General features: G+C 64.2%; 45 protein-coding genes (2 of these 45 cut by a window edge). 30 read left to right on the forward strand and 15 right to left on the reverse strand.

Going from position 1 to position 57,671, the window contains the following annotated elements; translation table 11 throughout:
* The 6 genes in view from IWX64_RS02905 to IWX64_RS02930 are tightly spaced (at most 17 nt apart) and all read right to left on the reverse strand, a layout consistent with a single transcriptional unit that may run on beyond the window.
* Positions 1–741, reverse strand: the 5' portion of a protein-coding gene (locus IWX64_RS02905; RefSeq protein ID WP_196865670.1) for a phosphotransferase. The gene continues 264 nt to the left of window position 1, outside the view; only the first 741 of its 1,005 coding nucleotides appear in the window; the start codon lies at positions 739–741; its stop codon lies beyond the left edge, outside the window.
* Positions 741–2,033, reverse strand: coding sequence for a DUF58 domain-containing protein (locus tag IWX64_RS02910; protein ID WP_196865671.1), 1,293 nt, complete (start codon positions 2,031–2,033; stop codon positions 741–743). The genes IWX64_RS02905 and IWX64_RS02910 overlap by 1 nt, the downstream gene beginning before the upstream one ends.
* 14 nt (positions 2,034–2,047) lie before the next feature.
* Positions 2,048–3,049 carry an AAA family ATPase gene (locus IWX64_RS02915; RefSeq protein WP_196865672.1) on the reverse strand — a complete coding sequence of 334 codons (1,002 nt, stop codon included), beginning with the start codon at positions 3,047–3,049 and terminating at the stop codon, positions 2,048–2,050.
* Positions 3,046–4,248 carry a DUF4350 domain-containing protein gene (locus tag IWX64_RS02920; RefSeq protein WP_196865673.1) on the reverse strand — a complete coding sequence of 401 codons (1,203 nt, stop codon included), beginning with the start codon at positions 4,246–4,248 and terminating at the stop codon, positions 3,046–3,048. The genes IWX64_RS02915 and IWX64_RS02920 overlap by 4 nt, the downstream gene beginning before the upstream one ends.
* Positions 4,248–4,934, reverse strand: coding sequence for a DUF4129 domain-containing protein (locus IWX64_RS02925; protein ID WP_196865674.1), 687 nt, complete (start codon positions 4,932–4,934; stop codon positions 4,248–4,250). The genes IWX64_RS02920 and IWX64_RS02925 overlap by 1 nt, the downstream gene beginning before the upstream one ends.
* A 17-nt stretch (positions 4,935–4,951) precedes the next feature.
* Positions 4,952–6,223, reverse strand: coding sequence for a DUF7847 domain-containing protein (locus IWX64_RS02930; RefSeq protein WP_196865675.1), 1,272 nt, complete (start codon positions 6,221–6,223; stop codon positions 4,952–4,954).
* 153 nt (positions 6,224–6,376) lie between these two features.
* Here IWX64_RS02930 and mtrA point away from each other — a divergent pair, with 153 nt between their 5' ends.
* The 7 genes from mtrA (at position 6,377) to secA (ending at position 16,439) form a co-directional block, all read left to right on the forward strand.
* Positions 6,377–7,054 carry an MtrAB system response regulator MtrA gene (mtrA, locus tag IWX64_RS02935; RefSeq protein ID WP_171584106.1) on the forward strand — a complete coding sequence of 226 codons (678 nt, stop codon included), beginning with the start codon at positions 6,377–6,379 and terminating at the stop codon, positions 7,052–7,054.
* Between the two features lie 43 nt (positions 7,055–7,097).
* On the forward strand, positions 7,098–8,771 hold the full coding sequence (gene mtrB, locus IWX64_RS02940) for an MtrAB system histidine kinase MtrB (protein ID WP_196865676.1): 1,674 nt from the start codon (positions 7,098–7,100) through the stop codon (positions 8,769–8,771).
* Positions 8,761–10,488 carry an LpqB family beta-propeller domain-containing protein gene (locus IWX64_RS02945; RefSeq protein ID WP_196865677.1) on the forward strand — a complete coding sequence of 576 codons (1,728 nt, stop codon included), beginning with the start codon at positions 8,761–8,763 and terminating at the stop codon, positions 10,486–10,488. The genes mtrB and IWX64_RS02945 overlap by 11 nt, the downstream gene beginning before the upstream one ends.
* Before the next feature lie 105 nt (positions 10,489–10,593).
* Positions 10,594–11,475: a ComF family protein gene (locus IWX64_RS02950; protein ID WP_196865678.1), complete on the forward strand. Its 882-nt coding sequence runs from the start codon at positions 10,594–10,596 to the stop codon at positions 11,473–11,475.
* Positions 11,476–11,635: 160 nt separating this feature from the next.
* Positions 11,636–12,364, forward strand: a complete 729-nt coding sequence (gene hpf, locus IWX64_RS02955) for a ribosome hibernation-promoting factor, HPF/YfiA family (protein ID WP_196865679.1) — start codon at positions 11,636–11,638, stop codon at positions 12,362–12,364.
* Positions 12,365–12,396: 32 nt separating this feature from the next.
* Entirely contained in the window at positions 12,397–13,608 is a 1,212-nt protein-coding gene (locus IWX64_RS02960) for a winged helix-turn-helix domain-containing protein (protein WP_196865680.1), read from the forward strand.
* 95 nt (positions 13,609–13,703) lie between these two features.
* Positions 13,704–16,439, forward strand: a complete 2,736-nt coding sequence (secA, locus tag IWX64_RS02965) for a preprotein translocase subunit SecA (RefSeq protein ID WP_196865681.1) — start codon at positions 13,704–13,706, stop codon at positions 16,437–16,439.
* A gap of 1 nt (position 16,440) precedes the next feature.
* Here secA and IWX64_RS02970 read toward each other — a convergent pair whose 3' ends face one another.
* A complete protein-coding gene (locus IWX64_RS02970; RefSeq protein WP_334683133.1) occupies positions 16,441–16,920 on the reverse strand; it encodes an Rv3235 family protein in 480 nt (159 codons plus the stop codon).
* A 13-nt stretch (positions 16,921–16,933) separates the two neighbouring features.
* Positions 16,934–17,668 carry a LysM peptidoglycan-binding domain-containing protein gene (locus IWX64_RS02975; RefSeq protein ID WP_196865682.1) on the reverse strand — a complete coding sequence of 245 codons (735 nt, stop codon included), beginning with the start codon at positions 17,666–17,668 and terminating at the stop codon, positions 16,934–16,936.
* 203 nt (positions 17,669–17,871) lie between these two features.
* Between IWX64_RS02975 and IWX64_RS02980 the strand changes: the two genes are divergently transcribed.
* Positions 17,872–18,423, forward strand: a complete 552-nt coding sequence (locus IWX64_RS02980) for a hypothetical protein (RefSeq protein WP_196865683.1) — start codon at positions 17,872–17,874, stop codon at positions 18,421–18,423.
* A gap of 24 nt (positions 18,424–18,447) precedes the next feature.
* Here the strand turns inward: IWX64_RS02980 and IWX64_RS02985 are convergent, their stop codons facing one another.
* Positions 18,448–18,687 (reverse strand): helix-turn-helix domain-containing protein, encoded by a 240-nt coding sequence (locus tag IWX64_RS02985; protein WP_196865684.1) that lies wholly within the window; start codon positions 18,685–18,687, stop codon positions 18,448–18,450.
* 229 nt (positions 18,688–18,916) lie between these two features.
* On the opposite strand from IWX64_RS02985, the gene IWX64_RS02990 reads away from it, so the two are divergent.
* Genes IWX64_RS02990 through IWX64_RS03005 form a run of 4 tightly spaced genes read left to right on the forward strand, consistent with a single transcriptional unit; the run spans position 18,917 to position 27,283 of the window.
* A complete protein-coding gene (locus IWX64_RS02990; RefSeq protein ID WP_196865685.1) occupies positions 18,917–19,570 on the forward strand; it encodes a hypothetical protein in 654 nt (217 codons plus the stop codon).
* Positions 19,567–20,928, forward strand: coding sequence for an AAA family ATPase (locus IWX64_RS02995; protein ID WP_196865686.1), 1,362 nt, complete (start codon positions 19,567–19,569; stop codon positions 20,926–20,928). The genes IWX64_RS02990 and IWX64_RS02995 overlap by 4 nt, the downstream gene beginning before the upstream one ends.
* 22 nt (positions 20,929–20,950) lie before the next feature.
* Positions 20,951–25,795: an NAD-glutamate dehydrogenase gene (locus IWX64_RS03000; RefSeq protein ID WP_196865687.1), complete on the forward strand. Its 4,845-nt coding sequence runs from the start codon at positions 20,951–20,953 to the stop codon at positions 25,793–25,795.
* Positions 25,796–25,807: 12 nt separating this feature from the next.
* A complete protein-coding gene (locus IWX64_RS03005; RefSeq protein WP_196865688.1) occupies positions 25,808–27,283 on the forward strand; it encodes a sensor histidine kinase in 1,476 nt (491 codons plus the stop codon).
* Between the two features lie 89 nt (positions 27,284–27,372).
* On the opposite strand, the gene IWX64_RS03010 is transcribed toward IWX64_RS03005, so the two are convergent.
* Positions 27,373–27,621, reverse strand: a complete 249-nt coding sequence (locus IWX64_RS03010) for a WhiB family transcriptional regulator (RefSeq protein WP_019483052.1) — start codon at positions 27,619–27,621, stop codon at positions 27,373–27,375.
* A gap of 287 nt (positions 27,622–27,908) precedes the next feature.
* Positions 27,909–28,772, reverse strand: coding sequence for a glucose-1-phosphate thymidylyltransferase RfbA (gene rfbA / locus IWX64_RS03015; RefSeq protein ID WP_196865689.1), 864 nt, complete (start codon positions 28,770–28,772; stop codon positions 27,909–27,911).
* A gap of 80 nt (positions 28,773–28,852) precedes the next feature.
* Between rfbA and rfbB the strand changes: the two genes are divergently transcribed.
* From rfbB to IWX64_RS03030, 3 genes are read left to right on the forward strand one after another with little or no spacing between them, the layout of a single operon-like run.
* Positions 28,853–29,851, forward strand: coding sequence for a dTDP-glucose 4,6-dehydratase (rfbB, locus tag IWX64_RS03020; RefSeq protein ID WP_196865690.1), 999 nt, complete (start codon positions 28,853–28,855; stop codon positions 29,849–29,851).
* Positions 29,848–31,242 carry a dTDP-4-dehydrorhamnose reductase gene (gene rfbD / locus IWX64_RS03025; RefSeq protein ID WP_196865691.1) on the forward strand — a complete coding sequence of 465 codons (1,395 nt, stop codon included), beginning with the start codon at positions 29,848–29,850 and terminating at the stop codon, positions 31,240–31,242. The genes rfbB and rfbD overlap by 4 nt, the downstream gene beginning before the upstream one ends.
* 37 nt (positions 31,243–31,279) lie before the next feature.
* Positions 31,280–31,705 (forward strand): hypothetical protein, encoded by a 426-nt coding sequence (locus IWX64_RS03030; RefSeq protein WP_196865692.1) that lies wholly within the window; start codon positions 31,280–31,282, stop codon positions 31,703–31,705.
* A gap of 20 nt (positions 31,706–31,725) precedes the next feature.
* On the opposite strand, the gene IWX64_RS03035 is transcribed toward IWX64_RS03030, so the two are convergent.
* The gene (locus tag IWX64_RS03035) at positions 31,726–35,712 is read right to left on the reverse strand and encodes an FtsK/SpoIIIE domain-containing protein (RefSeq protein ID WP_196865693.1); all 3,987 of its coding nucleotides are present in this window, start codon (positions 35,710–35,712) and stop codon (positions 31,726–31,728) included.
* Between the two features lie 187 nt (positions 35,713–35,899).
* Between IWX64_RS03035 and IWX64_RS03040 the strand changes: the two genes are divergently transcribed.
* The 9 genes from IWX64_RS03040 (at position 35,900) to IWX64_RS03080 (ending at position 46,050) form a co-directional block, all read left to right on the forward strand.
* Positions 35,900–37,189 carry a nucleotide sugar dehydrogenase gene (locus IWX64_RS03040; RefSeq protein WP_196865694.1) on the forward strand — a complete coding sequence of 430 codons (1,290 nt, stop codon included), beginning with the start codon at positions 35,900–35,902 and terminating at the stop codon, positions 37,187–37,189.
* 37 nt (positions 37,190–37,226) lie between these two features.
* Positions 37,227–37,823: an acyltransferase gene (locus IWX64_RS03045; RefSeq protein ID WP_196865695.1), complete on the forward strand. Its 597-nt coding sequence runs from the start codon at positions 37,227–37,229 to the stop codon at positions 37,821–37,823.
* A complete protein-coding gene (locus tag IWX64_RS03050) occupies positions 37,820–38,920 on the forward strand; it encodes a DegT/DnrJ/EryC1/StrS family aminotransferase (RefSeq protein ID WP_196865696.1) in 1,101 nt (366 codons plus the stop codon). The genes IWX64_RS03045 and IWX64_RS03050 overlap by 4 nt, the downstream gene beginning before the upstream one ends.
* Before the next feature lie 2 nt (positions 38,921–38,922).
* Positions 38,923–39,924: a Gfo/Idh/MocA family oxidoreductase gene (locus tag IWX64_RS03055; protein WP_196865697.1), complete on the forward strand. Its 1,002-nt coding sequence runs from the start codon at positions 38,923–38,925 to the stop codon at positions 39,922–39,924.
* 2 nt (positions 39,925–39,926) lie between these two features.
* Positions 39,927–41,069 carry a glycosyltransferase gene (locus IWX64_RS03060; RefSeq protein ID WP_196865698.1) on the forward strand — a complete coding sequence of 381 codons (1,143 nt, stop codon included), beginning with the start codon at positions 39,927–39,929 and terminating at the stop codon, positions 41,067–41,069.
* Positions 41,070–41,239: 170 nt separating this feature from the next.
* Complete coding sequence (glf, locus tag IWX64_RS03065; RefSeq protein WP_196865699.1) at positions 41,240–42,427, forward strand: UDP-galactopyranose mutase; 1,188 nt, start codon at positions 41,240–41,242, stop codon at positions 42,425–42,427.
* Positions 42,424–44,424, forward strand: a complete 2,001-nt coding sequence (locus tag IWX64_RS03070; RefSeq protein ID WP_196865700.1) for a glycosyltransferase — start codon at positions 42,424–42,426, stop codon at positions 44,422–44,424. The genes glf and IWX64_RS03070 overlap by 4 nt, the downstream gene beginning before the upstream one ends.
* A 6-nt stretch (positions 44,425–44,430) precedes the next feature.
* Positions 44,431–45,321 carry an ABC transporter permease gene (locus tag IWX64_RS03075; protein ID WP_196865701.1) on the forward strand — a complete coding sequence of 297 codons (891 nt, stop codon included), beginning with the start codon at positions 44,431–44,433 and terminating at the stop codon, positions 45,319–45,321.
* A 3-nt stretch (positions 45,322–45,324) separates the two neighbouring features.
* The gene (locus IWX64_RS03080; protein WP_196865702.1) at positions 45,325–46,050 is read left to right on the forward strand and encodes an ABC transporter ATP-binding protein; all 726 of its coding nucleotides are present in this window, start codon (positions 45,325–45,327) and stop codon (positions 46,048–46,050) included.
* Between the two features lie 51 nt (positions 46,051–46,101).
* On the opposite strand, the gene IWX64_RS03085 is transcribed toward IWX64_RS03080, so the two are convergent.
* Positions 46,102–48,063, reverse strand: a complete 1,962-nt coding sequence (locus IWX64_RS03085) for a DUF6541 family protein (protein ID WP_196865703.1) — start codon at positions 48,061–48,063, stop codon at positions 46,102–46,104.
* A 31-nt stretch (positions 48,064–48,094) separates the two neighbouring features.
* On the reverse strand, positions 48,095–49,240 hold the full coding sequence (locus tag IWX64_RS03090) for a glycosyltransferase (RefSeq protein WP_196865704.1): 1,146 nt from the start codon (positions 49,238–49,240) through the stop codon (positions 48,095–48,097).
* 134 nt (positions 49,241–49,374) lie between these two features.
* Here IWX64_RS03090 and IWX64_RS03095 point away from each other — a divergent pair, with 134 nt between their 5' ends.
* The 4 genes from IWX64_RS03095 to IWX64_RS03110 all read left to right on the forward strand — a co-directional run bounded on the left by IWX64_RS03095 (position 49,375) and on the right by IWX64_RS03110 (position 53,463).
* A complete protein-coding gene (locus IWX64_RS03095) occupies positions 49,375–50,013 on the forward strand; it encodes a glycosyltransferase family 2 protein (RefSeq protein WP_196865705.1) in 639 nt (212 codons plus the stop codon).
* Positions 50,014–50,018: 5 nt separating this feature from the next.
* Complete coding sequence (locus IWX64_RS03100; RefSeq protein ID WP_196865706.1) at positions 50,019–50,426, forward strand: DUF2304 domain-containing protein; 408 nt, start codon at positions 50,019–50,021, stop codon at positions 50,424–50,426.
* 13 nt (positions 50,427–50,439) lie between these two features.
* A complete protein-coding gene (locus tag IWX64_RS03105) occupies positions 50,440–52,239 on the forward strand; it encodes an ABC transporter ATP-binding protein (protein WP_196865707.1) in 1,800 nt (599 codons plus the stop codon).
* Positions 52,240–52,362: 123 nt separating this feature from the next.
* The gene (locus IWX64_RS03110) at positions 52,363–53,463 is read left to right on the forward strand and encodes a glycosyltransferase family 1 protein (RefSeq protein ID WP_196865708.1); all 1,101 of its coding nucleotides are present in this window, start codon (positions 52,363–52,365) and stop codon (positions 53,461–53,463) included.
* Between the two features lie 76 nt (positions 53,464–53,539).
* Here IWX64_RS03110 and IWX64_RS03115 read toward each other — a convergent pair whose 3' ends face one another.
* Entirely contained in the window at positions 53,540–55,477 is a 1,938-nt protein-coding gene (locus IWX64_RS03115; protein WP_334683134.1) for a GH25 family lysozyme, read from the reverse strand.
* Between the two features lie 246 nt (positions 55,478–55,723).
* On the opposite strand from IWX64_RS03115, the gene IWX64_RS03120 reads away from it, so the two are divergent.
* Together IWX64_RS03120 and IWX64_RS03125 are read left to right on the forward strand one after the other, a co-directional pair.
* A complete protein-coding gene (locus IWX64_RS03120; RefSeq protein ID WP_196865709.1) occupies positions 55,724–56,950 on the forward strand; it encodes a CpaF family protein in 1,227 nt (408 codons plus the stop codon).
* Positions 56,947–57,671, forward strand: the 5' portion of a protein-coding gene (locus IWX64_RS03125) for a type II secretion system F family protein (protein WP_196865710.1). The gene runs 133 nt beyond the window's last position; the window shows 725 of its 858 coding nt (coding positions 1–725); its start codon is at positions 56,947–56,949; its stop codon lies off the right edge, out of view. The genes IWX64_RS03120 and IWX64_RS03125 overlap by 4 nt, the downstream gene beginning before the upstream one ends.

Below are 57,671 nucleotides of genomic sequence, written 5' to 3' on the forward strand. Positions count from 1 at the left end.
GCCGGTGGACAGGAAGTTCCAGTCACAAAAGAGCGCAACGGGTTCGGTGGTGCTCCTCGGGTTGGAACGGATCAGAATGTTGTCAGCCCGGAGATCATTGTGCAGCACTGCGTCGCCCACCAGCGCGTCGCGGCCGAGCAAGGTCAGGTCCTGAAGCTCCGCCATCTGCTGAGGGTTAAGGGGGGACAGATAGGAGGGGAGCCGATCATTGACCAGCCAACAGTCGGACACGCCGGTCTGGGAGTCAGCGCCAAAGAAGTCGTCGACCATCGAACCACCGGAGAACTCGGCCGGCAACTCCTGAAGACCGGACTGAACCGTCAGCAATGACCGGTGGACGGCCCCCAGATCGGTGGCGGTCCAGGGCTGCCCCGGCATATAGCCGTCAATAGCCTCAAAGCAGAGCAGTTGCCACTGGGTTCCAGCAGCGGGTATCAGTTCCGCAAAGTGCAGTAACGGGAAAGGCAAATTGGCCGGGAGTGCGGCGAGGACCTCAGCCTCACGGACATAGGCAGCGAAAATGAGGTGATCGGTAGCAGGGGCCGCCTTGGCGAAAACCCGTCGGTTCCCGCCGGTAAGCACCGCCGCAAAACCGTTGGTGAAACCGCCACCGGCCAGTGGCGCTGAATCCACTGGAGCGCCGAGCCCGGCTGCGAAACGGTGCTGGACAGCAGCAGGCAGGGCAGACCATGGCTGGCGGCGGGCCGTCTGGGAATAGTCGACGCCGACGGGGGGCGTCATCACAGCCGGCCCGCCGCCTTGAGCCGGATGTACATGTCGGCCAGTTGGGGAGGCAACTCGTGCGGGGGAGCGTCGACGACCTCGGTCCCGAGCTGGCGGAACTGTGATTTCACCGCTGCCCGGTCCAGCAGGGCGCGCTCCGCGGCGGCCGCCCGGTACACATCGGAGGCTGACTGGCGCTCCGCTCGCATTTCGTCCAGCCGCGGGTCGCGGACCGAGGCAACCACCACCACGTGCTGGGACGTGAGCTCCGCCAGGACGGGGAGGAGTCCCTCCTCCACCGACCCGGAATCGAGGGAGGTCAGCAAGACAACCAGGGAGCGGTGGGACGAAATAGCGCGCACCTGGGAGGGAATCCGTGACCAGTCCGCTTCGATCAGTTCGGCTTCCAGGGGGGCCATGGCCTTGACCAGGGAGTTCAGGAGGTTCCCCTTCGCCGCCGAGGCCACCCGGGCGCGGGGACGACGGTCAAACGCGAGGAAATCTACCCGGTCACCTCCGCGCTGGGCCAGCACGGCCAGGAGCAGCGCGGCCTCCATCGACGTGTCCAACCGGGGCTCGTCGTTGATCCGGGCGGCGGACGTGCGGGACGTATCAAGAACAATCACCACCCGCCGGTCACGTTCAGGGCGCCAGGTGCGCACCACCGTCTCACGGCGGCGGGCGGTGGCACGCCAGTCGATGGAGCGGACGTCGTCGCCCCTCACATAGTCCCGCAGCGAGTCGAATTCGGTTCCGGCACCGCGGATCTGGACCGCGGCGCAGCCGTCAAGTTCCCGGAGCCGACGCAGTTTGGAGGGTAGGTGGCGTTTGGAGTGGAACGGGGGGAGGACACGGAGCAACCCAGGGGCAGGGATGCTGAGCTGCCTGGCCGTGAGTCCCAGCGGACCGAAGCTGCGAATCGTCACCTGCTCCACCCGCAGGTGGCCCCGGCGTTCCGGCAGCATCCGGACCTGTACCTGCCGTGACTCTCCCACAGGTACCGATATCCGCTGTACAGGGTCGATGGCACCCGCCGACGGCTGCCATCCCTCGCGGACCTGCGCGCGCAGCGGACGCCGTGAGTAGTTGCGGACCGTGAGTGCACTGGTGCAAGCTTCGGTGAGGCGGACCGTGTCCGGGAGCGACCGGCTGAGCCCTTGCCGCCGGGGTGATGCTGCGAGCGCCAGGTCAAGGGCTGCGGCGCCCAGGAGGCAGGCCGTCCAGAGCAGGATCGAGGTCGCGCCGGGGTACAGCGCGACGGGAAGCGTTCCGAGGAACGCCAGGAGGACGAAACGTCCAGTAATGCTCATGCGGGGCCGGAACCTTAGCGGGGGACGGGAACGGTAGCGAGGATACTCATCAGGACGTCGTCCACTTCGACGCCGTCCATCAGTGCCTCGGGGCGCATCGACACACGGTGCCGCAACGCAGGGAGGGTGAGCGCCTTGACGTCGTCGGGGGTGACGAATGTCCGTCCCGAAAGCCAGGCCCACGCCCGGGCGGTGTTCAGCAGGGCAGTGGCACCCCGGGGAGACACCCCCAGCTGGAAGGATGGGGCGGTGCGGGTGGCCCGCACCACGTCCACAATGTAGGCGATCACCTCGGGGGCGATCGCCACGGCTGCCACCGACCGGCGGGCACTCGCCAGGTCCGTTGCGGAGGCGACGGCGCTGACCCCTGCTGCCGCGAGCTGCCGGGGGTCGAATCCTATGCTGTGACGGCGGATCACCTCGATCTCGTCCTCCCGGTCTGGCACCGACAGGGTGAGCTTCAACAGAAAACGGTCCAGCTGGGCCTCCGGCAGCGGATAGGTTCCCTCGTACTCCACCGGATTCTGGGTGGCGGCGACGATGAACGGATCGGGCAGGGCACGCGACACCCCGTCCACCGACACCTGGCGTTCCTCCATGGCTTCGAGCAGCGATGCCTGGGTTTTGGGAGGCGTCCGGTTGATTTCGTCGGCCAGCAGGATATTCGTGAAAACTGGTCCCTCACGGAAGGTGAACTTCGAGTTCTGGGCTTCGTAGATCAGGGAGCCGGTAACGTCACCGGGCATGAGGTCGGGGGTGAACTGTACGCGCTTCGTGTCCAGGCTGAGGGCCGCCGAAAGGGTCCGGACCAGCAGGGTTTTTGCGACACCGGGTACCCCTTCCAGCAGGACGTGACCGTTGGCCAGGAGGGCAATCAGCATCCCGGTCACTGCGGCGTCCTGGCCGACGATCACCTTGGCCACCTCGGCACGCACATTCAGCAGGGCCTGGCGCTCCGGGGCCCGCCCGTCGGTTGCAACCGGTGAGTCGTGGTGGTTGGGGAACTGGTGGCTCATCTCGCGTCGATCTCTTTCTCTAGGGAGTCAAGGTCTTGGCTCCAACGCACCAGGTGCGCGTTGGAGGCGGGTGCATCGGTGCGTAGCAGCCTGTCAAGATCCGCGGGAGTCCGGCCCGAGTGCCGCGCGGCCGCGTCCACCACCTCGGCCACCGAACTGGTCGCTGGCAGGCGAAGCCGTGAGGCAAGACGGATGAGGGTAGCGGCACGCAGATTTGCGGCTGCGCGATCCAGTGAGGAGGAATCCTGGTAAAGGCGGGCCCGTCCTTCGGCGGTCTCGGCGGCACGAACCACCACGGGCAGGGGCTCGGTCACCAGCGGGCCCAGCCTCCGCCCACGCCACAGCACTGCCAGCAGCCCCGTGGCGAGGAGCCAGAGCATCACCGGGTTCACCCATTCGGGCAACAGGTTCAGCGGGTCGACCAGTGCATCGGCCGGGGCGAGGTCCGCGGGGGTGGGCTGGTACCAGACGAGCACCGGGTTATTGCCCAGGGTACGCAGCGCCAGCGCCGCATTCCCTTCCCGGTCGATTGACTCGTTGCTGAGGATGGCGCCGTTGCCCAGCGCCACGATGTCCTGCCCTGCCGTTGCGGCATAGGATCCCGACGGCGGACCACCCTGGGCCGAGGCCGGTGGGAAACAGATCAGGTCCCCCCGGTAGGCGAAGCCTCCGGCCGTGATGGCAGCGGCAGCGTTGGCATCCGTCACCTGGCAGGCCGCCGGAAGCGCCCCGTCCGCCTCGGCCGCGGGGATCAAGCCTGCCTGACGAATGGTGGGGGCAAGCTCGGACAGCATGATGGTGGTGGGTTCGACGAGGACCAGCCGGTCGGCGACCCCGCTGAGCTGTCCCAGCTGGTCGGCGCTCAACCAGGAGTCGGGGTCGTGGAGTAATAGGGTGGCTTCGTTGCTGAGAGCGTCCTCGGCGGCTTCCAGGGATTCGGCCTGTACTACCTCGACGCCGCGGTCGGCGAGCACCTCGGCGAGTGCCATCGCACCGGCCGGTGCCGGGTTGACCGGCGAGAGGGCAGCTCCGTCCTGCCCCGACCGGCCGAAGAATCCGAGCGCCACAACCAGGACCAGGAGGAGCCCGAGGGCCAGCCAGGGGGCGAGCTGGCGGAACCGGGTGTGAGCGGTCCGGGCGGCGCTGCCGCCGTCGCTCAGAACCTCGGTCGCGACGTCGTGAGTTTCCTGCTCAATCATCAGCGGGGGGCCATCAGTTCGGGTGTGTGCCGTTGCAGGGCGGGTGGGGTGGCGGTCAGCAGATCATCGATGGCGGTGGCGCGCTGGTAGTCCGACGCATCGGCAGCCTGGCTGCCGTAGTGGACCTCGTTGAACCGGTTGGCGAGCCAGCTGGTTTCCTCAGCTGTCGGGCCGAACGCAGCCCGGAGTTGCACAGCGGTTTCGCCTGCAGTGCGACCGGGCTGGCTGTCGACGATTCCCCGTTCCTCAGCCGATCGGATCACGGCGCGGAGCCGCTCGGTCAGCGCGGTGTCCCAATCCTTCGAGGAGGCAGCGCTGTCTGCGAGCTGTCGGTGTTCGAGCGCGGTGCGGACGGTATCACCGGCGAACACCCCGACCCCGTCCACCTTGCGCCGGGCATTGAGGCGCGGACGGACCAACCAGACGGCCGCTGCAATGACAATCGCCGCACCCAGGGCGAGCAGCAGTGTGCCTGGACCAGCCTCCAGTGGCCGTAGTCCCGCGAGAAGCGAGCCCAACCACTCGAGGATGGCGGCGATGAGCCGCTCAATGATGTTCGGCTCAGCCTCCTGATAGGGCCCTTTGGCCAGTTCGTCGACCAGCCACCGGCGCGCCTCGTCGTCGTCGGGCACCACCGGGCTATGACCGGTGAGGGGCATGACAGCGGGCACTGGTGGGGTTGGCATCGTGGGGGTGCCCTGGCTCAGGCGCCATTGGCGGGCGGGTTGCCCGGCTGGTGGCCGAACTGCTGGCCGCCGGGGTTGGCGGACTGGCCCGGGATGGAGGTGAATCTGCCAGCGGTGGCTTCCTCGTGTTCGCGCAGCAGGACGACGTCGAATCCCTCACGCCTGATGCGCAGGTCCACGTAAAGGAGGGCGGTCACGCCAGCCTGGAAGGCGTAGCCGATGGCGCCGAACACCGCGGTGATCAGCTGGGCCAGAATCAGGACGGGCAGCGAACTCATCAGTTCCTCGCCAAGTTCCGTGGGAGAGTCGCTGAAGGACACGAACTGGGTTGCGAGCAGGCTCAGCGGGGTGGAAATCACCGACGTGATGATCGAGACGATGATGCTGGTGAGGATCAGGATCCCGAACGTGCGCCACCAGTTACGGCCGGTCAGGGTCCAGGACCGGCGCAGTGAGGTGATTGGTCCGGCCCCTTCCAGCATCAGCACGGCCGGGGCGAGCACGAACTTGATGCTGAGCCACACGATTGCGGCCAGCGAGGTCAGGAACCCGAGCACGATGAGCCAGATGGAATCCTGGCCCAGGGCTGTGGCCAGCAGGACGGCGATCACCACCAGGAGACCCAGGCCGACGACAATGATCAGCAGCAGCAGGAACCCGAGTCCGAGCAGCGGGAGGATGCGCCGGGCAGCCAGCTTCCACAGCTGTACGAAGCTGGTTCGCTCGTTCAGCACTGCCCGCGCGATAGGGATGACCAGGACCCCCTGGAGGATGAGCACCCCCACGCTGCTCAGGACCACGAGCGCGGTGCCCACCGAAATTGCGGATGCCGCAAGGCCGGTCACTTGATCCACTGAGGGGTTGTTTGGATCCAGCTGGGCAAGTGACCCGACCAGCCCGACGGTGAGCAGCAGGGTCAGCACGGAAATGACGACCTGGAAGAGGATCGCCGTGCCGAAGGTCGCTAGAGGGTTCTTGCGGCATGCCTGGAACGCTCCATCGAGGATTTCTCCCAGGCCCAGGGGACGTAGTGGGATGATTCCCGGCTTGGGCGGAGCCTGGTAGCCGCGGAACTGGCCATGCGGAACGCCCTGCCAGGGCGCTGACGCGCCCCACTGAGGCTGTCCACCCTGCCCGGTACCGGGTTGCTGGCCCCACTGGGGCTGTCCACCCCATTGAGTGTTCTGGCCCCATTGGGGCTGTGGGCCAGAGGTCGGCGGCAGCTGACCGTCGGGCGCGTTGTCCCGCGCCTGGTCACCTGGTTCACTGTCGTGCGGATTGTTGCTCATCCTGTCCCCCCGGAACGATCGTTCCACTCGTGAACCCGTTTCCTAAAACTATAGTTATAAAGGAGGGGGGTTGAGGGAACTCTCCTCACGGTGGGGCGCGCGGAGAGTCCTCGCCAGTACAACATTGCCGCCGCAATGGGGGACTATGGAGATATGAAGGCACGCATTCTGGTCGTCGACGACGACGAAGCTCTGGCTGAGATGATCGGCATCGTACTGCGCAACGACGGGTTCGACCCGGTGTTCTGCGCCGACGGTTCCCAGGCGTTGGAAATCTTCAGGAGCTCCAAACCCGACCTGGTGCTGCTCGATCTGATGCTGCCCGGGATCGACGGGATTGAGGTATGCCGGCAGATCCGCAACGAGTCGGACCTGCCTATTGTCATGCTGACGGCAAAATCCGACACGTCCGACATTGTGCGGGGCCTAGAATCCGGGGCTGATGACTACGTTCCCAAGCCCTTCAAGCCGGCCGAACTGGTGGCCCGGGTCCGGGCCCGGCTCCGGCCAGGGGATCAGAAGGCCCCGGAAACACTGCGGATCGGCGAGGTCACCATTGACGTTGCAGGCCACTCGGTGGTCCGTGCGGGCGACCGTATTTCGCTGACACCGCTGGAGTTCGACTTGCTCGTGGCGCTGGCACGCAAACCATGGCAGGTCTTCACCCGTGAACTGTTGCTGGAGCAGGTCTGGGGCTACCGGCACGCTGCGGATACCCGGCTCGTTAACGTTCATGTGCAGCGGCTGCGGTCGAAGATTGAACGCGACCCGGAGGCACCCGAGATTGTGCTGACGGTCCGCGGCGTCGGATACAAGGCAGGACAGGGGTAAGTTGGAGCGCGCTTCAGCCACGGTTCGGGACCGGCTGTCGGAGATGGCCTCCCAGACCTGGGCCCTGATCCGGCGAGGGCTGTCACGGACGGCCCTGCAGTGGCGCCGCTCGCTGCAGTTCCGCACCGTGGTGTCCACCCTGCTGCTCACTGCGCTGGCCTTCGCGGCCGTCGGCGCGTTCCTTTCCAACCAGATTGCTACGGGGTTGTACGAGGAGCGGTTTGAGCAGTTCCGTGCCGAGTCCAGCAACGGGCTGACCGAAGTGGAAGCGATTTTTAGCAGCGCCTCCACCACGGACCGGGAATCCACCACCCAGCTGGTGCGGGACACCCTCCCCAGCCTGGAGGGTGGCGGCGCGGACGCTGCCCGCCGCTATGTCCTGGCGATCGTTCCAGACCAGACCACTGACGTCTACATGGCCCCCTTCGGCAGCGACGGCCTGCTGGAGTCCAGTGCCATCCCGCAGACCATGGTTGACACCGTCAGGAACGGCGATGACCAGTACTGGTCCGCCACCTCCATCAAGTCCGACACCGGGGAACGTGTGCCAGGTCTGGCATTCGGCACCAAAGTAACCCTGCCGCCCGCGCAAACCGAGTACGCGCTGTACCTGATCTACGATCTGTCGTCGATGCAGGCAACCCTGGATTACATTCACGGGGTGATCTGGATTGCCGGCACCCTCCTACTGGTCACCATCGGGGCCATCGCCTGGTTTGTCACCCGCAGCGTGGTGGGACCGGTCAGCCACGCGGCAGTGGTGTCCGAGAAGCTCGCGTCCGGACATCTGCAGGAACGGATGGACGTCAAGGGCGAGGACGAGGTGGCCCGGCTGGGGGCTTCGTTCAATCACATGGCCGAGAGCCTGCAGGACCAGATCACCCAGCTCGCCCAACTGTCCCAGATGCAGCAGCGCTTCGTCTCGGATGTTTCGCACGAGCTGCGCACACCCTTGACCACCGTCCGGATGGCCGCGGAGGTGCTGCACGACGCCCGCGCGAACTTCGACCCCATTAACCGGCGTTCGGCGGAGATCCTGTACAACCAGGTGGAGCGGTTCCAGGCCCTGCTTGCCGACCTGCTGGAAATCTCGCGGTTCGACGCTGGCGCCGCGGTGCTTGAGCCGGAATCGATCGACATCTTCCAGATGGTCCGGCACGTTATCGACGGGGCCCAGCCCCTCGCCGATGCCTGTGGTTCCGAGCTGACCATCATCTCGCGCGAAACCGAGTGCATCGTCGAGGTGGACCCACGACGGATCGACCGGATCCTGCGAAACCTCGTGGTCAACGCGCTGGAGCATGGCGACGGGAAGCCGGTCGTGATCTACATTGCCTCCAACCCCGACGCCGTCGCCGTGGCGGTCCGGGACTATGGCATCGGGATGACCCCGCTGGAGGCCTCCCGGGTCTTTGACAGGTTCTGGCGGGCTGACCCGGCGCGCGCCCGGACCACCGGGGGCAGCGGGCTGGGACTGTCCATCGCGACCGAGGACGCCCACCTGCATGGCGCGTGGCTGCAGGCATGGGGCTCACCGGGCAAGGGCGCCTGCTTCCGCCTGACCCTGCCCAAGCTGCGCGACTCCGTGCTTAAGGTCTCTCCCCTCCCGCTTCCCCCTCGTAAGGGTGGAGTGCCGGAAAGGCCACCGGTCGGAACCACGCCCGAGTCGCTGCCTAAACTGCACACGATGGTGAAGGACTCTTTCGATGCCCGCTGAGAGACGACACCTGACCCGGTCCCTGATGCTGGTGCTGCTGCCCCTCCTGCTGGTCATCACCGGCTGCTCGTCGATCCCCACGTCCGGTCCGGTAGGGGTTATCGCCGCCGACGACGGGTCCGATGCCGCGGAACCGCTCATCTTTAACCCGCTGGGCCCCACCGAAGACGCTGAGCCGGGGGCGCTGCTGGAATCCTTCATTACCGCTGGCCGGGGCGCAGCGGGGGATTATGAAATAGCCAGGGATTACCTCACCGAAGAGTTCGCCGAGCAATGGCAGCCCGAGGAACGGATCCTTGTCTACAACGCCAGTCCGCAGATTTCAGCGACCCCCGTCGAGGGGGTTTTCCAGATCCAGCTTGAAGTGGAAGGGACGATCGACGCCGAAGGCATCCGGACCAGCGCGGCAGCCACCACCACCGAGTCAGTCACCGCCGAAATGGTGCTGGACGCCGACGGGCAGTGGCGCATCACTTCGATCCCCAACGGCATCATGATCGCGTCAGACGAGGCCGACCTGTTGCTGAAGACCTACAGTCTGTACTTCTACAGCAGCTCCTTCGAGCACTGGGTACCCGACGTCAGGTGGTTCGTGAACCGCACCGCTATTGCCGCAAATATTGTGGAAGCAATGCTTGAGGGACCCGCGCCCTATCTGCAGGGTTCGGTGACCAGCGCGTTCCCCGAAAGCACCACTCTCGGGGTCGAGTCGGTGCCAATCGTTTCGGGTACCGCGACCGTGGACCTATCGGCCGACATTCTGCAGGACACCAGCGACCTGGTCCGCCAGCAAATGCAACAGCAGTTGCGGGCCAATCTCGCCGGGCTCAACACCGTCAACTCGGTGCAGATGACCGTCGGTCAGCCGGTGGACCTGGGCGAAGACGTTCCGCACCCGGATCTCATTGTTCCGACTGGTGATTTACCCGTCGGCAACGAACAGATCGTGGTGTCGGGTAATGAGCTGTTCCTTTATCAGGCGGACCAGACAGTGCCCATCGGAGCCGTGCCGACGGTTGCCAGCCTGGATCCGCAGGACCCGGCGATGTCGCTGACCGGAACGGACTTTGCGTTTCTTAATGGGAACCGCACCCGGCTCCACACCACGGGGCCCGAACGGGAAGTCCTCATCGCTGCCACCGGCCGGTCGTTGACCGCTCCGAGCTTCGACCCCGACAACTGGGTCTGGACAGCCAGTACCGGCGCAGACGGGCAGGGCGGCACCGTCACCGCGGTGCCCCCCGGCGGAACCCAGGACAGCGCGGTCACCGTGATTGCGCCGTGGCTGGCCGATGTCGCAGTCCTCGAACTCAGGGTCTCCCGGGACGGCTCACGGGCCCTGGTCGTGACTGAGCAGGACGGGGTCAGCCGGGTACTGCTGGCCGGGATCATCCGCAACAACGACCGAACGCCGCAGTCCCTCACCACCCCGCGGGAACTCTTTGCCAGTGGGCCGGTCAATACCGCCAAGTGGGTCAGTGAGGATCTAGTAATCGTCGCGGAAACGTCAGCCGAGGCCCAGGTGATCCCGGAGTTCCTCGGCCTCGATGGGAGCTCCGAGGCTCTGGCCCCCCTCGAGGGGATCATCCACATCAGCGCCGGCACCGGCCCGACGGCCATTTTTGCTGGCACCCCCGAGGGGGTCCGGAACCGGGTGGGCGACACCTGGTCCGACCAGCCGGTGGAAGGTGTCGCCGACCCGGCGTTTCCTGGCTAACCTTCAGCCATCGGGCCAGCCGGCTGCTCCCGACTGGCGCTGGGGTTATCCACATCCACTGCCCGGTACGACCGCCGGCCGTGGTGCATCGCCACAGTAGAGGTTATGCATTGGCACCAGCGGAGAGTGACACGGCTGGCCGCCGTCGCCGTCTGGCTCGATGGTGTCCTGCAGCGTCCGACGACGGTTCGGCTACTCGGTGCCGGCCGGGACTTCTGGTCTCTGGTCCTTCCCACCGAATGTGCCGCCTGCACCTCGCCCGCGGTGACGCTGTGCCCCGAGTGTCTAGCGAGAGTCCGGGCGGCGACGGTCCGCCCCTTCCGTGCCGACGGGGGAGCGGACGCCCTGCCTGCAGCTGAAGGCTACGAGGGTGGGCCGGGCGATCCCACTGATATTGACGTCCTGCCGGTGACCGCAGCGGGGCACTACCGGGGCACCGTGTCCCGGTTGCTCCTGTCCTACAAGAATCGCCGCCGCACCGACGTCGGGCGGCCCCTGCAGGCAGCGCTCGCGGGCGCCCTGCAAACAGCTGTCCATGGGATCCGGAAGCGTGGTGAACAGGGCATGATTTTGTTGGTGCCTGTGCCATCGAGGGGCGCGTCGATGCGTCGTCGCGGCTACGATCCGCTTGGCCTCCTGCTTGCAGGCCTGGACCGGAGGGGTGAGCTGCCGGCAGGGTGTCATGTCGCTGCCCTGGTGGTCTACCGTGGTGCTTTGACCGGGGGACCGTCCGTTCTCGCCAGCCGCGCCAGGCCGGTCAGCCAGAAGGGTCTGGGCGGCTCCCAACGGCGGACCAATGTCCATGCCACCATGGCGTTGAGGCCGGGCCGCTGTCTACCGCCCGGAGCCGTCTGCCTGGTAATCGACGACGTCCTGACCACGGGGGCCACCATCGCCGAAGTGACGCGGGTCCTGCGACACGCCGGAGCAATCGTGGCTGGGGCGGCCGTTGTCGCTGCCACACCGGCGCCGTCCCGCTCCCGGTGAAACGTAGTCGAAATAAACCCCTCTGAAGGTAGGAATATCGGGGCTGGGTGAACTAACGTGAGGTATGGGTATCTTGACGAAGACAGGTACCCGTCGACAGCGGCTGGAAGCACGACTCCCCGGCCGCTGTTGTGTCACCTAAGCGATTTTGGAGGGCACCATGGAGTTTTTGATCAGTGGTCGAAATCTGTCAGTTTCGGACCGTTTTCGTGAGTACGCCGAAGAGAAGGTCGATAAGATCGAGCAGCTCGGCGATAAGGTGCAGCGGCTTGAGGCGAAAGTCACCAAGGAGCCCAATGCCCGGAACGCGGACAGCGCGCTCACCGTCGAACTCACCGTCCTCTGTAAGGGCCCGGTGATCCGAGCTGAGGCATCAGCGGCAGACAAATTTGCAGCCTTCGACCTCGCATACAGCAAACTGCTGGAGCGACTCCGCCGGGCCAGAGACCGCCGGAAAGTGCACCACGGACGCCACACCCCCCTGGCTGTCCGTGAGGCCACAGCTGATCTTGAACCCGCCAGCACCACCGCGCCGCTGTACCTTGAGGTGCAGTCCGCCGATGCCGAGCCTGACATTGAGAAGACAGTGGTCGATGGCTACGAAACCGAGAATGACATACCCGCGGGAGACTCGCCGGTACTGATTCGCCGAAAGGTCTTCTCGGGGACCCCCATGGCGCTCGAGGACGCCGTCGACAACATGGAGCTGGTGGGACACGACTTTTACCTCTTCATCGATTCGGCGACGGGCGCGCCGTCGGTGGCGTACCGCCGGCAGGGCTGGACCTACGGTGTCATCACCCTGGACGCCAAGTGCGCTGAGGGGACAGAGGATCCGCGCGAGGAGCTGCTCGCCTACCGGGCGAGGGAAGCAGCCGCTTCCGCTTAGCCAGCGGGGGAGGACACGGTTAGTGTCAGGGTATGACCAGTGTTCTCACCCAGTCGCAGGCCCGGCGCATAGCACTCGGCGCCCAGGGACTGGCTAACGTAAGGCCCACCGGCCCCGCTACGGCGCGGCAGGTGGGCCTTACCTTTGACCGCCTGCAGTTGCTCCAGATCGATTCTGTCAATGTGCTCGCCCGCAGCCACTATCTTCCGCATTTCTCCCGGCTGGGCAACTATGACCGCGACCAGCTGGACCGCCTGGCTGGCAAACATCCCCGTCGGATGGTCGAGTACTGGGCACACGAAGCCAGTTTCATTCGCCCCGAACTATTCCCCTATCTGCGGCCGCTCCAGGAGCGGCGTTGGGTGGGGGCGAGCTCAGTGCCTGAGGGGCTCAGGGAATCCCTGCGGGAGCGGATCCTTGAGGTGCTCGCCGTCAGTCGCCCCCTTACCGCCGGGCAGCTACAGCTAAGGCTTGGTCACGAAGAGATCCGCAGCGCTGACCAGTGGGGGTGGAACTGGAATTCGGTGAAGCGGGTGCTGGAGGACATGTTCGAGCGGGGGCAGGTATCCTCGGCCGGGCGAACCCCGTCCTTTGAACGCCGTTACGGGCTTTCGTCACGGGTGTTGCCGGATCCACAGGCGGCGGTGATGGAGGTGGATCCCGCCGAGGCTCAGCTGGTGCTCATCGAGCGTGCGGCCCGCGCCCAGGGGGTGGGGACGCTGAGGTGCTTGGCCGACTATTTCCGCCTGCCGCTGACGGCGAGCGAGACGGCGGTCGAGACGCTGGTTGCCCGCGGGACACTCAGCCGGGTCACGATTTCGGGGTGGGGTAAACCAGCTTTCCGCCATGTCGGATCGGTGCTCCCACGAAGAGCCGAGGGAAGGGCGCTGCTCAGCCCCTTTGATTCGATGGTCTTCGAACGACGCCGGTTGTCGGCACTGTTCGGGTTCGACTACCGCCTGGAGATCTACACCCCTGCTGAAAAACGGCGGTACGGCTACTATGTGCTGCCGTTTCTGCTGCGGGAGACGATGGCCGCGCGGATCGATCTGAAGGCCGACCGGGCGACCGGGCGGCTCCTGGTGCGTGGGAGCCACGCCGAGCCCGATGCGCCGTCGGACACCGCTGCGGAACTAGCGGCCGAACTGAGGCTGATGGCAGCATGGCTGGGGTTGCATGAGGTGGTGGTTGAACAGAACGGGAACATCGCGGCGGCCCTGAAGCTGGCAGTTTGCCACGAATAGCGGGCCGGGCGGGTACCGACTCGACAGGACAAGTCGTCTCTCCCGTAGACTGAACACGCCAGATTTCGGCGCACCTAGATTGGGAGCAAATACCAGTGCCATCACTTCTTGAACGAGTCCTCCGCACCGGCGATAAGAAGACACTGAAGAAACTCCGGAACTATGCTGACGCCATCAACGTCCTGGAGGACGAGTTCCGCGAGATGAGCGACGACGACCTCAGGGGCGAGGCCGACAAGCTGAAGCAGCGTTTCGCCGATGGTGAGACCCTCGACGATCTGCTACCCGAGGCTTTCGCGGCCGTCAGGGAGGCCTCCAGCCGCACCCTGAAGCTGCGGCAGTTCGACGTCCAGTTGATGGGCGGCGCCAACCTGCACCTGGGCAACATCTCCGAAATGAAGACCGGCGAGGGCAAGACCCTGGTGGCGGTGGCCCCCGCGTTCCTCAACGCGCTTTCGGGCAAAGGAGTCCACATTGTCACCACGAACGACTATCTGGCGGAGTACCAGTCGGAGCTGATGGGACGGGTGTTCCGGTTCCTGGGCATGACCTGCGGCTGCATTCTGTCCAAGCAGGATCCGGCAACCCGCCGCGAGCAGTACAACTCCGACGTCACCTACGGCACCAACAACGAGTTCGGGTTCGACTATCTTCGCGACAACATGGCGTGGAGTGCTTCCGAACTGGTGCAGCGCGGCCACAACTTTGCGATCGTTGACGAGGTTGACTCCATCCTGATCGACGAGGCACGCACCCCGCTGATCATCTCCGGTCAGGCCTCCGGCGACGTCAACCGGTGGTACACGGAGTTCTCCAAGGTGGTCAGAAAATTGGAGAAGGACACCGACTACGAGGTCGACGAGAAAAAGCGCACGGTTGGCGTCCTGGAGGACGGCATCGAAAAGGTTGAGGACTACCTCGGAATCCAGAACCTCTACGAATCAGCCAACACCCCCCTGATCGGCTTCCTGAACAACGCGATCAAGGCCAAGGAGCTGTTCAAGAAGGACAAGGATTACGTGGTCCTCAATGGTGAGGTCATGATTGTCGACGAGCACACCGGCCGTATCCTGGCTGGCCGCCGCTACAACGAAGGCATGCACCAGGCCATCGAGGCCAAGGAGGGTGTGGAGATCAAGGCCGAGAACCAGACCCTCGCGACCGTGACCCTGCAGAACTACTTCCGCCTCTACGAAAAGCTCTCCGGCATGACCGGTACGGCCGAAACCGAGGCCGCCGAGTTCATGGCCACCTACAAGCTCGGCGTGGTTCCCATCCCCACCAACCGTCCCATGGTGCGCGCCGACCTGTCCGATCTTATCTACAAGAATGAAATTGCCAAGTTCGACGCCGTCGTGAAGGACATTGTTGAACGGCACGAGAGCGGGCAGCCGGTTTTGGTTGGTACCACCAGCGTGGAGAAGAGCGAGTACCTCTCGAAGCAGCTGGCGAAGGCCGGCATCCGCCACGAGGTGCTGAATGCCAAGAACCACTCCCGCGAGGCAGCCATCGTCGCCCAGGCTGGGAGGAAGGGCGCCGTCACCGTCGCCACCAACATGGCCGGTCGTGGCACCGACATTATGCTCGGCGGCAACGCCGAGTTCAACGCGATCGCGGAACTGGAAAAGCGGGGCCTGAGCCCTGTCGACAGCCCCGAGGACTATGAAGACCAGTGGCCTTCAGCGCTGGATGCCGCCAGGAACGCGGTTGAGTCCGAACACAACGAGGTCCGCGATCTTGGCGGCCTCTATGTGCTGGGCACCGAACGGCACGAGTCACGACGAATTGATAACCAGCTCCGCGGGCGTTCCGGCCGCCAGGGGGATCCGGGACGGTCGCGCTTCTACCTTTCCCTGACGGACGACCTGATGCGCCTGTTCAACTCCGGGGCAGCTGAACGCATCATGAACAGCTCCACCATGCCCGACGACGTGGCACTGGAATCGAAGCTGGTGTCCAAGGCGATTGAAAGCGCACAGGGCCAGGTGGAGGGCCGCAACGCCGAACAGCGCAAGAACGTCCTGAAGTACGACGATGTGCTGAACCGTCAGCGCGAGGCGATCTACGGAGACCGGCGTCGTATCCTCGAGGGTGGTGACCTGCACGAAAAGGTGGCCTTCTTCCTCGAAGACGTGGTGACGGCAATGGTTGACGAAGCCACCGCCCAGGGCCACGGCGATGATTGGGACTACGAGCAGCTCTGGACCAACCTTCGAACCCTGTACCCGATCAGTCTCACGATCGACGAGGTCCTGGACGAGGCCGGCGGCCCGTCGAAGGTGACCCGCGACTTCCTGCACGCCGAAATTCTCTCCGACGCGAAGCTCGCCTACCAGACCCGTGAGGAAGCGCTCGGCGAGCAGACCATGCGCGAACTTGAGCGTCGGGTGGTGCTCTCAGTGATCGGCCGCAAATGGCAGGAACACCTGTACGAGATGGACTACCTCAAGGAAGGGATCGGGCTGCGGGCCATGGCCCAGCGCGACCCGCTGGTCGAGTACCAGCGTGAAGGGTTCATCCTGTTCCAGGCGATGATGGAAGCCATCCGCGAGGAAAGCATCGGTTTCCTCTTCAACCTTGAGGTCGAAGTGGGCGCTCCTGCGCCCACCGGTCTCCCCGGGGTTACCGATGGGCGTGGCCTCGTCCAGGCACCGACCATCAAGGCCGCGGGCCTCGATGCTCCCGAGAAGCCGGCAACCCTGAACTTCTCCGCCCCGAATGCGCAGGGCGAGGTGGAAACCCGCGTGGAGCGGAACTCTTCAGCCAAGGCCGAGTCCAACGGAACGACTCGGGCTGAAATCAGGGCGGCAGCCAAGCGCAGGAAGAAGTAGCTCACCCGATTTCCAGCGCAGTCACCTTCCAGTGCCCGCGTCGACGCTCCAACCGAAGGGCGACGGCGCGGGCTCTGTGGTTCTCGTAGGTTACGGCGGCAGCCTCGTAGACGTAGGAACTGACGCGACAGGTGCGAACCGTGCGAACCGACACGTTGCGGTGCAGGAGTTGATCGGGGTGACCGCTGGCCGCTGCGGCCCGGTTGAGGGTCCGCACCAGGTTGGCGCGGAGCTGGAGACGCTCGTAGCTGGGCGGATCCAGCCAGTCGGCAAGCTGCTGCAGGGGGCGGGAACCGCCCAGGACCTCGAGCGCTGCCTGCACCACCGAGCGGGCAATCCGCTGCACCTGCGCTGCCGCAGCAACCTCCTCGGGTGTTGCCTGGGGTGCGGAACCCGCGGGTAGCGGGCTGCCTCGATCAGCGGCGGTCGCGATGGATCCGGCGCTGCGGGGGCGGGAGAGTTGGGCCTGGACGGTCATCATAATCCTTCGGTTGCTACCGGGGCTCCTGTGGCACTTGTAGGAGCTGCCCTGGCAGGAGCAGATCAGGGTTGTCGCCGATCACCTGACGGTTCTCGTGATGCCATCGCGGCCACGCCTGTGCTATCTCGACGTCGGTGGCGAAGGGCCCGAGCTGGCGGGCCGCGATCGTCCACAGCGAGTCCCCGGGTCCCACCTCGATGACAACCGGCACCGGACGGCTTGATGGGGCAGGGGACCGGCGCAGCTCCCCACGCAGCAGGGGCCCGTTTTCCACCGGTCCGGGACGTGGTTTCCACTGAGGTTCGATTGCCGGGAGGTCGGCCGCGGAGGTGGCCATCTGGTCCCGGGCCAGCACCATCGGGCTGGAGGCGTCGGGGCCAGCGGTGATGGGAAGGGCGAAGGCTGGTGCGGAACCGCCTACCACCAGCTGTAACCCCAGCACGGCTGACGCGAGTCGCTTCATAAACTGCGGCGAGAGGGCTCCTGTCACGAGGGCAGCCCGCTCAAGCCCGCCGCGGCGGAGGCCTTCACTGAGCAGGGCAAGCGCGAGGGCCGCCGCCCACCACCCGACCAGAACCATGCCTGCCGTCGACGCCGCTATCCCCAGCAATCCTTCCAACCGCTGGTAGCTAGTGAACCGGCTGGCGTTGCCGCGGATTGCCTCCCCTGACAGGTAAAGCCCCAGGGCGAGGAAAGCGATCATGATTACCGGGATGATGTCCCGTCGGTACGTCTTCACTGTGTCCATCTCGACTCCTCAAAGGGTGTCCAGTCCATGAAGGTTCAGACGTTTCTTGCGTTCGCCTGGTCCATTCTTCTGATCTGATCTCAGAAGAATGTAAACGTTTGATGCAGTTTGAGTTTGTTTAATGAGATCTAGGTAATTTGTACACCCTGATCGTCTAGCTGTCTATCCTTGACCGTGCTTTTGTTGTCCCCTAGGCTGACCGGGTGCGATGGGATGCGCTGTTTCTTGACCTGGAATCGCAGTTCGCCGCGGCCGACCTGATCGCCGTCGAAAACGAGATCGCCGAGCGGACACGCCGGGAGCAGGCGTCCGTCCCCCTGATGGGGCGACTCCGCGGACAAACAGGATCAGTGGTGCGGATACGCACCCGGTGTGGCACCGTCTTTGGCGGTGAAGTGCATCATGTCGGAGCGGAGTGGGTGGTCCTCGGGACCGGATCCGGCCCAGCAATGATCCCCGCGGCAGCCATCGGATCGGTGGAAGGGCTGGGACGGCACACGGCTCCCGAGCGCTCAGCCGTGACGGCCCGGCTGGGGCTGGGTTCCGTTTTCAGGGCATTTGCGAGGGACCGGACGTCGCTGACCATTCAACTGGCGGCGGACGGCACCCGCATCAATGGGACCATTGACCGGGTGGGACGGGATTTCTTTGAACTCGCGTCGGTGCCGTCGGGGGAGCTGCGGCGTGCAGACAGCGTTGCGTCAGTGGTGCTGATCCCCTTCAGTAGCGTCGAGGCGGTATTGTCGCGCTCATGACCGGGCATCACCGATTCGGGTGGGCTACCGGGGGCTACCGTCGCGTACAGGTCCCGCCGCGCCGTCCCTGACAGCGGCCGCCGACCTCTCGTACGCCCGGGCAATGAATTCTTCCAGGACCTGGGACTCCACCCGCCACTGGCCCCTTCCGCCAATCTGAATGGCCGGTAGGTCGCCGGAGCGGACCAGCGCATAGGTTTGCGACGACGAGATATTCAGCACCTCGCCCACATCGGCGAGCGTCAGGAATCGCTTCTCAGCCACGATTGACCGCCTTTCGTTCCGTCTGTCAGGGAACCGCTACGCCTGACGAACCATTTGACTCCAATCTTGCCATCACGCGGAACGGTTTACGGGGATTATCCACAGTTTGGAATCAGTTGGCTCGGGAGGATGTATTTTGACTCGGCAGTGCACGAGAATTGCAGGGCACGTCAAAACTAGTCGCGGCTGGAGAATGGGCGGCCGGAAACTGTAGGAGGCCGTGTAGAGCATGGTGACAACTATTCCGGATCGCGATGAGTCCCCGGTCCGGCTCAGGAAACCGTCGTGGCGGGACCCGCGCCTTCTCGTCGGATTGCTGCTGGTCCTTGCCTCGGTTGCAGCGGTGACAGCATTGGTCGGAAACGCTGACCGCACCACCGATGTCTATGTCGTCCGAACCGAGATACCCGTCGGTGGGCCAGTCACCGCCAAGGACCTGTCGGTGGTCGCCGTCCGGCTGGGCGAACTCGAACCTGCCTATCTCCGCGTGGACGAGCGGATCCCGGAGGCAGCGGTCGCAATGGGCGTGCTGCGGGAGGGGGAGTTGGTGGCCCGTGCAGCCTTGGGGCGTGCCGATGATCTGGACCGCAAACCCATTGGGCTCACCATCGACGACCCGCTGCCGGCCGGCACGGTGACGGGTTCCCGGGTCGATGTGTGGGTTGCGTTCGAAGGCGCGGGCGGTACCGTCGAGCCTCCAACGCAGCTGCTCGAGGCAGCTGAAATATCGGAGCTCACCGTGTCCGAGTCGGCGCTCGGCGGGGGCAACGGATCGACCCTGGTCCATATATTGGTCGCCGAAGATGCTCTCCCGGATCTCCTGAATGCTCTCCTCAATGAGGCGCGGATCGCACTGGTCCTCAACCCGTCCGGTGCACCATGAGCATCCCGGTGGTGACCTGCGGGCTGACCGCCCGCGAGTGTGTCACCGGTTTGGAGCAGCTTCGGGGTCCTGTCACCGTCGTGCGGTGGTGCGCGGATCTGCCCGAGGTGATCGCGGTATGCCAGACGGGCCTGGCCCGCGCCGTGATCCTGTCCACCGACGCCGGTGAGCTGACAGCTTCACTGATCGAACGGCTCCGGAACGCCGAGGTGGCGGTGGTGGTCCTGGCGACGGACGAGGGTGACCGGCACCGTCTCGACGCGCTCGGGGTCGCCCACACGAGGGCCGACGTTGGCGCGGCGGCCCTCGCCACGATGGTGGAAGCCGCAGTCCAGCTGGCAGCGGAGGGGCCCGCTCCCGGCGCCGGTAGTGTTTCCTATGCTGATCCCGCCCTTGCCCTGGAGCGGGCAGTGCCCGGACCAGGGCCCGGTGGCAACGAGTCGGCACCTGCCCAGGTGGGGGAGGTGATGGCGGTTTGGGGTCCCGCCGGGTCCCCGGGGCGGACCACCGTCGCGGTTAATCTGGCAGCCGAGCTCGCGGCGGGTGGGCGGGCGGTACTGCTCATCGATGCCGATACCTATGGAGCGAGCGTCGCGGCGTCCCTGGGATTGCTCGACGAATCGGCAGGTCTCGCGCAGGCCTGCCGGTTGGCAGACCAGGGATCATTGGACCTGACGGGACTCAACCGGGCCATCACCCGCCTAGCTGTGAGAGGGGCACACCTCGGCGTCCTGACCGGAATCACCCGCGCCGACCGCTGGACCGAGTTGCGGCCGGCGGCGCTGACCAGAGTGCTCGAACTGGCGCGGTCGATCGCCGATGTGACAATAATCGACTGCGGATTCTGTCTGGAAACCGACGAGGAACTGAGCTTCGACACGGTCGCACCGCGCCGGAATGCGGCCACGCTGTGCTGCCTCAGTGAAGCGGACACCGTTCTTGCGGTGGGCGCGGCGGACGCCGTCGGCCTACCGAGGTTGATTCGTGCGCTGGCTGACCTCGAAGGGTCGGTGCCCACCGCGAAACCACGGGTGGTCCTGAACAAGGTGCGGGCTGCAGCGGTCGGCCGTGGCCCTGAACGGCAACTCCGGGAGGCGTGGGACCGATTCGGTCCGTCGCAGTCGGTGGATGCGTTCCTGCCGGCGGACTTCCCCGCCGTCGATTCCGCGCTGTTGGGAGGGTCGGTGCTGCTCGAATCAGCGCCCCGTTCACCCCTTCGTACCGCGATCGCCGGGCTGGCAGGTGTACCGATTGAACAACTGCGGCGCAGCCGCGTTGGAGTAGGCCACAACGAAGTGAAGTTTTCCCTCAACGGCGTTAGGCTCTTGGGTAAGGGGCCGCAAAGGAGCGGCCTTTAATTTCGTTTATGGAGGCGTTTTCATGTCGTCTGGATCCAGCATCACGGACCAGTCAAGTTCTGACACTTCTACCGGAGAGTTCATCGATCACTACTATGAACATCTCGCCGAGGAGGACGCCAAGGCACATACAGCTGAAGCGCTCAAGGAGCGCGCCCTCCGGCACCGCGGATTGGCCGAGAACCGCCCGTCGGGTGAAGCCGCTGTAGACATTTTCGACCAGTCGGACGCCAGCGTCGTCATGATCGTCACGGACGATATGCCCTTCCTGGTCGACTCGGTCACCGCCGAACTGGTCCGCCATCAGGTAGCGATCCGGCTCGTCATGCACCCCACCTTCATCGCCACCCGCGACCGCCAGGACGCCACGCTGCGCCGGCTGCAGCGTGTGCCATCCACGGCCGGCGTCTCCAGCGGTGACACCGCCGCGCTGCCAAATGTCTCCCACCTGATTGCCGACGGCGACGTCGCCGCGCACATCGAGTCGTGGATCGCCGTCGAAGTGGGGCGCATCCTCGATGATGATCGTCGCCAGCAAATCATCTCAGGCCTGCTCAGTGTCCTCAGGGATGTGCGCGCCGCCGTCGAGGACTGGCCAGCCATGCGAGGCAAGGTCCGCGAGATCGCCGCCTCCCTGGACACCGTGCCGGGCGGGGAGGACATTCCCGACCTTGACCAGGCGAAGGAGCTGCTCACCTGGCTTGATGGTGGAAACTTCACCTTCCTGGGCTTCAAGGAATACGATCTGGTCACCGACGACGACGGCCAGGACGTCCTTCGGATCGCTGAGGGAGACGGGCTGGGGCTGTTGCGGCATCCCGTGGGTGGGCGACGGATCCAACAGCTGACCAGCGCAGGAAAAGCCAAGGCCCGCGAGAAGCGGGCCCTGGTGATCACCAAGGCGAACTCGCGGTCCACTGTGCACCGTGCCGCCTACCTCGACTACATCGGCGTGAAACGCTTCGATGCGCAGGGCAACGTGAACGGCGAACGCCGCTTCATCGGCCTGTTCGCGACCAGCGCGTACACCGGTTCGGTGCGCGGGGTTCCCATCGTGCGCGACAAGGTGGACGCCGTCCTGCGGCAGTGCGGATTCCCGCGGGACTCCCATTCCGGCAAGGACCTGCTCTCCATTCTGGAAACCTACCCCCGCGATGAGCTGTTCCAGATCGAGGTGCAGGGCCTCATCAGCACGGCAATGGGGATATTGCGACTGCAGGAGCGGCGCCGGACGCGTCTGTTCCTGCGCCCCGACATTTACGGGCGTTTCATGTCCGCGCTCGTGTTTTTGCCCCGCGACCGCTACACCACGGGTGTGCGGCTGAGGATCGAACAAGAGCTGCGCCAGACGTTCAAGGCGGAGTCCATCGACTACGAGGCGCGGATCAGCGAGTCCGCCCTCGCGCGCCTGTTCTTCCGGATCAGGCTCCCGCGCGGTGCCGAGGTGGCCCAGGTCGAACCAGCTGAGCTGGAACAGCGCCTCGTCGGAGCGGCCCGGTCATGGTCCGAGGGGATCGATGAAGTGGTGCGCGGCCGGTTTGACCGGCGGACCGCCGAGGAAGTGTCAGGGCTGTGGGCCGAAGCCTTCCCAGCGAGCTACCGCGTGGACTACGAGGTCGAGGACGCGCTCAAGGACATCGAACGGTTTGAACGCTGCGACGCGAACTCGCCCGCCGCGCCGGTCATGCACGTCTATGTCCCTGAGGGTGCCGGGGAGAACCTGGAGGAGGACGCACGGCTGAAGCTCTACCTCACGGAGCCGAAAAGCCTGAGCCAGATCCTCCCGTTCCTGCACAACCTCGGATTGGAAGTGCTCGACGAACGGCCGTTCGAGATCGAGCGCTCCGACGGTCGGGAGTTTTTCCTGTACGACCTGGGCCTGAAATATCCGGCCGGCATCGATCCGCTGAGCACGGGGCGTCTGCTTGAGCAATCCTTCGCCGCGGCTGTGGCTGGGTCCTCGGAATCCGATCCCTTTGACCGGTTGGTGCTGAAGGAGAACCTGCGCTGGCGCCAGGTCGTGATCCTGCGCAGCTACGCGAAGTACATGCGGCAGATGGGCAACACCAATTCGTACGGTTTCGTCGCCGATACGCTTCTCGCCAACGGGGCAGTAGCCCGCGCCCTGGTGACCCTGTTCGAGGCGAGGTTCGACCCGGACCTTGACGCCGAGGACCGGACCGCCACCACTGAGAGCGCACGCGAAGCCGTCGAGGCGGGACTCGAGCAGGTCCCTACCCTTGACGCCGACAAGGTACTGCGCACCTTCGATAACCTGATCGACGCAACCCTCAGAACAAACTATTTCCAGGACAAGCGCCATGTGAGCTTCAAGCTCGACACGTCCGCTATCGACGGAGCACCCTACCCGCGGCCGAAGTTCGAGATCTGGGTCTACTCGCCGCAGGTGGAAGGTGTCCACCTGCGCTTCGGCAAGGTTGCCCGCGGCGGCCTGCGCTGGTCGGACCGCAGGGAAGATTTCCGGACCGAAGTACTCGGACTGGTCAAAGCCCAGACGGTGAAGAACGCGGTGATTGTTCCAACCGGCGCGAAGGGTGGTTTCTTCGCAAAGCAACTCCCCAACCCTGCTGTCGACCGTGCAGCGTGGATGGAAGAAGGCAAGTCCAGCTATCGCACCTTCATCAGGGCGCTGTTGGACATCACCGATAATCTGGTGACCGGCGAGGACGGCGAGACGGTGGTTCCGCCGCCCCGCGTGGTCCGGCATGACAATGACGACAGCTACCTGGTGGTCGCAGCTGACAAGGGCACCGCCGCGTTCTCTGACATCGCCAACGAACTGTCGGCCGAGTATGGCTTCTGGCTGGGCGACGCGTTCGCCTCCGGCGGCTCGGTGGGATACGACCACAAGGCGATGGGCATTACCGCCCGTGGGGCCTGGGAATCCGTGAAACGGCACTTCAGCGAGTTCGGTATCGACACGCAGTCCGAAGAGTTCACGGTCGTGGGCGTCGGCGACATGAGTGGCGACGTGTTCGGCAACGGCATGCTCCTTTCCGAGCACATCAGGCTCGTGGCCGCTTTCGACCACCGCCACATCTTCCTCGATCCGGCCCCCGATGCTGCGGTTTCCTTCGCCGAGAGGTCGAGGCTGTTCGACCTGCCGCGATCAAGCTGGGAAGACTACGACGAATCGCTGATCAGCGCCGGTGGCGGCATCTACCCACGCCATTCGAAGACGGTCCCCATCTCGGACCAGGTGCGTTCAGTCCTGGGTCTCGACGAGTCGATCACCACCCTGAGTCCGCCCGAACTCCTTCGTGCCATCCTCTCGGCTCCGGTAGATCTGCTGTACAACGGCGGCATCGGAACCTATGTGAAGGCATCGAGTGAAACCCACGCCGTGGTGGGGGATAAGGCCAACGATGCCATCCGGGTGAACGGCGACCAGCTGCGCGCCCGCGTGGTGGGCGAGGGTGGGAACCTGGGGATGACCCAACTGGGCCGGATCGAGGCGGCGCTGCACGGCGTCGTCCTGAACACTGACGCGATCGACAATTCGGCCGGTGTCGACTGCTCTGACCATGAGGTCAACATCAAGATCTTCGTGGACCGCCTGGTGAGAACCGGAGCCCTCCCGGCAGGGGAGCGCGCCGAATTTCTGCACTCGATGACCGATGAGGTGGGCCGACTCGTCCTGAAGGACAACGTCGACCAGAACGTTCTGCTCCTCAACGACCGGCAGCGGGTCGTGGAATGGAGCCCGAGCTTCGAGAGGTTGATGGATTGGCTTGAGACGAACGCCGATCTGAACCGCGAACTGGAGGCATTGCCCACCACCGAGGTGCTCAGGGCCCGGGTGGAATCGGGTCAGGGCCTCACCTCGCCTGAGCTGTCGGTTCTTGCGGCGTACGTCAAGATCGAGTTGACCAAGGCCCTGACCAGCAGCGATCTGACCGACGATCCCTGGTTCGGCAGGACCCTGCGCGAGTACTTCCCGAAGCAGCTGGCGGAGCGTTTCGGTAGCCAGCTGGACACCCATCCGCTGCGTCGGGAGATCATCTCGACGGTGATCGCCAACGACATGATCAACATGGGAGGGATCACCTTCGCCTTCCGGGTGATGGAGGAAACATCGGTGTCCGGCCCGGTGATCGCACGGGCATTTGTCGCGCTCCGGGAAATCTATGATCTTGATGTTCTCGTGAACGCGCTCGGTGAGCTCCCCCCCAGTTTCCCCACCGACCGTTGGTCGGCGGTCCACCTCGACATGCGGCGCCTGTTGGACCGGGCTGTTCGCTGGTTCGTGAACAACGTGGGCCAGGGAACCTCGGTGGCCGAGGACATCGAGTTGTTCAAGCCGCTGATGGATCCGCTGCGCACGCATCTGGTGGACTACGTCCGGGGCAGTGACAGGGAACGGGTTGAACGGTGGTTTTCCCGGGCCGAGGAGTGGGGACTGCCGGACGACATCGCGCGCCACTGGGCGGAGCAGTTTGAATCCTTCGGGTTGCTGGATATCGCTTTGATCGCCCAGCAGATAGACGAGCCCGTGGACCGGATCGCCCAGGTCTACTACGCGGTCTACGACAGGTTCGCGGTCGACAATCTGCTGGAGCGGATCACCACCCTTCCGCGGATGGACCGGTGGCAGGCGCTCGCCAGGGCCGCTCTGCGGGATGACCTCTACTCCACCATCGCCGACATGACGGTTTCAGTGATGAAGGCGTCCTCGTCCTCGGAGCATGCCGAAGCCGGGGAGCGACTCGACACCTGGGAGCAGCAAAACGCTGAGATGCTGGAGCGCGCGCGGCACATGTTCGTCGAGGTCAACCAGCTGGAACGTGATGACATGGCATCCCTGTCGGTGGCGCTGCGGCTGCTCCGGTCGATCGTGCGACGGTAGGCGGGGGCGTCAGTGGCAATCTTCACCGATCCGATCCGCGAGTACGCTCATTTCGGTCCGGGAGATGCGGAGTGGCTGCATCTGCTGGTGGGGGACTGGCAGATGGTCGCGGACCTCGCGTTCGCCGACCTTGCTCTCTGGTTCCCTCTGGACGACGGAGGATATGTCGCCCTGGCCCACGTTCGTCCGTCGACGTCCCACACCGTTTTCCACACCGACTTTGTCGGCGAGCGGATCCGTGCTGACCTTTTGCCGCTTGTCGACAAGGCCTGGCAGAGCCAGCAGATGGAACGGTCAGGCGACACCAACTGGACCACTGAAATGGCCATGCGGGTCGAGGCCGTCCCGATGGTGCGGAACGGGCGAACCCTCGCCGTCGTCACCTCCCACATGGATCTGTCCAGCTCACGGATGCCGTCCAGGCTGGAGTTGACCTACCGGCAATGCGCCCACGACCTGCTGAGGATGGGCACCCTCGGGTTGTGGCCCGACTTCGCGACCCCGACGGGCTCGCGCCGCGGAGCGCCACGCGTCGGTGACGGGTTGATCCGGCTGGATGTGGAGGGTGTCATCCAGTATGCGAGCCCCAACGGTGTGTCGGCGTTCAGGAGGCTCGGTGATGCTGAAACGCTCGAAGGAAGGTCCCTGGCGGAGGTCGCCACGTCACTTCTCACCGACCGTCGACTGGTCGATGAGACGCTCCCGCTGGTGGTGACCGGCAGGATGCCCTGGCGGACCGAAATCGAATCCCGTGGCGTCAGCCTGTCACTGCGTGCCATCCCGCTCCGGGACGAAAAGGACCGGTTCGGTGCGCTGGTGCTCTGCCGGGATGTGTCTGAGCTCCGCCGCAGGGAAATGGAGCTGGTGTCCAAGGACGCGACCATCCGCGAAATCCATCACCGGGTGAAGAACAACCTCCAGACCGTTGCGGCCCTCTTACGGATGCAGTCGCGCCGGATGGTGAGCGATGAAGGCAAGCAGGGTCTTGAACAGGCCATGCGGCGGGTGGGGACAATTGCGCTGGTCCACGAGACCCTGTCCCAGGGGCTCTCTCAGAGTGTCGATTTCGACGAGCTCATCGCCCGCCAATTCCGGCTGTCGGCCGAGGTCGCGTCGCCTGCCCACGAGGTGCGCACCGAGCGTGCCGGCTCTTTTGGTAAGCTGCCCAGTGACTTTGCCACGCCGTTGGCACTGGTGATTAACGAACTGGTGACAAACGCGGTGGAGCATGGGCTGTCGGAGCGAACGGGCACAGTGTGGTTGCTGGCAAATCGGCGGAAGAGCGCCAACGGCGACGAGATCCTCAATGTGACGGTCGCGGACGACGGCGTTGGGCTGCCCAACGGAGCCCACAAGGAGGGCCTGGGTCTCCAGATCGTCAGGACACTGGTGATGAGCGAGCTGGACGGCACTATCACGTGGGAGCCCCGAGAGGGCGGCGGCACTGCTGTGACCATCGAGCTGGGCCTGCACGACAACCGCACATAACAGCGGACCGCCACCGAAAGGGTGGCGGTCCGCTGTTTCCTGCAAGACTAATTGGTCCGTCAGGGACCAGGAAGCGTCGCTGGGCTCCGCTAGGAGGCCCGGCGTGCGCGGGCTGCCCGGCGCTTGAGCGCCCGACGCTCGTCCTCGCTCAATCCACCCCAGACCCCTGCGTCCTGGCCGGATTCGATTGCCCACTGAAGGCAGGTGTCAACTACCTGGCAGCGGCGACAGACGCTCTTGGCTTCCTCAATTTGAAGAAGGGCAGGCCCAGTGTTTCCGACCGGGAAGAACAGTTCCGGGTCCTTGTCCAGGCATGCAGCGCGGCTACGCCAATCCATGTATGATCACTTTCTCCTTCGGCCATTCGAGATTGTGAAAACATTCACGAACGGCCACATAGTAAAGGGGCCCGTTTGGCCCCCGATTTCTTCTTCCTCAAGGCTGTCAGGTTAAATTCAGCCAAACAAGAGGTTGGAAGCGCTTAATTGTGCAATGTGGTGAGTTATGCATCACAACCGTTGTCATTACGGGCATCGCAAGTGCCACGTGAACACCAATCGACTATGTCGGCTGGTTACTTCCGTGTCAAGACCCCTCCCGTCGAGTGACGGAGCAATCGAGGTCCTCAGCCGTCCAGGAGATTAAGCAGATACTGGCCGTACCCGCTCTTCAGGTACGGTGTCGCGCAATCCTTTAGCTGGTCATCGGTGAGAAAGCCCTGCCGCCAGGCCGTCTCTTCAGGGCAACCGATGGACAGTCCCTGACGCTTCTGCACGGTGCGGATGAAGTCGGACGCGTCGGTCAGAGAGTCGAATGTTCCGGTATCCAACCATGCGGTACCGCGGGGGAGAATCTCGACATGCAACTTGCCCCGGGAGAGGTACTCCATGTTCACATCGGTGATCTCCAGTTCGCCCCGGGGCGACGGTCGCAGTGAACCAGCGATGTCCAGTACCGAGTTGTCATAGAAGTAGAGCCCGGGAACCGCATAGTTACTCTTGGGGTGATCAGGCTTTTCTTCGAGCGACACCGCCCGCTTCTCGTCATCAAATTCGATGACACCATATGCCGAAGGGTTAGCCACCCAGTACCCGAACACCGCTCCGCCGTCGATCCCACTGAACCGCTGGAGTTGGGTGCCCATCCCGGGTCCGTAAAAAATGTTGTCCCCGAGCACCAGCGCCACCGACTCGGAACCCACATGGTCAGCGCCGAGAATGAACGCTTGGGCGAGTCCCTCAGGCCGCGGCTGCTGCACGTAGGTCAGGGAAATGCCAAACCTTGAGCCGTCTCCGAGCAGGTTTTTGAAGTGCTCGGCATCGTGCGGAGTCGTCACCACCAGAATGTCCCTGATCCCCGCAAGGATCAGGGTGGACAAAGGGTAATAGATCATCGGCTTGTCGTACACGGGCACCAACTGCTTGCTGACCCCCAGAGTGATGGGGTGAAGCCGAGATCCCGTGCCGCCTGCCAGAATTATTCCCTTCATGGTCGTTATGCTATCCGGAGCAGGCCCCGGTAATCGGCGACACCTAGGAATTCGGCGCGGCTTGCGGATACATTGTCGGTATGCGCAGATCATTGGTGACCGGGGGCGCCGGTTTTATTGGGTCAAATTTCGTCCGCCATTTACTCGCGGTCACTGACGACTCGGTCACCGTGCTGGACAAGCTGACCTACGCGGGGAGCCGGTCCTCGCTGGAGGGCCTGGATCCGGACCGGGTGTCGGTGGTCACCGGGGATATTGCTGACGCCGTCCTTGTAGACCGGTTGTTCAGCGGACATGACCTGGTGGTCCATTTCGCAGCCGAAACCCACAACGACAATTCGCTTCGCGACCCGGGACCATTCCTGCACAGCAACATCGTCGGAACCTACACCCTCCTGGAAGCGGCCCGGAAGCATGGGATCCGCTTCCACCACGTGTCCACCGACGAGGTATACGGGGACCTGGAACTGGACGATCCAGCCCGGTTCACCGAGCTGACGCCCTACAACCCGTCGAGCCCGTATTCGTCAACGAAAGCTGCGTCTGACCACTTGGTACGGGCCTGGGTCAGATCATTTGGCGTACGTGCCACCATCAGCAACTGCTCCAACAACTACGGACCCTTCCAGCATGTCGAAAAGTTCATTCCCCGCCAGATCACCAATGTGCTCCAGGGTCAGCGCCCCCGACTCTACGGGGACGGCCTGAACGTGAGGGACTGGATCCACACCGAAGATCACTCGTCGGCGGTCCTCGCCGTGATCGATCGGGGAACGATCGGGGAAACCTATCTGATTGGTGCCGACGGGGAGCGCAGCAATATCGAGGTGGTGCGGACACTGCTCCGACTCATGGGCGAACCCGAAACCGCGTTCGATTTGGTGCGGGATCGGGTTGGGCACGACCGTCGGTACGCGATTAATTCCTCACGCCTCAGATCAGAACTGGGGTGGACTCCACGGTTCGTTGATTTCGAGGCAGGTCTCACTCACACCATCGAGTGGTACCGGGATCACAGCCCCTGGTGGGAACCCGGCAAGGAGGCAGTGGAAGCGCTCTACGGGGCCACCGGTCAATGAGCGAGCTGTCGCTGGTGGAGACCCCCATTCCCGGCCTGATGCTCATCACCCTGCCCGTCCACGGCGATGGCCGCGGCTGGTTCAAGGAAAACTGGCAGCGGGAGAAAATGGTGGCCCTTGGCCTGCCCGACTTCGGGCCCGTGCAGAACAACATCTCCTATAACGCGACCGCGGGAACCACCAGGGGTATCCACGCCGAGCCATGGGACAAATTCGTCACAGTCGCCACCGGTCGGGTCTTTGGGGCGTGGGTCGACCTGCGGGAGGGGCCAGGGTTCGGCACCGTCTTTACCACCGAGATCGACGAGGCAGTGGCGATTTTTGTCCCCCGCGGGGTTGGCAACGCATTCCAGACCCTCGAAAAGGACACGGTGTACAACTACCTGGTGAACGATCACTGGAGTCCGGACGCTGTGGACCAGTATGTCCTGGTCAATCTGGCCGACGAGAAACTGGATATACAGTGGCCACTCCCGCTGGGGCAGGCAGAGGTGTCGGCGAAGGACCGCGACCATCCACGGCTAACGGCTGTACGACCCGTCCCGCCCCGCACCACCCTCGTTTTGGGTGCTGACGGGCAGCTCGGCCGCGCGCTGCGTGTGATGCTGCCTGATGCCGAGTTTTCCACCCGACGGGACTTCGACCTTGCAGACGAAGCGTCTTACGACCGCGACTGGAGCCGCTATTCGGCCATCATCAATGCCGCTGCCTACACGGATGTCGACGGCGCCGAGACCACCGACGGGCGGCGCCGTGCCTGGGCCATTAACGCCGTCGCTCCTGCGAGGCTGGCGCAGATCGCCGCAGCGCACCGGATAACCCTCGTCCATGTGTCGACTGACTACGTCTTCGATGGTGTAGAGAATTCTTATCTGGACGACGCGCCACCCAGCCCGCTCGGGGTGTACGGCCAGTCCAAGGCGGCCGGGGACCTGGCAGTTTGCACGGCCGCGCCTCAGCACTACCTTGTGCGCACCAGCTGGGTCATTGGAGAGGGCCGGAACTTCGTCAGGACGATGGCCGCGTTGGCAGCCAGGGGGGTGTCACCAACCGTGGTCAACGACCAGATCGGGCGGCCCACCTTCGCCGGTGACCTGGCGGCGGCGATCCTTCACCTCATCGACTCCCCCGCAGCGTTTGGCACCTACAACATGTCCAACGCGGGGACGCCTCTTAGCTGGGCAGATCTGGCACGCGTTGTGTATCAGCGGGCCGGAGCCGATCCAGGCCAAGTGGTCGACGTCACGGCCAAGGAGTATTTCCTCAACCAGGACGCGGCGCCCCGCCCCGCTAAAAGTGTCCTTGACCTGACTAAGCTGGAAGCCTCCGGGTTCCAACCGCGGGACTGGGCGGACGCCCTGGCCGGGTACCCGGTGCGGGCGACCGACTAAACGATAGAGATGACCTACATGCCGCAGGATTGCACCGATGAGTGAGACGGCAAGCCAGTCGGCTCCGCAGGCCCGTCCGGCCGGGGTCATTGTCATTGCCGTGATCCTTGTGCTGGAGGCGCTGAGCTTGCTGACCGCCGCGGGGTGGTACCTCTACGGTCTCCTCACCAGTACGCCCACGTCGCTGGGCGGTGCCATCTTCACCCTGGTGTTCCTGGTGGTGCTGGCACTGTGGCTGCTGCTGGTGAGCTATCACCTGGTGAAGGGATACCGCTGGACCCGGTCTGCTGCGCTGGTCTTCCAGTTGTTCGTGATCGTCATCGCCGTGCCCACCCTCTCCGCCGGAATCATCCCGGTGGGTCTGGCTCTGCTGGTCCCGGCGGCAGCCGTCCTGCTGGTGCTGTTTACCAAGCCGGTGCTCGCCTACACCTCGCGGACCGGAGACAACCCAAAGGTCCTCTAGGGTCCAAAGCCACGACCGGTTTACCCTCGTCCGCCATTCTCACTCGGCCTGCGCGGCGCAGGGAGGGCAACCTGCACCTCCCGCACCTCTCCGCCGTCGAACAGGAACCCTCGACCGGGCCACGGCCTGGCATCACAATCCAGGCGCACACCGAAGAAATCGCCGTCGGACGCCTGACGTGGTCCGAGGATCACCCCGGTCCGGCCGGACCGGGCCTGCGTAGCGAGCGGGACCTTCGCAAGAATCGTGGCACCGTCAGTTACCGCCAGGATCAGGCGGTACCCCTGCGCGAAGAGCTGACCGAGGTGACGTTGGGTCTCTTGCGGCAGTTGGTCTGCATCATCGACGAGGAGCAGCGACTCTTCCGGTGGAACGCCCGTGCTGGCCAGGAGTTGTGTCTGCCCGGACCAGAAATCCACCGGATCCTCCCCGGGCGCGGGGCGCGCACAGCTGGTCGTCGACGCGGCGGCGATCTGCTCGATCAGGGTCGAGCGTCCGGAACCTGGAGCACCAATGATCAGGAAGACCATGCGCCGCGTCAGCGTGATGAAGACGACGTCGGCGTCGTCCCCGCCAACTCCGATCGGTACCCGACCGCAGTCGCCCGTAGCGGTGGTGAGCCGCGGATCGGTCCCGTGGATGGCCGTCGGCAGCGGTACCACCCGAAACGGGGCTTTGGCTGGTGTCACCTGAGCCACGCCACGGGCGCTTGACGTTTCACGCCGCCCGAGGATCACCTGGGCCAGGGCTCCCTCGGGGGTGGCGATGGGCCCCTGCACCAGGCACCGACCCGGCACGGGCTCGGTCGCTGGCAGCTTCGGCCACGAAAGGATGGACTCCTGGGTGGCGCCCAGCGGAAAGTACAGTCGATTGGGCAGGAGGGGAAAGAACCGACCCGTGACAACCTCACGGCCACCAGATATCACCAGGGTGATGCCAGCCAGCTGGCCGTCACGAGCGAGATCCTGGATCAGTTCTTCGGCCCAGGGCCAGCGACTGGCCCTCAGTTCTCCTACCCAGCGACCCCACCCCGACACGACCACCGTCAGCGCCGGGCCAGGATCCGGGTCCTGCCCCCGGCCCGGTGCCGCTGCTCCATCGCCCGACAGCCGCTCAGCGAGCAGGTCGGCGAGCCTGCGGACGACACGGGCAGCCCGGCGTGGTTCCTGGGCGCCCACATAGGCGCCCACTTGCGGGGCCGACGCCGCCCAGCTGAGGGTTCCGTCGCCATCAAGGATGTACAGGTGACGGTCGGGAAGGTATTCCAGCAGGCCGGCCACCACCTGAACGAGCGTGGCAGCGGTGCCGGCGACGGGCTGACCAATCAATGCCAGATGCGAATCGATGCCGGGGGCCCACAGCAGCGTTCGCTGGGTTTGTGCTTCGGGGAGGTCAAGGAGGCCCAGCACCACCGCACCCTCAGGAGCCGGGGCCATCGCCGATGCGGTGATGACGGTGGGGAGCCCCGGCAGGACCGGATAATGCAGGGACCCGTATCTGAAATCCTCGGCAGCGGAGGCTATCGCGGCGACCGGCCCTGCCGGTCCCCGTCGATCCTTGAGCCGCGGCCCGGCCATCGGCGACGCCGGGCGGCGGAAGGACATGTTCCACTCGATGACACCAGTCGATGATTCTTCGGTGTTCGGGACTGTTGATGCGGCCTGGAACAGCCTGGCCGGGCCCATCCCCAGCCGCAGCAGGGCACGCCCCGGTGTGTTGACAGGGATGACCGCGGCGGCCGAGGACCCGACAATGTCCTGTGATTCGAGGGCCGAACTGACCCGGAGCGCGATGCTCGCGCTTACATTGGCCCGGATGTCCGGGCCGAGGGCGCCCTGTGGCCGCTGGGTGGACATCACCAGGTGAACCCCGAGTGATCTGCCCACCGTGGCGAGGCGCACCAGCTCGCCAGCTGCGCCCGGCACATCCTCCATCAGCATCCTGAACTCGTCGATCACCACCACAAGACGGGGTAGCGGTGCACGATGAGCGGCGGGCCAATCGGCGATGTCGGTGACCAGATGGCTGGCAAAGAGCTGTTCGCGTCGTCGAAGCTCCGCCAGCAACGACACCAGGGCGCGGGAGACCGACGCAGCCGAGAGGTCGGTCAGCAGGCCGACCGCGTGAGGCAGGGCGGCCAGGGGCCTCAGTCCGGCGCCACCCTTGAAATCGATCAGAAGAAAGTTGACCTCTGCTGGGCTGTGATGGAGGGCGACGGACAGAATCAGGGTCCGGAGCAACTCAGATTTCCCTGAACCGGTGGTGCCGGCGATCACCAAATGAGGCCCATCGGACACCAGGTCAAACAACTGGACGCCTTCGGCACTCCGACCGATTGCCGCGGTAAGCCCGGGCAGCGGCCGCGACCAGGCCCGGAGTACCTGATCGGGGGTGGAAGGCGCAATCCGGTCAAGGCTGATCCGGGGTGGCAGCACGAGCGGGTCGTCACACGACGGCTTTCCCTCGTCCTCGCAGGCAGGCAATGTCCGGCCGCCGAGAGCGCGAGCCAGCCGTCCAAAGGAGATGCTGCTCACCAGATCAGGGTGGAAGCTGATGGTTCGCACGCCCCTCAGTTCTGCCCCGCCGCGGCCCAGAGTGACTGTTTCTCCCACAGTCCCGGAACCGTGGGACAGCTCGCCGGGCGAACACCCGAAGCGGAAAATCCCGGCCGCCTCTGGCACGTGATCGGCTGCGGCGGACCCGAACAGCAAGACGGGCACCCGCCCTGAGGTCCGCGCAAGGTCCGCCAGTTCGGATGGGCAAGCCAGAATCACACCAGGCAGGAAACGGGCATCCGCGGGTAGATCGGCGGGCGTTCCCACACAGATCGCGGTGCCCGGCCGGTGGCTGAGCTGGAGGAGCAGCGATTGCGCCATTCCGAGCAGGTCCCGCCTGGAGCCGGAGAAGCAGACCTCCGGCGGCCCGGTGGGGTTGGTGCCGACGGTGAGTTCGATCATCACCGGCACGTCGTCCAACAGCGGGCAGGTCCAGGCCGCGTCAGCCGGTTTCACCACGAGGTGCGCAGGCTGGGCCGCCAGCCCGAGCCGCACATATACCGGGACCGATGGTGGTCCGCCGGGTCCGCCCGGTCCGCCCGGTCCGCCCGGTCCGGCTGAGTCGGTGGACGCAGGCGAGTACGCTGCCGCCGCCAGCGTCCCGATGTCATCAGTTGCCGCCAGTCGTCGTTGTCGGTCCTCCGCAGACGCATCGGCCAGGGCTGCTGTGAAAGCCCTGCGCGCTCGCCGGCCGGTCACCAGCGGCACCAGAGCGGCGGTGACGGAGAGCACGCTGAATCCGAGGAAGACCCACATCCCGGTGGCCAGGGCGAGGACGATTCCGAGGACCAGGGGCAGGACCGCCGAACCCAGTAGGACCGGATGGGACGGGCGGGGCGCCGCTGACTGCACTTCCAACGGATCCCGCACGGCGGGAATCCGGTGGTTGAGTGCAACCTGGTCGAGCAGCACCAGACGGCAGCCGCTGTCACCGAACCGGAGATCCGAAGCGACCGAGATCGTGGCCTCCGCAACCCGGGCACCGTCAACCCAGGTGCCGTTGGCCGAGGCAACATCGTGAAGGGTGACGCGGTTCGTCTCGACGGTCAGGAGGGCGTGGCGCCGCGACACCGCAGGATCCTCCAACACGATATGGGAATTTTGGCGGCCGATCGTGTACGTGCCGCGGCGCAGCCCGATCAGCTGGCCGGCGTCCGGCCCTGTGCTGACCACCAGCACCAGATTCGGCAGCCGTCCGCGCCGGGTTCGCGCTGACGGCCCACCCCCGGCCACGATCACCGCCCCGTTCACCAGCGGCGCAAGGCCAAGGGTCAGCGACTCCAGCGGCTGGCCAGCCACAGCGTAGGCGGCGCTGGTGTGATGTTCGGCCAGCAGCGCCCTCAGGGCAAGGACCGAGTCGACAATTGAGGTATCAACCACCAGTTCCACGACGGTGCCCGGAGCGGGTCGGGCCACGCCCGGGGCGCCGACGAGCGAGAGGTGCAGCAGCATCGGGCCGCCTTGGGACGGGGACGGGTGGTGCGATCGACGCTATCGGGAGGAGGGGCAGGCGATCGTGGACGCCACCGGGAATGTGGACAACCCTAGATCAGGTGTTTTTCCCCGACTGCCTATAGGCTTGACTACTGGGTCCGGTCGGACATGTTCACTACCCGCCTCTAGAGAAGGTCAATGATTCGTGAAGATTGCTGTTATTGCGCTTGGAAAAATCGGGCTCCCGCTCGCCGTGCAGTTCGCGTCCAAAGGCCACGAGGTGGTTGGCGTGGACGTGAACGCACAGGTCGTCGAGCTGGTGAACCAGGCCACTGAGCCATTTCCCGGCGAGGCACACCTGCAGGAGATGCTCTCGGAGCTGGTTCCAGCTGGCCGGCTGCGTGCCACCACCGACTACGCTGACGCCGTCCCCGGAGCGGACGCCGTCGTGCTCGTGGTTCCCTTGTTCGTGGATCAGGACGCGAAACCAGACTTCGGTTGGATGGACTCCGCAACATCGGAGCTGGCCCGGCACCTGACCCCCGGCACCCTTGTTTCGTTCGAGACCACCCTTCCGGTGGGCACCACCCGCACCCGGTGGAAGCCGATGCTCGAGGAAGGTTCGGGCCTGGTCGAAGGAAAGGATTTCCACCTTGTCTTCTCCCCGGAGCGGGTCCTGACCGGGCGCGTCTTCGAAGACCTGAAGAAATATCCCAAACTGGTCGGCGGCCTGTCCGACGCCGGAGCCGCCGCTGCCATCGAATTCTACGAAGCGGTGCTCGACTTCGACGACCGTCCTGACCTGGACCGCGGCAACGGCGTCTGGGACCTTGGCTCCGCCGAAGCATCAGAACTGGCCAAACTGGCCGAGACGACCTACCGGGACGTCAACATCGGCCTGGCCAACCAGTTTGCCCGTTTCGCCGCGACCGCCGGGATCGACATTTACCAGGTCATTGACGCGTCGAACTCCCAGCCCTACAGCCACATCCACCAGCCCGGCATCGCTGTGGGGGGTCACTGCATTCCCGTGTACCCACGGTTGTACCTCTGGAACGACCCGGATGCCACGGTGGTCCGGGCCGCCCGGGAAGCCAACGCGGGGATGCCCGACTACACCATCGGCCTGCTCGAGGGTGCGTACGGCGACCTTTCCGGAGCGAGGGTGGTGGTGCTCGGTGCGGCCTACCGTGGCGAGGTCAAAGAGACAGCGTTCTCGGGAGTCTTCGCAGCGGTGGACTCCTTGAAGTCGCGCGGGGCGACCGCGCTGGTCCACGATCCGATGTACACCGACGAGGAACTGCAGCGGCTCGGATTCGATCCCTACCACCTCGGCGAGCCGGTCGACGCCGCCGTGGTGCAGGCCAACCACGCATCCTATGCGTCACTGAGCCCGGCGGACCTGCCGGGCATCAAGGCGTTCATTGACGGACGCCGGGTGAGCTCGGCTGAACACTGGGACGGTGTTCTTTACCGGGTCATCGGCAAGGCCTGACATTACGGATGCCAATTCACTACGGAAGAGGAACTCGATGAGCTTCATCGCGGACGGCGCAGACGTGTCCGGGCAGGCCACCCTGGGTGAGGGGACCAAGGTCTGGCACCTGGCGCAGGTGCGGGAGCAAGCGGTCCTCGGCGCCAACTGCATTGTCGGTAGAGGAGCCTATATCGGCACGGGTGTGAAGATCGGTGCGAATTCCAAGATCCAGAACTACGCGCTGGTCTACGAGCCGGCGACGCTGGGGCGCGGGGTCTTCATCGGTCCCGCCGTGGTGCTCACCAATGACACCTACCCCCGTTCGGTGTCGCCCGACGGCGAACTCAAGAGCGCCCACGACTGGACGCCCGTCGGCGTCACCATCGGCGACGGTGCCTCCATCGGCGCCCGCGCGGTCTGCGTGGCACCGGTCAGCATCGGGGAGTGGGCAACCGTTGCCGCGGGCGCCGTGGTCACCAAGGATGTCCCCGCCTACGCACTGATGGTCGGAGTGCCCGCGAGGAGGATCGGCTGGGTCGGCAAGGCCGGCCACCCCCTCCGCGAGGAAGCCGGCGAATGGGTTTGCCCCGCCACCGGGGAGCGATATGTGGAATCGAATTCAACACTGAGACCAGTAGAGGTAGAGGCATGAGTAAAGGCTTTATTCCGGCAGCGAAGCCGATTGTTGGGGACGACGAGCGGGCAGCGGTCGACGCCGTCCTCCTCTCGGGGATGCTCGCCCAGGGCGCCGAGGTGGCGTCCTTCGAGAGCGAGTTCTCGCAGGTTCTCCTGGACGGACGCGCCGCGGTAGCGGTGAACTCGGGCACCTCCGGCCTGCACCTCGGTCTGCTGGCCGCTGGCGTCGGGCCCGGGGACGAGGTCATCGTGCCGTCCTTCACCTTCGCGGCGACCGCGAACTCCGTCGCGTTGACTGGCGCGACACCGGTCTTCGCCGACATCGAACTGGACCACTACTGCCTCGACATTGCCCACGTCGAGTCACTGATCACCGAGCGCACCAAGGGCATCATGCCCGTGCACCTGTATGGACACCCGGCAAACATCGCCGCGTTCCGTGCCCTCGCCGACAAGCACTCCATCGGCCTGTTCGAGGATGCTGCCCAGGCCCACGGTGCGGGGCTGGATGGCCGCAAGGTGGGTACCTTCGGCGACTTCGCAATGTTCTCCCTGTACCCCACCAAGAACATGACCTCGGGTGAGGGCGGAATGGTGTCCACCGGCGACGCGACCATCGAACGGAACCTTCGTCTGCTGCGCAACCAGGGCATGGAGAAGCAGTACGAGAACGAGCTGGTCGGGTTCAACGCCCGGATGACAAACCTGCACGCAGCGATCGGGCGTGTCCAGCTGACCAAGGTCATGGGCTGGACCGCGCAACGCCAGGCCAACGCGGCGTTCCTGGACGCCAACCTCACCGGTGTCCGCACGCCCGTGGTTGCTTCCGGTGCCGAGCACGTCTACCACCAGTACACCGTGCGGGTGGATGGCGGCGCTGCGGAACGCGACCGTCTGGCGGCTGCCCTCAAGGAGGACTACCAGATTGGATCGGGCGTGTACTACCCGATCCCTAACCACCGCCTGCCGTCCTTCACCAGGGAAGAAGACCTCCCCAACACCGAAATTGCGGCTAGGGAAGTGTTGTCCCTGCCGGTGCATCCTTCTCTGGACCAGGAAGACCTCGAGCGCATCGTCGCTGCGGTCAAAGCGCTCACGACGGCAGGAGCCTGAGCATGGCGGATCTTAGAGTCGGCCTGATCGGCCTCGGGATGATGGGGCGCCACCACGCCCGGGTCATCAGAGAACTCGATGGCGTGGAATTGGTCGCGGTAGCCGACGCTTTCGGAGACCCTCATGGGGTGGCGGGTACGCTTCCGCTCTGTGGCTCGGTGGAAGAGCTCATCGCCCAGGGCATCGACATGGCGGTCTGTGCCGTCCCCACCGGCCTGCACGAAGAGGTTGGACTGGCGCTGGCAGCAGCGGGTATCCACACAATGGTTGAGAAGCCTATCGCCTCGACCATCGAAGGCGGCCAGCGCCTCGTCGACGCGTTCGAGGCCGCGAACCTGGTGGGTGCTGTCGGACACATCGAGCGGTTCAATCCGGCGCTGCAGTCCCTGCGCGCGAGAATCGAGAACGGGGATCTCGGCGAAGTCTTCCAGATCGCTACCCGACGCCAGGGCCCGTTCCCGTCCCGGATTGCCGACGTCGGTGTCGTGAAGGACCTCGGAACCCACGATATCGACCTCACCTCCTGGCTGGCGCAGTCGCCTTTCGCCTCGGTATCTGCGCTCACGAGTACCCGCTCTGGCCGACCGCACGAAGACATGGTGACCGCTTCCTGCCAACTGGAGAATGGGGTCATCACCTCCCACCTGGTCAACTGGTTATCGCCCATGAAAGAACGCCTTACCGTGGTCACCGGCGAGAAGGGGGCCTTCGTCGCTGACACTCTGACCGCCGACCTGACCTTCTTCGAGAACGGCACCATCACCACAGAGTGGGAGGCTGTCTCCAATTTCCGTGGGGTCTCGGAGGGAAACATCACCCGGCTGGCGCTGACCAAGCGTGAACCCCTGCGCTCCGAACACGAGGCGTTCCGGGATGCGGTGTTGGGTTTGTCCAACAACATCGTCACCATGCGGGAGGGGTTGAACACCCTGAGGGTCGCGGAGGCAATCATTGAGTCGGCCCGTGTCGGCTCAACGCTGAAGCTCACGGCGTTAAAGCACTAGGTATGCCGCTTCGAATTCTTGTTGCAACGCGCATCTATGCCCCGGAGACTGGAGCGGCGGCCTTCCGGCTGGCAGCGATGGTGAGGGCCCTTGAGGACCGGGGGCACCACGTCACCGTTCTGACCACCTCATCGCCGGGTGCGAAACGGTCCTCCCCGTCGGTCCGGCGTTGGCCAGTCCTGCGGGACAAGTCCGGCGCGGTCCGCGGTTATGTGCAGTATGCCAGTTTCGACATTCCCCTCTTCTTGCGGCTCCTCACGGCGCCGGCCTTCGACCTGGTCGTGGTGGAACCTCCACCCACTACCGGTGTGGTGGTCAGGGTGGCGTCGGCGCTACGCCGTCGCCCGTTTGTTTACTTCGCCGCCGACGTCAGTTCGGTGGCGGCCGAGGGCATCGGCGTGTCTCCGGCAGTGGTGCTGGTCCTTCGGGCAATCGAACGCTGGACCCTTGCGAGGGCGCGGAGAATCCTGACAGTCTCCGAAGGTGTCTCGACCGCTGTCGCGTCCCTGGTGGGTCCGTCCGACCTGATCGTCAACGTGGGAACCGGCGTCGACACTGATCAGTTCACCCATGAGGGGCCGGCAGGTCCCGACGGCGGCCGCTACTTCGTCTATGCCGGCACCATGTCGGAGATTCAGGGCGCCGGCGTGTTTGTCGACGCTTTCATCAGCATCGCCGCCGAGTACCCCGATGTCCGCTTGGTGATGTATGGCCAGGGGGTGGAGCTCGACGATCTCCGTTCCCGCGCCGAAGCAGTGTCCGCGCCGATCGATTTCCGGGGCAACGTGGATGGTGACCAGATCTCCGCAGCGCTGCGTGGCAGCGTTGCCGGCCTTGCCTCGGTGCGTCCGTCCCGAGGATACGACTTCGCGTTCGCCACCAAGGCATTGGTCAGCCTCAGCTGTGGCACACCCGTGATCTACGCTGGCGTTGGTCCGTTGAAGGACATCATCGCTGACGAAAACCTTGGTGTCAGTGTTGACTGGGAGCCGGCCGTGGTCGCGGCCGCGATGAGGGAAGCCCTCGCCTGGCCCCAGGACGCTGCCGAACGCCAGCGAATTTCCGGTTGGGTCCTGCAGAACTACTCGCTGAGGAGCGTCGGGGCCAGGGCAGCGGAGGCTATCGAGGCTGCTGCGAGCGAGTAGCCGCGAAAGAGGCGATCGGGGAAGCAATCGAGTGCCGGAACCCCGGAACTGCCAATCCTAAATACAAGCCGCACCCCGATTCTCCGGTAATCTTGAGCAGGCACAGCGCTGGGTAGCCAGCGCTGCCCCATCATGTAGCTGGCGCAGCCCCCAACAATTCAGGAGTGTTTGTGAACGTTGACCTCGTTGTCGTAGGGTCAGGCTTTTTCGGCCTGACCATCGCTGAACGGGCGGCCACCGAGCTCGGCCTGAAGGTGGCTGTGCTTGACCGGCGCCACCATATCGGCGGTAATGCCTACAGCGAGAAGGAAGCGCAGACCGGGATCGAGGTGCACCGCTACGGTGCGCACCTCTTCCACACCTCCAACGAGCGGGTCTGGGACTACGTGAGCCGGTTCACCGAGTTCACCAACTACGTCCATAAGGTGTACTCCAGCCACAAGGGCGAGGTGTATCCGATGCCCATCAACCTGGGGACCATCAACCAGTTCTTCAGGTCCTCCTACGGTCCCGCCGACGCCCGGGCGCTTATCCAGGAACAGGCTGGCGAGCTCGCCGGAACGAATCCGCAGAACCTCAACGACAAGGGCATCCAGCTCATTGGCCGGCCCCTCTACGAGGCTTTCATCAAGCACTACACCGGGAAGCAGTGGCAGACCGACCCGCGGGACCTGCCCGCTGAAATTATTTCCCGGCTTCCTGTTCGGTACACCTACGACAACCGGTACTTCAACGACAAGTACGAGGGCCTGCCGGTGGACGGCTACACGGCATGGATCGAGCGGATGGCCGACCACCCCAACATCACTGTCCAGTTGAACACCGACTTCTTCGACGACACCCACGAATTTTCACGGACAGCCACCCTGGGCCAGGTTCCGGTCGTCTACACCGGTCCGGTAGACCGGTACTTTGACTACGCCGAAGGGGACCTCTCCTGGCGCACCATCGATCTGGAAGAGGAAGTCCTCCCGGTCCAGGACTTCCAGGGTTGTTCAGTAATGAACTACCCCGACGAGGACGTTGCCTATACCCGGATCCACGAGTTCCGCCACTTCCATCCCGAACGGGACTACACGAAGGACGCCACGGTCATCATGCGTGAGTTCTCCCGGTTTGCCCAGAAGGAAGACGAGCCCTACTACCCGGTCAATACCAGCGAGGACCGCGCCAAGCTGAGCGCCTACCGCGACCTGGCCAAGGGGGAGGAGTCGGTGCTCTTCGGGGGCCGACTGGGTACCTACAAGTACCTTGACATGCACATGGCGATCGGGTCAGCGCTGTCCATGTATGACAACAAACTCAAGCCGCACTTCACTGCTGGCGCCAAGTTCGAAAGCGGAGGAGTCGACGCATGAGCGATACCGTCACCACCACCCCCGACACGCCCGCAGAAGCCACACCGTGGCAGACCCTCCAGCGCGTTGTCCTTCCCAACCTGAGCGACCTCGATACGGCGCCTCTCTACATGGATACCGGCAGCGCCCTGAGTGTGCAGCTGAACACCATGGACGGCAGCGTAGCCACGCAGGGTGGTGGACAGGCGCGGAGCAGCGACGGCAAGGAGATTCACGCCGAGGACTTCAAGTCACGCCGCTCCACCCTGGTCAGGGCGGGGGAGCGCGTCTCCTTCGGCACCTACTTCAACGCGTTCCCTGCGAGCTACTGGCGCCGGTGGACCACCGTCCAGTCGGTCCGGCTGAGTGTGAAAACCAACGGTTCGGGTGGTGTCAGCGTCTACAAATCGAACGCCCGCGGCTCCCTGCAGCATGTCGAAACGAAGCGTGTCACCGATACTGCGGTCACCACCTTTGATCTCACGCTGGCACCGTTTGGTGACGGCGGCTGGTACTGGTTTGACCTGGTGGCCGGATCCGGGACTCTTGTGCTGGACGAGGCTGAGTGGCAGGCTCCGCACGCCGGCGGTACCCACGGTTCGATCACGCTCGAAATCACCACCCTGAACAAGCCTGATTTTTGCCTGAACAACCTTTCCATCTTGGCCAACCACCCCGATTCCCTGACCCCGCTCAAGGAGATCCTGGTGGTGGACCAGGGCACGCAGAAGGTGGCCGACCAGCCCGGTTTCGCCGAGGTGGAAGCTGCACTGCAGGGCAAGTTGCGGATCATCAACCAGGCGAACCTGGGCGGCTCCGGCGGGTTCGCCCGCGGCATGTATGAGGCGGTGGAGAACGGGAGCGACTACGCGTTGCTGCTGGACGACGACATCGTCATCGAGCCCGAGAGCATCGCCCGGCTGCTGACCTTCGCCGATCACTGCAAGACCCCGACGATCGTCGGTGGCCACATGTTTGACCTCTACAACCGGACCGTGCTGCACACGTTCGGCGAGACGGTGAACCCGTGGCGCTTCCAGCCCGACCAGCCGGTCGAGGGCCAGACACTCGGTCATGACTTCGTCCGGTCGAACCTTCGCCACACCCCCTGGCTGCACCGCCGGGTCGATGTCGACTATAACGGTTGGTGGATGTGTCTGATCCCGACCGCCGTCATCCGGGATATCGGTTTGTCGCTGCCCGTGTTCATCAAGTGGGACGACGCCGAATACGGCCTCCGTGCGAAGGCCGCCGGCTACCCGACTGTCTCAATGCCGGGTTCGGCGGTCTGGCACGTCTCCTGGATCGATAAGGATGACCTGGTGGGGTGGCAGGCGTATTTCCACACCCGGAACCGGATGATCGCCGCGCTGATCCACAGTCCCTACGAGCATGGCGGGCGAGTCGTCAGGGAATCCGGCTACATGGACATCAAGCACTTGATCTCTATGCAGTACTTCACCGCGCGCGGCCGGATCATGGCCCTGCAGGACATCCTGAAGGGCCCCGAGTCACTTCACGAGGTGCTGCCCACGAAGCTGCCCGATATCCGGGCCATGGTCAAGGAGTTCCCTGACTCCCAGTTCAAGACCGACCCCGACGCGTTCCCCGCCGCGCGGATGGACAAGCCACCCCGTCAGGGGCAGGGATTCCGCGCGCCGTCCTACGCCACCCTGGTGCCGTGGGCGGCGAAGACCCTGGTCCGGCAGCTGAGCAGGCCGGTGCAGGATTCCAGCAGGGAACGCCCTCAGGCGGTCGTCGCCCACCAGGACAACAAGTGGTGGCGGATGTCCCAGTACGACAGCGCGGTGGTTTCCAACGCGGAGGGCAGCGGTGCCTCGTGGTATCAGCGCGATCCTCAGAAGCTGCGCTCAATGCTCACCGAAGCTGGGCGTCTGAACGCGGAGATTCTCCGGACTTGGCCACAGCTTAGTGCCCGGTACAAGGCTGCGGCGGCAGAGATCAGTTCTTTCGAAGCCTGGAAGAAAACCTTCGAGGCCCACTCAGAGAAGAGCTGATAACGGTTGAGCAGCAGCGAACTCATCACACCCGGACTGGGTGGTGGTCTCCGCGACGTCCTACGCTCCCGTTTCCTTCTGAAGCTGCTGGTCGCCAAGGAACTTCAGGTCAGGTATCGCGGCTCGGTCCTGGGGATTCTCTGGTCCTATGTGAAGCCCGGAGTGCAGTTTTTCGTGTTCTGGTTTGCCCTCGGGGTCTTCCTGGGGATGAACCGGAACACCGAGAACTATGCCATTTACCTCTTCTCCGGCATTGTGCTGATTAACTTCTTCAATGAGGCGCTGGGCAATGCCTCCCGTTCAGTGGTGGGCAACGGGGGGCTGATCAAGAAGATCTACCTGCCGCGTGAGCTGTTCCCCGTCGCGTCCGTCTGGGTTTCCGCGGTGCACTTCTTCCCACAGTTGCTGGTCCTGCTGGTGGCGTGTCTGTTCGCCGGCTGGGCACCGGGGGTGTTTCAAATCTTCGCGGCCGTGGCCGGGTTCACGATCGTTGCGTTGCTCGCAACGGGTCTGGGACTGTTCTTCGGCGCAGCCAACGTGTATTTCAGGGACAGCGAAAATTTCGTGGACATGCTGTTGATGATTGCCACCTGGGCTTCGCCGGTTCTCTACACCTGGACCATGGTGCGGGACGGACTCGCGACGGCGTTCTCCGCGGGGACTGCCTCGGTGCTGCTTGTGATCTATCAGGCCAACCCGCTGACCATCGCGGTGGAGCTGTTCCACTTCGCCTTCTGGCTCCCCACCACCTCCGAGATCACCGATCCCGCGATCGCGGTCCCGCCCAATCTGCTCGACATGTGGCTTCCGATTGGGCTGGCGACCGCACTGCTGGTGACCATTCTGGGCCAGTGGACCTTCCGGCGGCTCGAGGGCCGCTTTGCCCAGGAGCTGTGACCCGTGACCACCGCCATTGAAGTACGTGGTATTTCCAAGCAGTTTGTCCTGCGCCACACCCGGTCCATTAAGGAGGCGTTCGTCTGGCTGGTCAAGGGCCGGAAGGGAGACCTCTCGCAGAAATTCCACGCGCTCGACAATGTGTCGCTCGACGTCCGTCAGGGGGAGTCGGTCGCCCTGCTGGGGCTCAACGGCTCCGGCAAGTCCACCCTGCTCAAGCACATCTCCGGGGTCATGCTGCCGGACAGCGGCACCGTGCGCACCCGTGGGAGGGTGGCCGGACTGATCGAGGTGGGGGCCGGGTTCCACCCGGATCTCAGTGGCCGGGACAACGTGTACCTCAACGGCGCCATTCTCGGCATGACCGAACAGCAAATCGATGACCTCTTCGAGTCGATTGTCGACTTCTCGGAGATTGGGCAGTTCATCGACACCGAAGTGAAGTTCTACTCCTCGGGCATGTACCTGCGCCTAGCTTTCTCAGTGGCTGTGCACACCAACCCGGAGGTGTTCCTGGTTGATGAGATTCTCGCCGTCGGCGATGAGCCGTTCCAGAAGAAGTGCATCGCCAAGATCATGGAACTCGCCGCGGCGGGGAAGACCCTCGTTGTTGTCAGCCACGACCTGGACCTGGTAGCGAAGGTCTGCGAACGCGGTGTGCTCCTTGAGCATGGACGGATCGTTATGGACGCTCCCGTCAACGACGTGGTGTCCAGGATGCGCAGCTAGCACACCTATCGTCCCCTAGCTAGGCGCGGGGCTCCCGCCGGTGCCGCAACCCTAGCGGCAGGCAGTAATTTCGTAGAGCCGCGCCTGGCCTTCCCGATCGATCAGCTCGATCCCCGGAGCAGTCGCCAGGTTATCGAACCCCCGATAGGGCTGGGTCCCTCCGTGCAATTCCTGGTCCCCGAAGTCCAGGACGTAGAAAGCATCCAGTTCCTGCACCGCGCGGCACACCTCGGGCGTGGTCGCGGCCTCATCGATGCGGTCCATCAGGAGCAGGTCGTCGTCGGCGACGCGGCTGGAGGCGTGAGTGAGCAGGACTTCCCTCCCGCCGAGGGCGTATGCGAGCGACGCACCCGTCCAAGGGTTCCCGACGACGACGGCGTCCTCGGGTACCGACTCATCTAACCGATCGAGCAGGGCCAGTTCGTCAATGGTCAGCAGCTGCGAAGACCGGTCCAGGACGTACTCCGCACGGGCCTTGGCCTCGGCGTTGTCGACCGACTTCCCCTGTCCCAGAACTCCGACGATCGTGCAGCCAGCGATGATGATTACCCAGGTGGTGGCCTGCTGGTATCGGCGATTGGCGGTTCGGCGCACGAACGCGGTGAGGATAGCGGTCCCGCCGAGCACGCCCAGCGGTATGGCCGCGACCGGGAGCAGCGCCGCGAGGCGATTGCTGTCGTTGTACCAGAGACCGGTGAAGAAGTGGCGCAGTTCGCCTATTTCGGTGCTGGCCACGTTCACATACAGCAGCGCACTGGCCGCGAAGATCCCGAGCACCCACCAGTATCGCCGGGCGTTGATGGTGACAGCCAGACCCACCAGGGTCAGCACCAAGAGAATCCAGCTGATCTGACTGCGCATCGGGGCGACAGCCAAGGCCTCGCCGACCGCGTGGGTGGGACTGAGGAACGGCTCCCAGAGCGAGTTCTGTAGTGAGGGTCTGAAGGAAATCCAGAAATAGTAGGTGAACCCGAGGTAGCCGACAAACAGGACCAGCGGTACGAGATGACGGTACCAGGGCGCACCCTGGCGAACCATGAATCTGGTGGTGCGCCACAGCACGAGAGCGGCCAGTGGCACCACGAACAAGAACAGGGCGATCATGGTGCTCGGGTGGGAAAGGGCAATGGCGGGTAACACAGCCAGCAGGCCGAGCCCGGCCAGGACCCTGCCGTTCAACGGATCATGGACCACTCCCAGCATGGTCCCGGCCAGCCCGATACCGACGGGAAGCAGCGCGATGGAGAGCAGATAGGGGTACAGGACGCCGAAGTCCACCATCAGGTACGGGAAGGTCGGGTACGCCGCCGCCAGGGCGCCGGTCAACAGGATGGGGAGGGGCTTTTCGCCGGTAATGCGGGTCACCATGAACAGGGCGGACAGCGGCCAAACGAACGCCCCGATCGCTATGTTTGACGCATTGACGGCGACTGCGATGGGAGCGCCAGTGGTGAGCGCCACCAGGGTGATGAGGTCATGCCACGCGGCCGGATAGAAGCTCAGCCCGGAGCCATCATTGGTCAGGTTGCCAAGGGTCAGGGACGATCCGGATCCGGTGTCCAGGATGTACTGCAGAGAGTTCAGGTGGAAGATGTTGTCGTAGGTCTGCGAGATGTTCTCGGGACTGGCGAAGATCTGGGCAAACCGCACCCCGATGATCACCGTGGGGACGGCGACGGCCACAGCGCACAGGACGCCGTTCAGCAGGCCCGCCCGGGTCGGCCGATGAAGCAGCACCAGGGCCTCGCCACGGGATCTCAGCCAGAGGACCCGGGCCAGGAGCCCACCGCCTGCGGTCAGCACCGTCATGCCGACCAGCACGGCGGGGGACCACGCAATGGAGAGGAAGGGCGCGATCATGGCGCCGACCGAGGCCAACGTCACCGAGATCGGTGCGGCGAGTGCAGCCGACATGAGCCCGCGGGTCCCGCAGGCCCTGGCCACCAGGAATCCGGGCACCATCAGAATGACAAGAGCCATCAGGATGACTGGCGCTACCTGCCACCAACTCATCGGCACTTCACCTTTTCTTGGGTCATGGCGGCTAGGTCCGGGGGAACGTGAGCCGCTGCACCATGGCTCGCATCACAGATTCGTCGGTGGCCGAGCTCAACTCCGGCGCCGCGGTGTGGGCGTTCCGCTTGAACTGGAAGACCTCCTGCTCTGTGAGCTCGGACAGGGTCCGGGTGAGGTCCTCGGCCGTGAAGCCCTGCGTCACTGCGCCGAGCTGATGGTCCTGAATCAGTCTAGACGTCTCCGGTGAGGGGCTGAACACGATGGCCAGCCGCGCCTGGACAAAGTCGAAGAACTTGTTCGGGAGCATGAGCGCGTGATTGGTGGTCCTCGGGGGAAGACTGAAGACGCCGACGTCGTACCCGTTGAGCGTGGCTGGTAGGTCATCCGGGGCGACGGAGTCGTGGAAGGTGATCCGGTCCTGCGCGCCGGCCGCCGCGCGGAGGGTTTCCCAATACTTCCCGCCATCGCGGGCCTTCACGAGGTACAGGTCAAGGCTGAACCTCTCGTCCAGGGCTTTGACCGCCTCGATCATTGCTTCCAGGTTGCGGCCCGGCACGGCGGCACCGCTGTGGACCAGCCGGATTCGGCCGTCAATCATGGGGGACGGCTCCAGCGGGCGCAGCGGGCCCGCATTGCGGACCACTTCCGTGCGGCAGCCGAACCGTTCGGTGTAGAGGCGGGCAATCGACTCGTTGACGGTGATGATCCCAGCCGACCGGGGGAGGTAGGTTTTGCAGACCCAGGTCATGTAGGGCTTCACCAGGAGCTTCCAGGCCAGGACGTGCGATCTTTCCTCGGGTGCCCACTCGTGCATGTCGCCGAGCACTGGAGCGGAGCCAGCCACCTCGTGGGCGAGGGGGAGCGCGCGTGCCTCGTTGGCAACCACCAGGTCATACTCAGCTGCCCCGATCAGTTCACGGGCCCGCTGGACCGCGGGTGCCTTGGATCCCGCAGTGGTGAAGCGGCGCAGGGCCAGGCCGAGCACACCGGTGGGGGTCTGGGGCAGGGAAGGGAGAGCCGACTCCACCTCGAGGTGTGTGGTCGCCCCGGGAGGCGCTGATCCGTAGCTGACAGTCGTCACGGTTCCGCATGCGGCGAGGGTTTTTACCTGCCGCAATACCCGGGAATCAGCGTTGATGTCCGAGAAGGAGATACAGAGGATGCGGAGGGTCATGACCGCTAGCCTAACGGTTCGGCACGGGTCGGCAGCCCGGCAGGGCGGCGCGCCCCCGGCATTGATGCTGGGGGGCTGCCCGGGGAACGTATGGAATACTTACCCCTGTGAGTCGCTCCTGGGTCGTAATACCAATGTATAACGAAGCCACCGTTGTAGGTGGCGTCATCGAAGGACTCCTCCCACATTTTCCCCACGTTGTCTGCGTGGATGATGGCAGCACCGACGGGTCACCCGAGGCGGCTGCTGCGGCGGGCGCCGTCGTCGTCCGCCACCCTTTCAATCTGGGACAGGGCGCCGCCCTGCAGACCGGACTGGAGTACGCGCTGCAGGACCCCGCACTGGATGCAGTCATCACCTTCGACGCCGACAACCAGCACCGTGTCCAGGATGCCCAGGAAATGCTTGCCCGGGTGCAGTCCGGCGAGCTGGAAGTGGTGCTTGGATCCCGGTTCCTGGATGGGCGCACGAAAATTTCGCCGCTGAAGCGGTTAGTGCTGAGGACCGTCGCTTTCCAATCCAGGCTGTCGACCGGTCTGGAACTGACCGACGCGCACAACGGGCTCCGCGTCATCAATGCCGAGATCGCGCGGCGTATCCACCTGAAGCAGAATCGGATGGCCCACGCGTCCGAACTGATCCACCAGTTGGCAGAACTGAAGCCGCGGCTCGCGGAGCACCCGGTCGAGATCATTTACACCGACTATTCGAAGGCCAAAGGCCAGTCCTTGCTCAACGGCGTCAACATTCTCGCCGATCTCTTCTTCAGGTGAACCCCATGCTCTTTATCGTCCAGATCGTCCTCGTCCTTGCTGTGATCCTCGGCTCACTGGTGCTGATGCGCGGCGGCGCCAACGCGAGCCACCTCGCGATCCGGCGGATACTGCTGTTGGCCTTTGCCCTGATCGCCGCGCTGTCGATTTTTTTGCCGGAGCTGCTGACCGGGCTGGCGAACGTGTTCGGCATCGGCCGGGGCACCGACCTTGTCCTGTACGGATTTATCGTCTGCTTCATGGTCTTCATGGCCTCCTCCGCCCAGCGGCACCGCCACATGGAAGAGTCTCTGACCCGGCTCGCCCGCCGGGTTGCGCTCGACGAAACCCCGCGTGTCTGGGAGGCGGAGACCGGCAATCCAAGCCTGCCAGGAGCCACATCCGACGATCCTCCGCGGACCCAACTAAGCTAATCTTGCGGGAGCCATGAAATCACTTATCAGTATTAACCGTCAGCTTCTGGCGGTCCTCCCTCCCAGCGCACGCCGGTTCCTCCTGCGCTACGCCATCCTTTCCTCTCTGCTCTCGCTCATCGATGTGGTGGCCCTGGGCTTGCTGGCCATTGTCATGTCCAGCATCATTACGGGTACTCCAGTAGATCTGGGACCGCTCGGTAAGATCGAGGAGGTCAGCCACTACATTGCAGTGCTGGCGACTTTCTGCACCCTGGTGATCATCAAAAGTGGCCTGAACATAGTTCTTCTGCGTTACGCCACCTCGCGCTTTGCTTCCCACGAGGTGGCCATTGGCGATCGACTGCTTGCGGCCTACATGCGGGCCCCCTGGGTGGATCGGTTGAAACGCAATTCCGCGGAGCTCGTTCGTTCAGTGGATTCGGGGGTCTCGGTCACCGTGTCGGGTGTACTGATGCCCTCGATGGGCCTGGCCGGTGAAATCGTGTCAGTAATAGCTGTGATCAGTGTGCTTCTGGTGAGCAATTGGATCACTGCTGTCACCGCCATCATTTATCTGGGCCTGATAGCGCTCGTCCTAGCCCGGGTAATCTCGGGGAGGGCCGTGGCCAACGGTCGACGAAACCGACAGTTCTCCTTCAGAACAGTCCGTCTTTTGACGGAGGCGGTCGGTGCATTGAAGGAGATCACCCTGCGGGGTTCATCGCCGGATGTTGAGCGGGCAGTCCACAACAACCGCATCCACTCTTCGAAGGCTCGAGCCCTCGCGATTTTTCTGGGACAGGTCCCCCGTTTCATTCTGGAAGCGGGTTTGATCGGGGGCTTTATGCTGGTCGGGGCTGTGGGTATGCTGACCAGCCCAGCCGGGGTTGACCCGGTAACCAATGCGTTGGCCGCTATTGCATTGTTCGGAGTCGCAGGCTTCAGGATCATTCCGTCGCTGACTCGATTCCAGGCAATCATGTCTATGGTGCACTCAAGCTCGCCTTTCGCAGAGCAGGTACTCGCAGACATTAAAGAGTCCGAGGAAAGCGCCAAGGACCAGGAGGAATCAGATCCGTCGGAGCTTCCGCTAGGAGTCCCAGACGTGGTCCTGGAGGAAGTTTCGTTCACCTATCCAGGTGCAGAGGCACCAGCGCTTCATGGGGTGAACATGCGAATACCCTCAGGGTCGCGCGTCGCGGTGGTTGGGTCGTCCGGTGCTGGTAAGTCCACCTTGATCGATCTACTGCTGGGACTTCTGCTGCCCAGTTCGGGGCAGGTGCTGGTCGGCGGAGTGCCAATGCGCGAGGTGCTTCACTCTTGGCGGTCCCGTGTGGGATACGTGCCACAGGAAGTTTCCTTATTTGACGCGTCGATCGCCCAGAACGTCGCATTGACGTGGGACCCCGATCAGGTGGACGAAGAAAGGGTCAGGAAAGCCCTCGAACGTGCGCAGATGCTCGACACTGTCGAGAGAAGGCCCGACGGAATCATGGGTACTGTGGGCGAACGCGGAATGGCCTTGTCCGGCGGGCAGCGCCAGCGACTAGGTATTGCTCGTGGACTATATGCAGACCCCGCTGTATTGGTCATGGATGAAGCCACCAGCGCACTCGATACTGCAACCGAGGCTGCGGTGACCCAGGCGGTACGGAATCTAGCCGGAAGCGTTACGACCATCACCGTTGCTCACCGGCTGTCGACGATCAGGGACAGCGATGTGATCTTCTTTTTCGCAGAAGGCAAGCTGGCTGCTCAGGGAACGTTCTCAGAAGTTATCGCGCAAATGCCGGACTTCGCTGAGCAAGCCGCTTTGGCTGGCCTGACGTAAGTTTTCGACTACTCGACCGCATCACAATTGATTCTGGAGTCAACCATGACCGATGGTGTCCTTCCCGGGGCTCGTCCCCGGGTACTTGTGCTTTCCTTCTCGCCGATTCACCGTGACCCTAGGGTGCTGCGCCAGATCCAGTTCTTCAGCACGTTTGCCGATGTGCTTTCCTGTGGATACGGCGAAGCTCCTGACGGAGTGGTCGAACACATTGAGATCCCCGTCGAATACAAGCCCTGGCGTCCGGACTTCAAGAGTGCAGCTGCTCTCCTGGCCGCACGTTTCTACGAGCGGCTCTATTTCGATTCAGACCGGGTAAAGCACGTCCTGAAGCACATTCCCGCTGGCAGCGTCGATGTGATCGTCGCCAACGATGCACTGGCAATGCCCGCCGCCGTTGCATTGCGCCCCCGGAAGGGGATCCACGCGGACCTGCACGAGTATGCTCCACGCCAGGGCGAGGATAAGCTGCAGTGGAGGTTGTTGGTCGGGCCGTTCATGGACTGGGCCTGCCGAAAGTACGTCACGAAAGCTGATTCCGTCTCGACGGTCGCCAAGGGCATCGCTGAAGAGTACGCGCGGACGTACGGCATCACCGAACCATCCGTCGTCCCCAATGCTGCCTGGTACCAGCCGACACTTTCCCCCACCCCTGTGGTGGCTCCGTTTCGGGTTGTCCATACCGGTGTCGCAGGACGGGGGCGGAAGATCGAAGTAATGCTGGATGCGGTAGCTCGGGCTAACGAACTGAAGCCCGGAACCGCGACTCTCGACCTCTTCCTAGTTGCAGGGGATCAAAGCTACATCGACGAGCTGATAGCCAAAGCAGAGGTAATTCCGGCTGGCGCTGTCCGGGTGTTACCCCCGGTCAGCTTCAACCAGATCGTTCCGCTACTCCACGGCTACGACATCGGGATCTTTCTCTGCCCGCCAAGTACCTTCAACCTGCTTCACGCTCTTCCCAACAAACTATTCGAATTCGTTCAAGCCCGGCTAGGCATTCTCATTGGTCCATCGCCAGAGATGGAGCAGGTTGTGACAAGGCACAATCTCGGATGGGTAGCGGGCGGATTCGACGCGGAATCCGCTGCGCGCTTGCTGATCGCATTGACACCCGATGAAGTCGCAGCGAAGAAGCGGTCATCGGACGAATCCGCCGAGTTGTTGAGCGCCGAGAAAGTAGCGAATGTCTGGATAGATGCTGTAAAGAAGCTTGCTAACTGACCAGCTGGCTCGTTTGCTCCCGGTCCATGATCACGGAAGGCCACCGGTCGACTGTGATCATGAACCGGAGAGCTTTCTAGTCCATTCGGACGCCGGCGGGGAGGTAGCTTGACCAACCGTGGCCGATTTGGCTGGAGCTTCCCCATTTACCTCCGCTGAGTATGGGGTAGTAGTGCAATTTTCCATCGTTCCGCTTGGCCACGATGCCCTGCGTTCCATTTCCAGCGAATCCGGTCGTTGCGCTGAGGTTCACCATCGATCCCCACTTCCATCCGACCACGGGTCGTGTTGACGCAACGAATCCTCCGGAGCCGTTGCCCCGGTAAAGCACCAGTTGGGCCTTGCTGTCACGGGCCACCAGGTCCTGGCGGCCGTCACCGTCAAAGTCGACCATCACAATTGGCAGGTTTTGGAAACCATGACCGATCTGGCGTGACGCGGCCAGAACGCCTCCCCCTGTTTGGCCCCAGGTGTGGAGGGTGCCATCGGACCCGACGCCCACAATCGTCGGTCTGGAGCCGCGGACCCATTCACCAACGGTTACCCGCATATTGGCCCAGCCGGCTGTGGCGAGGATCTGCGCGGGACTGAAGCCCCCGGCAGCCCGACCGGCGTATACACTCAAACGCCCATTGGTCCATTGGGCGAGGATGTCGAGTACACCATCATTGTTCCAATCGACGACATGAATGGACTTGGCTGTTGCCCAGTCATGCCCGATTTGCTTCCGAGAGCCATAGGAGCCACGCCCGGTCGCCGGATAGTTCCAGAGCTTCCCTGCGGAATCAATGGTCACCATGTCAGCTTTTGAGCGGATGGACGGGCCGGTGGGGCGTGGCGCCGCGACTGGGGCCGAGTTGCGGGTGAAATTGGCTAGTGCTGCGGACGTGCCATTCCAGACGTTCCAGTCGCCCACCACAGGACCCTCGTGGGTGTATTGCCAGAGGCTGTAATTGTTCCAGCCAGCTGGCAGAGTTCCTGCCCCCACGTTGTTGTAGGAGGCAATATGCAGCGGGTGGTCCGCGAAGGCGGTGGAGTTACCGGTGCAGCTGCTCCACCAGTCGGTAGTCGTGTAGATCATGGGGACCCGACCGGTACGGCTAAGCATGGTGTTGGAGAAGTCCCGGATCCAGTTGACCATTGCGGTGGTGCTCATGTTGTAGCAGGCATTGCCCAGGGATTTGTAAGGGTTGTACTCGACATCGAGCAGGGGTGGGAGTGTCTTGCCGTCGGCGGTCCACCCGCCACCGTTGTTGATGAAGTAGTTGGCTTGCGCCGCCCCGGTGGAGATGCTGGGGATGGCGAAGTGGTAGGCCCCGCGGACCATTCCGACGTTTGCTGACCCTGTGTACTGCTGGTTGTAGTTGGGGTTTTTGTAGCTCAGGGCTTCGGTGGCCTTGGTGTAGGCGAACCGTGAGCCCTGGTTCCAGGCTGCTGCCCAGTTGACGTTGCCCTGGTAGCTGCTGACGTCCACGCCAAGGATGCCCTGAGGGCGCCACAGATTGACGGACGGGTCCGCTGCTGCCGAGGGAGCAGCGCTGAGCTCCGTCTGGTCCTGAAGCTCCTGGGTGGTGGGGACCTGAGGATTCCCGGACTCGGCGATCCGCTCGGCGCCCTGGCCCAGGCTGGCTCCGTGGGGGCCGATCAACTTGGCGAGTGCTTCGGGATCAGCGGCGAGCTCGGCGGCGGTGAGCTCCTCAGGCGCGGCTGCCGCGGGGTCGACTGCTTCGGCCGTCTCAGCGGTTTCAGCTGGCTCAGGGACTGTTGCCGGGTCGACGACGGCGGGTTCACCCGGTTCCGTGGTGGGGGCTGGGACCAATGGCTCAGCGGGCACCGTGCTGGTAGCTGGCGGGTCGGCGAGCCCGGATTCGACCGGTACGGATTCGGCCGGGTCCACGACGGCAGGTGCCGAGGGGGCGGGCTGCGGGGCGGCGACGGCGGGTATTGGTCCGACGGCCATCGCGGTGGTGAGGAGGACGGCGGCAAGGACAGTGGAGGCACGAGAGTGAGTCACAGAATTTCTCCGGGTAGTGCGAGCCCAAGGCGAGAGAGGGCGTCGTCCCTTCGAGAATAGCCGACTGTGACGGATGTTACTACAGATACTGGTGTTACCAGGGAGTAAAGAGTTATCCACAGAAGGTTTTTTGGGGCTAGGCGCGGATCGTGGATTCCCCTACCCTTGGACGAATTCACCCGTTACAGCCACGGTCTCAGGCGTACCGGCCGAAGGAGTCGGTACACACTGACGTCAGGGAGTCCTATGGACGCCGTAGGAATTATTGAGGACGAGGTGCGCGAGCTGATTCGCCGCCGCGGCCTGGATCCAAGCCGCCAAAGCGGTGAGGTGCTGAGGCTGGTGGAGGCTGCGGTCAGTGACTACGACGAGCGTTCAGTGCTGGGCACGCTGCCGCAGCTGGGGCAGCTGGACCTGGCGCGGAAGCACGTCTTTGACGCAGTCGCCGGGTTTGGTGCCCTCCAGCCGCTGCTGGACGATCCGACGGTGGAAGAGGTGTGGATCAATTCCCCGTCCGAGATCTACGTGGCGAGATTCGGCGAGTCTGAATTGACCTCCCTCGTGTTGGCAGAGCAACAGATTCATGACCTCGTCGAGCGAATGCTGAAGTCCTCGGGCAGGCGGCTGGATCTCTCGTCACCCTTTGTGGATGCAGCCCTGCCCGACGGTTCCCGGTTGCACGTCGTCATCCCGGATGTCACCCGCCGCCACTGGTCGGTGAACATTCGGAAATTCATTGCGAAAGCCACCCGGTTGGACCATCTGGTCGAGTTGGGCACCCTCACACCGCAGGCCGCCCGCTTCCTGGATGCGGCGGTCGCAAGCGGGTTGAACATCTTGGTTTCCGGCGCCACCCAGGCAGGAAAGACCACGTTGCTGAACTGTCTGGGATCGAGCATCGGGTCGCGGGAGCGGGTGGTGACCGTGGAGGAGATTTTCGAGCTGAAGCTGCCCCTCCGGGACGTGGTGGGGATGCAGTGCCGCCCTCCGAATCTGGAAGGACAGGGCGAAATTCCGTTGCGGAGGCTGGTCAAGGAGGCGCTGCGGATGCGTCCCGATCGGCTGATCGTCGGCGAGGTACGGGAAGCAGAAAGTTTGGACATGCTGGTGGCGCTCAATTCGGGACTACCCGGGATGTGTAGCGTCCATGCCAATAGTGCCCACGACGCAGTGACGAAGATCTGTACCCTTCCGCTGCTCGCCGGTGACAACATCTCTAGCGCTTTCGTTGTGCCGACCGTCGCGTCCTGCATCGATCTCGTTGTCCATTGTGAACGCGTCCGAGACGGACGGCGGTGGATCACCGAAATCCTGTGCCTGGGGCGACGGGTGGAGAACGGCATCATCGAGTCCTCCTCAGTCTTCCGGAGGGTCGAAGGAGATCTCGTTGTCACGGCATCGGCCATGCCGGCCGAGGAGAAGTTCGCGAAAGCGGGTTTCCAGGTGTCACGGCTGCTGGAGCCCGTGCTATGACGGCGGCGATTGGGGCTGTGCTCGGGACCGGGCTGTACCTCCTCTGGTGGTCTTGCTGGACCGAATCCCCGCGGTACAGGCCAGCCGTTCAACACATCGGCCGGGTTGAGGAACTCCTCCTGCGCGCCGGAATCGAGAAGGTTTCGGTGGGGGGCCTGGTGGCATCATCACTGGGGGTGGGGGTGCTGTGCTTTCTCGCGATCCTTGTTCTCACCGGGTCTCCACCGATTGCGGCATGCTTCTCACTGTTTGCCGCATTCCTCCCCACGGGTGTCGTCAGGTGGAGGGCACACCGGCGCGCGGCGGCGCTCCGGGAGCTGTGGCCCGACGTCGTTGACCACTTGCGATCGGCGATCCGGGCTGGACTGTCGCTTCCGGAAGCGATCACCCAACTGGGTGACAAGGGGCCGGTCGAGCTACGCCAGGCGTTCGGCGCGTTCGGCGCTGATTACCGCGCTGGAGCCCGGTTCGATGATGCGCTGGGTCGGTTGAAGACCAGACTCGCCGACCCAGTGGCGGACCGCATCATCGAAGCCCTGCGGATGACACGTGAAGTGGGCGGCTCTGATCTTGGCCGGCTCCTCGGAACCCTGGCCGATTTCCTGCGGGACAGCGCCCGGACGAGGAGCGAACTTGAGGCACGACAATCCTGGACCATCAATGCTGCCCGCCTCGCGGTGGCCGCTCCCTGGCTGGTTCTGATGCTGCTTGCGACCCGGCC

The sequence above is a fragment of the Arthrobacter sp. CAN_A212 genome (assembly GCF_015752345.1).
GTDB lineage: Bacteria > Actinomycetota > Actinomycetes > Actinomycetales > Micrococcaceae > Arthrobacter_D.

Bases quoted from the DNA above. Each gene is read 5' to 3' on its own strand.
- IWX64_RS03105 (WP_196865707.1), top strand. From the start codon at position 50,440: ATGAAATCACTTATCAGTATTAACCGTCAGCTTCTGGCGGTCCTCCCT.
- hpf (WP_196865679.1), top strand. From the start codon at position 11,636: ATGGAGTTTTTGATCAGTGGTCGAAATCTGTCAGTTTCGGACCGTTTT.
- IWX64_RS03085 (WP_196865703.1), bottom strand. From the start codon at position 48,063: ATGAGTTGGTGGCAGGTAGCGCCAGTCATCCTGATGGCTCTTGTCATT.
- IWX64_RS03100 (WP_196865706.1), top strand. From the start codon at position 50,019: ATGCTCTTTATCGTCCAGATCGTCCTCGTCCTTGCTGTGATCCTCGGC.
- mtrA (WP_171584106.1), top strand. From the start codon at position 6,377: ATGAAGGCACGCATTCTGGTCGTCGACGACGACGAAGCTCTGGCTGAG.
- IWX64_RS02970 (WP_334683133.1), bottom strand. From the start codon at position 16,920: ATGATGACCGTCCAGGCCCAACTCTCCCGCCCCCGCAGCGCCGGATCC.
- IWX64_RS02915 (WP_196865672.1), bottom strand. From the start codon at position 3,049: ATGAGCCACCAGTTCCCCAACCACCACGACTCACCGGTTGCAACCGAC.
- IWX64_RS03060 (WP_196865698.1), top strand. From the start codon at position 39,927: ATGCCGCTTCGAATTCTTGTTGCAACGCGCATCTATGCCCCGGAGACT.
- IWX64_RS02975 (WP_196865682.1), bottom strand. From the start codon at position 17,668: ATGGACACAGTGAAGACGTACCGACGGGACATCATCCCGGTAATCATG.
- IWX64_RS02945 (WP_196865677.1), top strand. From the start codon at position 8,761: ATGCCCGCTGAGAGACGACACCTGACCCGGTCCCTGATGCTGGTGCTG.
- IWX64_RS02995 (WP_196865686.1), top strand. From the start codon at position 19,567: ATGAGCATCCCGGTGGTGACCTGCGGGCTGACCGCCCGCGAGTGTGTC.
- IWX64_RS02950 (WP_196865678.1), top strand. From the start codon at position 10,594: ATGCATTGGCACCAGCGGAGAGTGACACGGCTGGCCGCCGTCGCCGTC.
- IWX64_RS02920 (WP_196865673.1), bottom strand. From the start codon at position 4,248: ATGATTGAGCAGGAAACTCACGACGTCGCGACCGAGGTTCTGAGCGAC.
- IWX64_RS03050 (WP_196865696.1), top strand. From the start codon at position 37,820: ATGAGTAAAGGCTTTATTCCGGCAGCGAAGCCGATTGTTGGGGACGAC.
- IWX64_RS02925 (WP_196865674.1), bottom strand. From the start codon at position 4,934: ATGCCAACCCCACCAGTGCCCGCTGTCATGCCCCTCACCGGTCATAGC.
- IWX64_RS03070 (WP_196865700.1), top strand. From the start codon at position 42,424: ATGAGCGATACCGTCACCACCACCCCCGACACGCCCGCAGAAGCCACA.
- rfbB (WP_196865690.1), top strand. From the start codon at position 28,853: ATGCGCAGATCATTGGTGACCGGGGGCGCCGGTTTTATTGGGTCAAAT.
- IWX64_RS03000 (WP_196865687.1), top strand. From the start codon at position 20,951: ATGTCGTCTGGATCCAGCATCACGGACCAGTCAAGTTCTGACACTTCT.
- IWX64_RS02930 (WP_196865675.1), bottom strand. From the start codon at position 6,223: ATGAGCAACAATCCGCACGACAGTGAACCAGGTGACCAGGCGCGGGAC.
- rfbA (WP_196865689.1), bottom strand. From the start codon at position 28,772: ATGAAGGGAATAATTCTGGCAGGCGGCACGGGATCTCGGCTTCACCCC.
- mtrB (WP_196865676.1), top strand. From the start codon at position 7,098: ATGGCCTCCCAGACCTGGGCCCTGATCCGGCGAGGGCTGTCACGGACG.
- IWX64_RS02960 (WP_196865680.1), top strand. From the start codon at position 12,397: ATGACCAGTGTTCTCACCCAGTCGCAGGCCCGGCGCATAGCACTCGGC.
- IWX64_RS03090 (WP_196865704.1), bottom strand. From the start codon at position 49,240: ATGACCCTCCGCATCCTCTGTATCTCCTTCTCGGACATCAACGCTGAT.
- IWX64_RS02990 (WP_196865685.1), top strand. From the start codon at position 18,917: ATGGTGACAACTATTCCGGATCGCGATGAGTCCCCGGTCCGGCTCAGG.
- IWX64_RS03045 (WP_196865695.1), top strand. From the start codon at position 37,227: ATGAGCTTCATCGCGGACGGCGCAGACGTGTCCGGGCAGGCCACCCTG.
- IWX64_RS03030 (WP_196865692.1), top strand. From the start codon at position 31,280: ATGAGTGAGACGGCAAGCCAGTCGGCTCCGCAGGCCCGTCCGGCCGGG.
- rfbD (WP_196865691.1), top strand. From the start codon at position 29,848: ATGAGCGAGCTGTCGCTGGTGGAGACCCCCATTCCCGGCCTGATGCTC.
- IWX64_RS03010 (WP_019483052.1), bottom strand. From the start codon at position 27,621: ATGGATTGGCGTAGCCGCGCTGCATGCCTGGACAAGGACCCGGAACTG.
- IWX64_RS02910 (WP_196865671.1), bottom strand. From the start codon at position 2,033: ATGAGCATTACTGGACGTTTCGTCCTCCTGGCGTTCCTCGGAACGCTT.
- IWX64_RS03055 (WP_196865697.1), top strand. From the start codon at position 38,923: ATGGCGGATCTTAGAGTCGGCCTGATCGGCCTCGGGATGATGGGGCGC.
- IWX64_RS03095 (WP_196865705.1), top strand. From the start codon at position 49,375: ATGTATAACGAAGCCACCGTTGTAGGTGGCGTCATCGAAGGACTCCTC.
- IWX64_RS03120 (WP_196865709.1), top strand. From the start codon at position 55,724: ATGGACGCCGTAGGAATTATTGAGGACGAGGTGCGCGAGCTGATTCGC.
- IWX64_RS03035 (WP_196865693.1), bottom strand. From the start codon at position 35,712: ATGCTGCTGCACCTCTCGCTCGTCGGCGCCCCGGGCGTGGCCCGACCC.